This is a genomic window from Mesorhizobium sp. WSM4809 (assembly GCF_055811655.1).
In genome coordinates, this window is sequence record NZ_JBVVQW010000003.1 from 54,495 (window position 1) to 110,762 (window position 56,268).

The 56,268-nt window shown below is 61.6% G+C and carries 56 protein-coding genes and 1 pseudogene (1 of these 57 cut by a window edge); 39 read left to right on the plus strand and 18 right to left on the minus strand.

All coding sequences use genetic code 11. From position 1 onward, the window contains the following. Positions 1-528 precede the first annotated feature (528 nt). From AC0L24_RS08275 to AC0L24_RS08350, 16 genes and pseudogenes are all read left to right on the plus strand, one after another. Complete coding sequence (locus AC0L24_RS08275; protein WP_127323248.1) at positions 529-819, plus strand: Dabb family protein; 291 nt, start codon at positions 529-531, stop codon at positions 817-819. A gap of 112 nt (positions 820-931) precedes the next feature. After that, on the plus strand, positions 932-1,822 hold the full coding sequence (locus AC0L24_RS08280; protein WP_127810408.1) for a VOC family protein: 891 nt from the start codon (positions 932-934) through the stop codon (positions 1,820-1,822). Continuing rightward, on the plus strand, positions 1,819-2,679 hold the full coding sequence (kdsA, locus tag AC0L24_RS08285; RefSeq protein WP_473563638.1) for a 3-deoxy-8-phosphooctulonate synthase: 861 nt from the start codon (positions 1,819-1,821) through the stop codon (positions 2,677-2,679). Before AC0L24_RS08280 ends, kdsA begins: the two co-directional genes overlap by 4 nt. A gap of 96 nt (positions 2,680-2,775) precedes the next feature. Next, positions 2,776-2,979: pseudogene (locus AC0L24_RS08290) on the plus strand (dodecin family protein). Positions 2,980-3,065: 86 nt separating this feature from the next. Further along, positions 3,066-3,431 (plus strand): PRC-barrel domain-containing protein, encoded by a 366-nt coding sequence (locus tag AC0L24_RS08295; protein WP_127397501.1) that lies wholly within the window; start codon positions 3,066-3,068, stop codon positions 3,429-3,431. Between the two features lie 374 nt (positions 3,432-3,805). Continuing rightward, positions 3,806-5,080: a phosphopyruvate hydratase gene (gene eno / locus AC0L24_RS08300; protein ID WP_127397502.1), complete on the plus strand. Its 1,275-nt coding sequence runs from the start codon at positions 3,806-3,808 to the stop codon at positions 5,078-5,080. Positions 5,081-5,242: 162 nt separating this feature from the next. Then, entirely contained in the window at positions 5,243-5,566 is a 324-nt protein-coding gene (locus tag AC0L24_RS08305) for an FtsB family cell division protein (RefSeq protein WP_127270588.1), read from the plus strand. A gap of 193 nt (positions 5,567-5,759) precedes the next feature. Then, complete coding sequence (gene pdhA, locus AC0L24_RS08310) at positions 5,760-6,797, plus strand: pyruvate dehydrogenase (acetyl-transferring) E1 component subunit alpha (RefSeq protein ID WP_127272717.1); 1,038 nt, start codon at positions 5,760-5,762, stop codon at positions 6,795-6,797. Positions 6,798-6,812: 15 nt separating this feature from the next. Further along, positions 6,813-8,213, plus strand: coding sequence for a pyruvate dehydrogenase complex E1 component subunit beta (locus tag AC0L24_RS08315; protein ID WP_127810315.1), 1,401 nt, complete (start codon positions 6,813-6,815; stop codon positions 8,211-8,213). Between the two features lie 18 nt (positions 8,214-8,231). Further along, positions 8,232-9,596: a pyruvate dehydrogenase complex dihydrolipoamide acetyltransferase gene (locus AC0L24_RS08320; protein ID WP_127810316.1), complete on the plus strand. Its 1,365-nt coding sequence runs from the start codon at positions 8,232-8,234 to the stop codon at positions 9,594-9,596. Between the two features lie 13 nt (positions 9,597-9,609). After that, a complete protein-coding gene (locus AC0L24_RS08325; protein ID WP_127810317.1) occupies positions 9,610-10,026 on the plus strand; it encodes a hypothetical protein in 417 nt (138 codons plus the stop codon). Next, positions 10,023-10,658, plus strand: coding sequence for an SGNH/GDSL hydrolase family protein (locus AC0L24_RS08330; protein ID WP_127810318.1), 636 nt, complete (start codon positions 10,023-10,025; stop codon positions 10,656-10,658). The genes AC0L24_RS08325 and AC0L24_RS08330 overlap by 4 nt, the downstream gene beginning before the upstream one ends. Before the next feature lie 222 nt (positions 10,659-10,880). After that, positions 10,881-12,326 (plus strand): dihydrolipoyl dehydrogenase, encoded by a 1,446-nt coding sequence (gene lpdA / locus AC0L24_RS08335; RefSeq protein WP_292703237.1) that lies wholly within the window; start codon positions 10,881-10,883, stop codon positions 12,324-12,326. 89 nt (positions 12,327-12,415) lie between these two features. Continuing rightward, entirely contained in the window at positions 12,416-12,673 is a 258-nt protein-coding gene (locus AC0L24_RS08340) for a GlsB/YeaQ/YmgE family stress response membrane protein (protein WP_127322932.1), read from the plus strand. A gap of 137 nt (positions 12,674-12,810) precedes the next feature. Continuing rightward, positions 12,811-13,776, plus strand: a complete 966-nt coding sequence (gene lipA, locus AC0L24_RS08345; protein ID WP_127408712.1) for a lipoyl synthase — start codon at positions 12,811-12,813, stop codon at positions 13,774-13,776. Positions 13,777-13,788: 12 nt separating this feature from the next. Further along, the gene (locus AC0L24_RS08350; protein ID WP_127810320.1) at positions 13,789-14,247 is read left to right on the plus strand and encodes a type II toxin-antitoxin system RatA family toxin; all 459 of its coding nucleotides are present in this window, start codon (positions 13,789-13,791) and stop codon (positions 14,245-14,247) included. Positions 14,248-14,351: 104 nt separating this feature from the next. Here the strand turns inward: AC0L24_RS08350 and AC0L24_RS08355 are convergent, their stop codons facing one another. Then, complete coding sequence (locus tag AC0L24_RS08355) at positions 14,352-14,834, minus strand: CinA family protein (protein ID WP_127810322.1); 483 nt, start codon at positions 14,832-14,834, stop codon at positions 14,352-14,354. Beyond that, complete coding sequence (locus tag AC0L24_RS08360; protein WP_127810323.1) at positions 14,831-16,060, minus strand: bifunctional 2-C-methyl-D-erythritol 4-phosphate cytidylyltransferase/2-C-methyl-D-erythritol 2,4-cyclodiphosphate synthase; 1,230 nt, start codon at positions 16,058-16,060, stop codon at positions 14,831-14,833. The genes AC0L24_RS08355 and AC0L24_RS08360 overlap by 4 nt, the downstream gene beginning before the upstream one ends. 244 nt (positions 16,061-16,304) lie before the next feature. Between AC0L24_RS08360 and dusB the strand changes: the two genes are divergently transcribed. The 8 genes from dusB (at position 16,305) to hflX (ending at position 26,442) form a co-directional block, all read left to right on the plus strand. Beyond that, positions 16,305-17,333, plus strand: a complete 1,029-nt coding sequence (gene dusB, locus AC0L24_RS08365; RefSeq protein WP_127810324.1) for a tRNA dihydrouridine synthase DusB — start codon at positions 16,305-16,307, stop codon at positions 17,331-17,333. Then, positions 17,330-18,472, plus strand: a complete 1,143-nt coding sequence (locus tag AC0L24_RS08370) for a two-component system sensor histidine kinase NtrB (protein ID WP_473563639.1) — start codon at positions 17,330-17,332, stop codon at positions 18,470-18,472. Before dusB ends, AC0L24_RS08370 begins: the two co-directional genes overlap by 4 nt. Then, complete coding sequence (ntrC, locus tag AC0L24_RS08375) at positions 18,469-19,929, plus strand: nitrogen regulation protein NR(I) (protein ID WP_292630976.1); 1,461 nt, start codon at positions 18,469-18,471, stop codon at positions 19,927-19,929. The genes AC0L24_RS08370 and ntrC overlap by 4 nt, the downstream gene beginning before the upstream one ends. A 129-nt stretch (positions 19,930-20,058) precedes the next feature. Beyond that, entirely contained in the window at positions 20,059-22,344 is a 2,286-nt protein-coding gene (locus tag AC0L24_RS08380) for a sensor histidine kinase NtrY-like (protein ID WP_164762666.1), read from the plus strand. Continuing rightward, entirely contained in the window at positions 22,334-23,695 is a 1,362-nt protein-coding gene (ntrX, locus tag AC0L24_RS08385; protein WP_473563640.1) for a nitrogen assimilation response regulator NtrX, read from the plus strand. The genes AC0L24_RS08380 and ntrX overlap by 11 nt, the downstream gene beginning before the upstream one ends. Before the next feature lie 100 nt (positions 23,696-23,795). Then, entirely contained in the window at positions 23,796-24,659 is an 864-nt protein-coding gene (locus AC0L24_RS08390; RefSeq protein ID WP_292134947.1) for a D-amino-acid transaminase, read from the plus strand. Between the two features lie 145 nt (positions 24,660-24,804). Beyond that, the gene (hfq, locus tag AC0L24_RS08395; protein WP_006202172.1) at positions 24,805-25,050 is read left to right on the plus strand and encodes an RNA chaperone Hfq; all 246 of its coding nucleotides are present in this window, start codon (positions 24,805-24,807) and stop codon (positions 25,048-25,050) included. Beyond that, positions 25,051-26,442, plus strand: a complete 1,392-nt coding sequence (gene hflX, locus AC0L24_RS08400) for a GTPase HflX (protein ID WP_473563641.1) — start codon at positions 25,051-25,053, stop codon at positions 26,440-26,442. Positions 26,443-26,448: 6 nt separating this feature from the next. Here hflX and mazG read toward each other — a convergent pair whose 3' ends face one another. The 7 genes from mazG to cyoA all read right to left on the minus strand — a co-directional run bounded on the left by mazG (position 26,449) and on the right by cyoA (position 33,686). Continuing rightward, complete coding sequence (gene mazG, locus AC0L24_RS08405; protein WP_473563642.1) at positions 26,449-27,273, minus strand: nucleoside triphosphate pyrophosphohydrolase; 825 nt, start codon at positions 27,271-27,273, stop codon at positions 26,449-26,451. Positions 27,274-27,353: 80 nt separating this feature from the next. Continuing rightward, positions 27,354-28,538 carry an amino acid aminotransferase gene (locus AC0L24_RS08410; protein WP_127810329.1) on the minus strand — a complete coding sequence of 395 codons (1,185 nt, stop codon included), beginning with the start codon at positions 28,536-28,538 and terminating at the stop codon, positions 27,354-27,356. A gap of 143 nt (positions 28,539-28,681) precedes the next feature. Next, the gene (locus tag AC0L24_RS08415; RefSeq protein ID WP_127811392.1) at positions 28,682-29,383 is read right to left on the minus strand and encodes an SURF1 family protein; all 702 of its coding nucleotides are present in this window, start codon (positions 29,381-29,383) and stop codon (positions 28,682-28,684) included. 96 nt (positions 29,384-29,479) lie between these two features. Next, the gene (gene cyoD / locus AC0L24_RS08420) at positions 29,480-29,860 is read right to left on the minus strand and encodes a cytochrome o ubiquinol oxidase subunit IV (RefSeq protein WP_127270910.1); all 381 of its coding nucleotides are present in this window, start codon (positions 29,858-29,860) and stop codon (positions 29,480-29,482) included. After that, the gene (cyoC, locus tag AC0L24_RS08425) at positions 29,857-30,483 is read right to left on the minus strand and encodes a cytochrome o ubiquinol oxidase subunit III (protein ID WP_127810330.1); all 627 of its coding nucleotides are present in this window, start codon (positions 30,481-30,483) and stop codon (positions 29,857-29,859) included. Before cyoC ends, cyoD begins: the two co-directional genes overlap by 4 nt. A 5-nt stretch (positions 30,484-30,488) precedes the next feature. Continuing rightward, complete coding sequence (cyoB, locus tag AC0L24_RS08430) at positions 30,489-32,501, minus strand: cytochrome o ubiquinol oxidase subunit I (protein ID WP_127810331.1); 2,013 nt, start codon at positions 32,499-32,501, stop codon at positions 30,489-30,491. Between the two features lie 15 nt (positions 32,502-32,516). Beyond that, positions 32,517-33,686, minus strand: coding sequence for a ubiquinol oxidase subunit II (cyoA, locus tag AC0L24_RS08435; protein ID WP_473563643.1), 1,170 nt, complete (start codon positions 33,684-33,686; stop codon positions 32,517-32,519). 166 nt (positions 33,687-33,852) lie between these two features. On the opposite strand from cyoA, the gene AC0L24_RS08440 reads away from it, so the two are divergent. From AC0L24_RS08440 to AC0L24_RS08480, 9 genes are all read left to right on the plus strand, one after another. After that, complete coding sequence (locus AC0L24_RS08440; RefSeq protein WP_127268838.1) at positions 33,853-35,166, plus strand: MFS transporter; 1,314 nt, start codon at positions 33,853-33,855, stop codon at positions 35,164-35,166. A gap of 38 nt (positions 35,167-35,204) precedes the next feature. Beyond that, entirely contained in the window at positions 35,205-36,485 is a 1,281-nt protein-coding gene (locus AC0L24_RS08445; RefSeq protein WP_292681740.1) for an ATP-binding protein, read from the plus strand. Further along, complete coding sequence (locus AC0L24_RS08450; RefSeq protein WP_473563644.1) at positions 36,475-37,008, plus strand: response regulator transcription factor; 534 nt, start codon at positions 36,475-36,477, stop codon at positions 37,006-37,008. Before AC0L24_RS08445 ends, AC0L24_RS08450 begins: the two co-directional genes overlap by 11 nt. Positions 37,009-37,228: 220 nt before the next feature. After that, positions 37,229-37,774: a sigma-70 family RNA polymerase sigma factor gene (locus AC0L24_RS08455; RefSeq protein WP_127321069.1), complete on the plus strand. Its 546-nt coding sequence runs from the start codon at positions 37,229-37,231 to the stop codon at positions 37,772-37,774. Next, the gene (locus AC0L24_RS08460) at positions 37,771-38,544 is read left to right on the plus strand and encodes an anti-sigma factor family protein (protein ID WP_127272302.1); all 774 of its coding nucleotides are present in this window, start codon (positions 37,771-37,773) and stop codon (positions 38,542-38,544) included. Before AC0L24_RS08455 ends, AC0L24_RS08460 begins: the two co-directional genes overlap by 4 nt. A gap of 23 nt (positions 38,545-38,567) precedes the next feature. Beyond that, the gene (locus AC0L24_RS08465) at positions 38,568-39,284 is read left to right on the plus strand and encodes a Bax inhibitor-1/YccA family protein (protein ID WP_473563645.1); all 717 of its coding nucleotides are present in this window, start codon (positions 38,568-38,570) and stop codon (positions 39,282-39,284) included. Positions 39,285-39,488: 204 nt separating this feature from the next. Continuing rightward, entirely contained in the window at positions 39,489-40,391 is a 903-nt protein-coding gene (locus AC0L24_RS08470) for an aldose 1-epimerase family protein (RefSeq protein WP_127271128.1), read from the plus strand. 5 nt (positions 40,392-40,396) lie between these two features. Then, a complete protein-coding gene (locus tag AC0L24_RS08475; protein WP_473563646.1) occupies positions 40,397-40,864 on the plus strand; it encodes a hypothetical protein in 468 nt (155 codons plus the stop codon). A gap of 50 nt (positions 40,865-40,914) precedes the next feature. After that, positions 40,915-41,577, plus strand: a complete 663-nt coding sequence (locus AC0L24_RS08480) for a glutathione S-transferase family protein (RefSeq protein WP_127396595.1) — start codon at positions 40,915-40,917, stop codon at positions 41,575-41,577. A 639-nt stretch (positions 41,578-42,216) separates the two neighbouring features. Here AC0L24_RS08480 and AC0L24_RS08485 read toward each other — a convergent pair. Beyond that, positions 42,217-43,128 carry an agmatinase gene (locus AC0L24_RS08485; protein WP_127396591.1) on the minus strand — a complete coding sequence of 304 codons (912 nt, stop codon included), beginning with the start codon at positions 43,126-43,128 and terminating at the stop codon, positions 42,217-42,219. Positions 43,129-43,493: 365 nt separating this feature from the next. On the opposite strand from AC0L24_RS08485, the gene AC0L24_RS08490 reads away from it, so the two are divergent. Together AC0L24_RS08490 and AC0L24_RS08495 are read left to right on the plus strand one after the other, a co-directional pair. Further along, positions 43,494-44,303 (plus strand): nucleotidyltransferase family protein, encoded by an 810-nt coding sequence (locus AC0L24_RS08490; RefSeq protein ID WP_023812007.1) that lies wholly within the window; start codon positions 43,494-43,496, stop codon positions 44,301-44,303. Next, positions 44,296-45,045: a metallophosphoesterase family protein gene (locus AC0L24_RS08495; RefSeq protein WP_127271062.1), complete on the plus strand. Its 750-nt coding sequence runs from the start codon at positions 44,296-44,298 to the stop codon at positions 45,043-45,045. Before AC0L24_RS08490 ends, AC0L24_RS08495 begins: the two co-directional genes overlap by 8 nt. A 38-nt stretch (positions 45,046-45,083) precedes the next feature. Here the strand turns inward: AC0L24_RS08495 and AC0L24_RS08500 are convergent, their stop codons facing one another. The 3 genes from AC0L24_RS08500 to AC0L24_RS08510 form a co-directional block, all read right to left on the minus strand. Continuing rightward, positions 45,084-45,269, minus strand: coding sequence for a hypothetical protein (locus tag AC0L24_RS08500; RefSeq protein WP_127271064.1), 186 nt, complete (start codon positions 45,267-45,269; stop codon positions 45,084-45,086). 421 nt (positions 45,270-45,690) lie between these two features. After that, positions 45,691-46,881, minus strand: a complete 1,191-nt coding sequence (locus tag AC0L24_RS08505; protein WP_128309968.1) for an NADH-quinone oxidoreductase subunit D — start codon at positions 46,879-46,881, stop codon at positions 45,691-45,693. A 52-nt stretch (positions 46,882-46,933) separates the two neighbouring features. Next, positions 46,934-47,329 (minus strand): hypothetical protein, encoded by a 396-nt coding sequence (locus AC0L24_RS08510; protein ID WP_292337183.1) that lies wholly within the window; start codon positions 47,327-47,329, stop codon positions 46,934-46,936. Positions 47,330-47,582: 253 nt separating this feature from the next. Here AC0L24_RS08510 and AC0L24_RS08515 point away from each other — a divergent pair, with 253 nt between their 5' ends. Together AC0L24_RS08515 and AC0L24_RS08520 are read left to right on the plus strand one after the other, a co-directional pair. Continuing rightward, a complete protein-coding gene (locus AC0L24_RS08515) occupies positions 47,583-47,810 on the plus strand; it encodes a hypothetical protein (RefSeq protein WP_292695812.1) in 228 nt (75 codons plus the stop codon). 150 nt (positions 47,811-47,960) lie between these two features. After that, complete coding sequence (locus AC0L24_RS08520; RefSeq protein ID WP_081738677.1) at positions 47,961-48,119, plus strand: hypothetical protein; 159 nt, start codon at positions 47,961-47,963, stop codon at positions 48,117-48,119. Positions 48,120-48,175: 56 nt separating this feature from the next. Here the strand turns inward: AC0L24_RS08520 and AC0L24_RS08525 are convergent, their stop codons facing one another. After that, positions 48,176-50,077, minus strand: a complete 1,902-nt coding sequence (locus AC0L24_RS08525; RefSeq protein ID WP_473563647.1) for a multicopper oxidase domain-containing protein — start codon at positions 50,075-50,077, stop codon at positions 48,176-48,178. Between the two features lie 192 nt (positions 50,078-50,269). Here AC0L24_RS08525 and AC0L24_RS08530 point away from each other — a divergent pair, with 192 nt between their 5' ends. Continuing rightward, on the plus strand, positions 50,270-50,698 hold the full coding sequence (locus AC0L24_RS08530) for a hypothetical protein (protein ID WP_127268879.1): 429 nt from the start codon (positions 50,270-50,272) through the stop codon (positions 50,696-50,698). A gap of 111 nt (positions 50,699-50,809) precedes the next feature. Here the strand turns inward: AC0L24_RS08530 and AC0L24_RS08535 are convergent, their stop codons facing one another. From AC0L24_RS08535 to AC0L24_RS08550, 4 genes are all read right to left on the minus strand, one after another. After that, a complete protein-coding gene (locus tag AC0L24_RS08535; protein WP_127268877.1) occupies positions 50,810-50,968 on the minus strand; it encodes a hypothetical protein in 159 nt (52 codons plus the stop codon). 84 nt (positions 50,969-51,052) lie between these two features. Continuing rightward, positions 51,053-51,523 (minus strand): YbhB/YbcL family Raf kinase inhibitor-like protein, encoded by a 471-nt coding sequence (locus tag AC0L24_RS08540; RefSeq protein ID WP_127268875.1) that lies wholly within the window; start codon positions 51,521-51,523, stop codon positions 51,053-51,055. A gap of 46 nt (positions 51,524-51,569) precedes the next feature. Next, positions 51,570-51,776 carry a hypothetical protein gene (locus tag AC0L24_RS08545; RefSeq protein ID WP_013531530.1) on the minus strand — a complete coding sequence of 69 codons (207 nt, stop codon included), beginning with the start codon at positions 51,774-51,776 and terminating at the stop codon, positions 51,570-51,572. A 101-nt stretch (positions 51,777-51,877) separates the two neighbouring features. Further along, entirely contained in the window at positions 51,878-53,869 is a 1,992-nt protein-coding gene (locus AC0L24_RS08550) for a protein-L-isoaspartate(D-aspartate) O-methyltransferase (RefSeq protein ID WP_127810342.1), read from the minus strand. A 262-nt stretch (positions 53,870-54,131) separates the two neighbouring features. On the opposite strand from AC0L24_RS08550, the gene AC0L24_RS08555 reads away from it, so the two are divergent. Continuing rightward, a protein-coding gene (locus AC0L24_RS08555) for a phosphoketolase family protein (RefSeq protein WP_127810343.1) crosses the window boundary here: on the plus strand, positions 54,132-56,268 show its 5' portion. 275 nt of this gene lie beyond the right edge of the window; only the first 2,137 of its 2,412 coding nucleotides appear in the window; it begins with the start codon at positions 54,132-54,134; its stop codon lies off the right edge, out of view.

Below are 56,268 nucleotides of genomic sequence, written 5' to 3' on the forward strand. Positions count from 1 at the left end.
CGCAAATTGCCGGGCCACGGTTCTCTTGGATCATTCGCCAGCTTCGAACGCCGCCGCGACCGGTTCGTCGGCGAGCGGGCTCGAACGAAGTGCGCGCCCCCTACCAGAGCTTCAGCGCTTCCCGGTGAATCCGTGCGACAATCTTCCACGTCATGCGGGGAAACTTCAAGGGGCAGGCTGCAAGCGGGGCTGTGCCAAGCAGATTGCTCCCGCCGGCGGGCATCTGTGCCTGTGCACAGCCAAGGCGCAGCGCGTCAAAAAACGCCTATGACCGCAGAATTCCTTGTGCGATAGATTTAGCCATGCGTTATGTAATCGTCATTGCCGCCATCGCATTTTTTTTGATCTGGGATGGCATGTACAATCAGGGCCGCTATCTCGACACCGCTGTGAAAGAGCTTAGTCATGTTGTGCGATATGTTACCAGCAAAGCTTAACTCCAGTGGCAGCAGCCGCGACATCCTTGTCGATTGACGCCAACGTCCTGCCGTCACAAAAGACCCCGGCACTTTGATCGAGGAGGCGGGGTTGATCCGGCATATCGTTTTCTTCAGCGCGCGGCGAAAAGAGGATGTCGAGGCTGTGCGCACCGGCTTGCTGGCGCTCGGCGACATTCCTCATTCCAGCCTGTTCGAGGTCACGCTCAACACCAAGGTGGATCCGCTGTCGGATGAGGTCGATGTGGTTGTCTATGCGGAGTTCGTCGATGACGCCGCGCTGGCCGCCTACAAGGCGCACCCGCTCTACGCGCAGACCACCAGCAAGGTCAAACCGATGCGTGAACTGCGCTATTCCGCCGATGTAGTCGCGGGGAGCTGATCGAACCTTGCTCCAGGGGCGCCTTTCGACGTCCGGTGAATTGACGGGCGAACTGGCCGGTATTGCGATCAAGTCTTGAACGGCTTTGCGGAATGATGCACATCGCGCCTGCATGACCAAAACCGCAGCCGCAGGCACCCATCCGCTCGATCATCTGGTGCTCCCGACGCACAGCCTCGATGTGGCGCGAGCCCGGCTCACCGCGCTTGGCTTCGTCGTTGCCCCGACCGGAATCCATCCGTTCGGAACGGAAAACTGCTGTGTTTTCCTGGCCGACGGCACCTATCTCGAACCTTTGGCGGTCGGCGACGAGCAGGTGGCGGCAAAGGCTATCGCAGACGGCAATGTCTTCGTCGCGCGTGATCGCGCCTATCGCGACAGCAACGGCGACGAGGGATTTTCCGCCATTGTTCTAGGCACGGGCAATGCCGATGCCGACCATGCACGCTATGTCGATGCCGGCATCTCGGCGGGAGACATGCTGGGTTTTTCGCGCGCCTTCACCGACCCTGCCGGCAAAAGCGACATCGCGTCGTTCAAGCTCGCCTTTGCGGCCGGAGCCGAAGCCACGGACGCCTTTCTGTTTGCCTGCGAGCGGGTCAACGCGCCTGATGTGGATCGCACGGCTTTGCAGGCCCACGCCAACGGCGCGACCGGAATTGTCGAGATCTTGGCGGTCAGCGATGCGCCCGGAAAGCAGCATGGGCTGATTTCCGTGGCGGTGGATGATCCGGCCGCCGACGGGCAGGGCGGCATTTTTCCCTTGCCGAATGCGGATTTGAGCGTGCTTGACCGCGCGGCTTTCACCGCGCGCTTCGGCCTGCCGGCCGGCGCGCCGACAGATCTACGCTTCGCAGCGGTGGTCTTTTCGGTCCGGAACGCCGATGTGACATCGAGGCTGCTTGCAGCCAATTCCGTCCTACACAATATAGCGGGCAATGATATCGTCGTGCGGCGTGCACCCGGACAGGGCGCGGCCTTTATCTTCCGGGAGATCCCATGAGCAAGCCGCAAGCGTCCAATTCGATGGCGCCCAATTCGTCTGTAGCCGTCGGCAATGTCGTCTTCGACAACAGGGCGGCTTTGTCCCTGATCGCCGGCCCGTGCCAGTTTGAATCGCGCCAGCATGCCTTCGACATGGCCGGCGCACTGAAGGAACTGACCGGCAGGCTCGGCATAGGCCTCGTCTACAAGACCAGCTACGACAAGGCCAACCGCACCTCGCTGTCGGCGACGCGCGGCGCCGGCATGGACGCAGCCCTTCCCGTCTTCGACGAACTGCGCAAGGAATTTTCGCTCCCCGTGCTGACCGATGTCCACACCGAGGAGCAGTGCGCCATCGTCGCGCCGCATGTCGATGTCCTGCAGATTCCGGCTTTCCTGTCGCGCCAGACCGACATGCTGGTCGCCGCGGCGAAAACCGGCAAGGTGATCAATGTGAAGAAGGGGCAGTTCCTCGCCCCCTGGGACATGAAGAACGTCGTCGCCAAGATCACCGGTTCCGGCAATGCCAATGTGCTGACCACCGAGCGCGGCGCCTCCTTCGGCTACAACACGCTGGTCTCCGACATGCGCGCTCTTCCCATCATGGCCGAGATCGGCGCGCCGGTGATCTTCGATGCCACCCATTCGGTGCAGCAACCGGGCGGGCAGGGCGGGTCCTCGGGCGGTGAACGTCGTTTTGTCGAGACGCTGGCGCGCGCGGCCGTCGCTGTTGGCGTTGCCGGCGTGTTCATCGAGACCCACCAGGATCCTGACAATTCGACCTCGTCGGATGGCCCGAACATGCTGCCGTTAAAGGACATGCCAGCCTTGCTCGAGCGGCTGATGGCATTCGACCGTATCGCCAAGGGCCTCTAAGGCCGGACGCATACCCTGCCGACTGCCGGCGCTTGTGGAAGGCACGAGCCGGCTATACGCTTGCCTTGCAACTGAGCGTTTTGGCAGGAGGAAGCCATGTCCGTCGCCCGCGTCACCGAAATCACATCGTCGTCGAAGAAGAGCTTTCAGGACGCCATCGAACAGGGAATTGCGCGCGCCTCGAAAACCCTGAAGAACGTCGAGGGCGCTTAGATCCAGGACCAGAAGATCGTCGTCCAAGACGGCAAGATTGTTGCTTATCGCGTCAATATGAAGGTTACCTTCATCCTCTCGGAGTGACCGGGCGTCGCCGAAAAAGTCGGGAACCTTCGCCCGCGCCCCTCATTGTCCAAGTATGGTTCTAAACCACAATGAGGAGCACAATCATGACAACCCAGACAGGTCACACCCAAGCCATCGCCGCTTCACGGGTCATCGGTACATCGGTCTACAATACCGAAGGCACGAGCATCGGAAGCATCGAGGATGTGATGCTCGACAAGATGACGAACGGCATCATGTTCGCGGTGATCGGTTTTGGCGGCTTCCTCGGCATTGGCGAAAAATATCACGCCATTCCGTGGGCAAGCCTCGACTATGATGAGGACAAGGGCGGCTATGTCGTGCCGTTTTCCAAGGAACAACTCAGAGCGGCGCCTGCCTATTCGATCAACGAATTGAGCGGGGCGGATGGCGAGGTGGCGCGCGACGAATCTTACAATTACTACAAGGTCACGCCTTACTGGCATTGACAGCAACGACAAAGCGGCCCCGTCGAGAGACGGGGCCGCTTTGTATTCTGGCTTATTCGCTGACATGTAAGGGGGCCATCGCCTTCGGCGGCGACTGCTGATTGTCGCACGACGTCAGGAATGCCGCCGCGATCAGGAACAGACTCACGATACCACTCAACTGGGACATGGCGAAACTCCTCCTGTTTCGCCCCGCGCGCTGCACCTTAACCGGAAGTCAGCCGACCGTACATGACTTATGATGACAGCGATTTGCGCTTCGTGAATCGTTCAGAGGCTGATGCCGCGGCAATAATTGCCGGCCGGCCGATTGCCTTTTGCAGCACTTTGGCTAAGACGTGCGGCATTCTTCAGATCAATCGAGGACATCGCAAATGACCGCCATCATCGACATTGTCGGGCGTGAAATCCTGGACAGCCGTGGAAATCCGACCGTCGAGGTCGATGTCATTCTCGAAGACGGCTCGATGGGCCGCGCGGCGGTGCCGTCGGGTGCTTCGACCGGCGCCCACGAGGCCGTCGAACTGCGCGACGGTGGCGCCCGCTATCTCGGCAAGGGCGTGCTCAGGGCCGTCGAAGCGGTGAACGGCGAGCTGTTCGAGGCCATCGGCGGCATGGAAGCCGAAAACCAGATCCATATCGACCAGACCATGATCGAGCTTGACGGCACGCCCAACAAGAGCCGGCTTGGCGCCAATGCCATTCTTGGCGTTTCGCTAGCGGTGGCCAAGGCGGCCGCCGATGCCGCCGGCCTGCCGCTCTACCGCTATGTCGGCGGCACCAAGGCGCATCTCCTGCCGGTACCGATGATGAACATCATCAATGGCGGCGCGCATGCCGACAACCCGATCGATTTCCAGGAATTCATGATCCTGCCGATCGGCGCGCCGACGCTGCGCGAAGGTGTCCGCTGGGGTTCGGAAATCTTCCATACGCTGCGCAAGAAACTGAAGGACGCCGGCCACAACACCAATGTCGGCGACGAGGGCGGCTTTGCCCCGAACCTGAAAAGCGCGCCTGTGGCGCTCGATTTCATCATGGAATCGATCGAGCAGGCCGGCTTCAAGCCGGGCGACGAGATCGCGCTGGGCCTCGATTGCGCCGCGACCGAGTTCTTCAAGGACGGCAACTACGTCTATGAGGGCGAGAAGAAGACGCGCGATCCCAGGGCCCAGGCCAAATACCTGGCCAAGCTTGCCGCCGACTATCCGATCATCTCGATCGAGGACGGCTTGGCCGAGGACGACTGGGAAGGCTGGAAGTACCTGACCGGCCTGATCGGCAAGAAGACGCAGCTAGTCGGCGACGACCTGTTCGTCACCAATACGGCGCGGCTGCGCGACGGCATCCGCATGGGCGTTGCCAATTCGATCCTCGTCAAGGTCAACCAGATCGGCTCGCTGACGGAAACGCTCGACGCCGTAGAGACCGCGCACAAGGCCGGCTACACTGCCGTCATGTCGCACCGCTCGGGCGAAACCGAGGATTCGACCATCGCCGATCTCGCGGTTGCCACCAATTGCGGACAGATCAAGACAGGCTCGCTGTCGCGCTCCGACCGCATGGCCAAGTACAACCAGCTGATCCGCATCGAGGAAGAACTCGGCAAGCAGGCAAGCTATGCCGGCAAGTCGGTGGTCAAGGGCTGATCCAGAAACACCGGCTCATCGATACCGGACAAAAGGGCGGGAGCATTCCCGCCCTTTTTTGTTTCGACGCCGCCCAACAGGACACCCGTAACCGTCCGTTAAGCACAATCGGGCGAAAAAGATCGTGAGCCGCCTGAGTTCGCGGCCGCGAGGATTTGGATCATGTGGACGCGTCAGCACAAGCAGAGAAACACCGGCCGACTGATCATTCCCTCGCTTTGCGTGGCGTTCCTGGCCTATTTCGGCTTCCACGCCTATCACGGCGAATTCGGCATCTATTCGAAATATCAGCTGGAAGCCCAGACGGTGGCGCTGCAAGGCCAGCTCGATGTGATCAAGGCGCGCCGCATGGAACTCGAGCGCCGCGTTCGGTTGATGCATGAAGGCACGCTCGAAAAGGACATGCTCGATGAGCAGGCACGCAAGGCGCTCAATCTGTCCCAGGCTGACGAAATCACCATTATGTTGCCGACCTCGTCGAAATAACTGATTTCAAGTTAATCATCAATATTTTCAATGATTTTAATCGCTTAGGCGCATGCCAGCTATGCAAATTCGGCATGGCGCAACGCTTTGACGCGTGTTAGCCTCCCTTAAATCGGTGGGGAAGAGCTGATCTCCCCAGAGCAGATTTCATCTGCTCTAATGTCCACAAAGAGACGCCAACAGGGAGTGATGCATGGCCACCGCCGCCAGAAAAGCGCCTGCCAAATCCAAATCCGACGGCAAATCGGGGCTTTCGGCCCCCAAGCCTGCCGAATTCACCAAGGACGAAGAGCTTGCCGCTTACCGGCACATGCTGCTCATCCGTCGTTTCGAGGAAAAGGCCGGCCAGCTTTACGGCATGGGTTTCATCGGCGGCTTCTGCCACCTCTATATCGGCCAGGAAGCGGTCGTCACCGGCATGAAGATGGCACTGATCGATGGCGATCAGATGATCACCGCCTATCGCGACCACGGCCACATGCTGGCGATGGAACTGTCGCCGCGCGGCGTCATGGCCGAGTTGACCGGGCGTCGGGGCGGCCTGTCCCGGGGCAAGGGCGGCTCCATGCACATGTTCTCCAAGGAAAAGCACTTTTACGGCGGCCACGGCATCGTCGGCGCGCAGGTGTCGCTCGGCACGGGGTTGGCCTTCGCCAACCGCTACCGCGACAACAACAATGTTTCGCTGACCTATTTCGGCGATGGCGCGGCCAACCAGGGCCAGGTCTATGAAAGCTTCAACATGGCCTCGCTGTGGAAGCTGCCGGTGATCTACATCATCGAGAACAACCGCTATGCCATGGGCACCTCGGTGTCGCGCTCTTCGGCGGAAACCAATTTTTCGCACCGTGGCGCCTCGTTCAAGATTCCCGGCATCCAGGTCGACGGCATGGATGTCCGCGCCGTCAAGGCCGCCGGCGACCAGGCGACCGAATGGTGCCGCGCCGGCAATGGGCCGATCATTCTCGAAATGCAGACCTACCGCTATCGCGGTCACTCGATGTCCGACCCGGCCAAATACCGCTCGAAGGAAGAAGTGCAGAAGATGCGCTCGGACCATGACCCGATCGAGCAGGTCAAGGCACGGCTGATGGAAAAGAAGTGGGCGACCGAGGACGAGCTCAAGACCATCGACAAGGAGGTCCGCGACATTGTCGCGGATGCCGCCGAATTTGCCCAGAACGACGCGGAGCCGGATCCGTCCGAGCTCTGGACCGATATCGTATTGTAACGGGAGGGCAAGGACATGCCGATCGAAATTCTCATGCCCGCTCTCTCGCCGACCATGGAAGAGGGCAATCTTTCGAAGTGGTTGAAGAACGAGGGCGACAAAGTCGTCGCCGGCGACGTCATCGCCGAGATCGAGACCGACAAGGCGACGATGGAAGTCGAAGCCGTTGACGAAGGCACGCTGGGCAAGATCCTGATCGCCGCCGGTACCGAAGGCGTCAAGGTCAACACACCGATCGCCGTGCTGCTACAGGACGGCGAAAGTGCCGGGGATATCGGCAAGGCCGCGGCGCCCGCCAAGGCGGAAGCGCCTGCAAAGGCAGAGGCTCCGGCGGCCGCAGAGGATAAGGCGGAGGCCGCAAAGCCGGCTGCGCCGGTGGCTGCTGCTCCGAAGACGGAAATCGCCGCCGATCCGGACATTCCGGCCGGCACGGAAATGGTCTCGACCACGGTGCGCGAAGCGCTGCGCGATGCGATGGCCGAGGAAATGCGCCGCGACGGCGATGTCTTCGTCATGGGCGAGGAGGTTGCCGAATACCAGGGCGCCTACAAGATCACGCAAGGCCTGCTGCAGGAATTCGGGCCGCGGCGCGTCGTCGACACGCCGATCACCGAGCATGGCTTTGCCGGCGTTGGCGTGGGTGCGGCGATGGCCGGCCTGAAGCCGATCGTCGAGTTCATGACCTTCAACTTCGCCATGCAGGCGATCGACCAGATCATCAACTCGGCCGCCAAGACCCTCTATATGTCGGGCGGCCAGATGGGCGCGCCGATCGTGTTCCGTGGACCGAACGGCGCCGCCGCACGCGTCGCCGCTCAGCACTCGCAGTGCTATGCCGCCTGGTACAGCCACATTCCGGGCCTGAAAGTGGTGATGCCCTACACCGCCGCTGACGCCAAGGGCTTGTTGAAGGCAGCGATCCGCGATCCGAACCCGATCATCTTCCTCGAGAATGAAATCCTCTACGGTCAGTCCTTCGACGTGCCGAAGCTGGACGATTTCGTGCTGCCGATCGGCAAGGCGCGCATCCATAAATCAGGCAAGGATGTCACCATCGTCTCCTTCGGCATCGGCATGACCTATGCGGTCAAGGCTGAAGCGGAACTGCGTGGCCTTGGCATCGATGCCGAGATCATCGACTTGCGCACGATCCGGCCGCTCGATCTCGACACCATCATCGCCTCGGTCAAGAAGACCAACCGCCTGGTGGTGGTGGAGGAAGGTTATCCGCAGAACTCGGTCGGCGACCATATCGCCAACCAGGTGTCGCAGCGCGCCTTCGATTTTCTTGACGCGCCGGTCATCACCATCGCCGGCAAGGATGTGCCGATGCCTTATGCGGCGAACCTCGAGAAGCTGGCGTTGCCGAATGTCGGCGAAGTCATCGAGGCGGTCAAAGCCGTCATGTATCGCTGAACCGGGCGGGAGGACAAAATGCCAATCAACATCACCATGCCGGCCCTGTCGCCCACGATGGAAGAGGGCAATCTGTCCAAGTGGCTCGTCAAGGAAGGCGACAAGGTTTCGCCGGGCGATGTGATTGCCGAGATCGAGACCGACAAGGCGACGATGGAAGTCGAGGCTGTCGATGAGGGCACGGTTGCCAAGCTCGTCGTTCCCGCCGGCACCGAAGGCGTCAAGGTCAATGCGCTGATCGCCGTGCTCGCCGGAGAGGGCGAGGATGCGGGCGCTGCCGCGAAAAGCGGCGATACTGCCGCACCAGCCAAAGCCGAGACGCCGAAAGCGGAGGCTCCCAAGGCTGACGCACCGAAGGCTGAGACACCCAAGGCCGAACCGGTCGCGACCGCATCCAAGGCAGATGCGGCTCCGGTTGCCAACGGCCATGCGGCTGGCGAGCGCACCTTCGCGTCGCCGCTTGCACGCCGCATCGCGAAGGAGGCCGGTGTCGATGTGTCTGCCGTGACTGGCACCGGCCCACATGGCCGGGTGGTGAAGTCGGATGTCGACGCGGCGATTGCCGGTGGAGGTGCCCAGGCGGCGCCTGCCGCCAAGGCTCCTGCTGGCGCTCCTGCGCCTGCGGTAAAGGCGATGTCGGATGATCAGGTCCTGAAACTGTTCGAACAGGGCTCCTACGACCTCGTCCCGCATGACAATATGCGCAAGACCATTGCGCGGCGCCTGGTCGAGGCCAAGTCCACCATCCCGCATTTCTACCTGACGCTCGATTGCGAACTCGATGCGCTGCTGGCGCTGCGCACGCAGATCAATGCGGCTGCCCCGGTGAAGAAGACTGACAAGGGCGACGCTCCGGCCTACAAGCTGTCGGTCAACGATATGGTCATCAAGGCGATGGCCATGGCGCTGAAGGCGGTGCCGGATGCCAATGCCTCATGGACCGAAAGCGCCATGGTCAAGCACAAGCATGCCGATGTCGGCGTTGCCGTGTCGATCCCCGGTGGCCTGATCACGCCGATTATCCGCAAGGCCGACGAAAAGACGCTGTCCACCATTTCCAACGAGATGAAGGACCTGGCCAGCCGGGCGCGCAGCCGCAAGCTGAAGCCGGAAGAGTATCAGGGCGGCACCACGGCGGTGTCCAACCTCGGCATGTTCGGCATCAAGGATTTTGCTGCCGTCATCAACCCGCCGCATGCGACCATCCTGGCGGTCGGCGCCGGCGAGGAGCGGGCGGTGGTCAAGAACGGCGAGATCAAGATCGCCACGGTGATGTCGGTGACGCTGTCGACCGATCACCGCGCCGTCGACGGCGCGCTTGGGGCTGAACTGCTGGTCGCCTTCAAGCGGCTGATCGAGAACCCGATGGGCATGCTGGTCTAGGACGGAGAGGGCGGTGCGGATCTTCTTCACCTCCCTCATGGCGTTTTTCCTGTCAGGATTGGCAGGCGGCCTGGTTGCTCAACAGCTGGCGGTCGCAACCCATGCGCAGGAAGAATACATTCTGGTGTTCATGACGTCGGTGCTTGTCACCATTGTTGCAACGATCGTGTTTTTCATCGCGCAGCTTTTTTCGAACGCACCGACGATCATCAACTGGCTGGCCCTCTGCGCAATTCTCCTGTTCGTGCTGATCGGGCTCGGCCTGATCGGTTGGACGTTCTCTCAACCGATCGGCAAGCGCCAGTGGGGAGGCGACCTGCCAATCATCGCCGGCCTGGTTTTGCCGAACCTGGCCACTGTGCTGGTTCACTGGCTGTTCGTGCGCTGGCGGTTGAGGCGCGGCTCGATTAACGCACAGGTGGGCGCATGAAGACGGTTCTTTGCTACGGCGACTCGCTAACCTGGGGCTACAATGCCGAAGGTGGCCGCCATGCGCTGGAAGACCGCTGGCCGAGCGTGCTGCAGGCAGCGTTAGGCGCCGGCGTGCAAGTGATTGCCGATGGCCTCAACGGCCGCACCACGGCCTTCGACGATCATCTGGCCGGTGCGGACCGCAACGGTGCAAAACTGCTGCCAACCGTCCTGACGACCCATGCGCCGATCGACCTGATTGCCATCATGCTCGGCGCCAACGACATGAAGCCGTGGATCCACGGCAATCCCGTCGCGGCCAAGCAGGGCATTCAGCGGCTGATCGACATCGTGCGCGGTCACGACTATCCGTTCGACTGGCCCGCGCCGCAGATACTGATCGTCTCGCCGCCTGTCGTCAGCCGCACCGAAAATGCCGACTTCAAGGAAATGTTCGCCGGTGGCGATGACGCCTCGAAGTTTTTGGCACCGCAATATGCCGCGCTCGCCGACGAAGCCGGCTGTGGCTTCTTCGACGCCGGCAGCGTGGCGCAAACCACCCCTCTCGACGGCGTCCATCTCGACGCCGAAAACACGCGAAACATCGGCAAGGCGCTGGCGCCGCTGGTGCGTGTGATGTTAGCGACATGATAGTCGATGCATTTCTGATCATCGGCATCTGGTTGGCTGTGCATTGGCAAGGCCGCCGAAGTCGGCTTCTTGCAGGCTACGCGCTTCTAGGGCTCTGGGTTTCCGATGCCCTTTCGGTATTGATGCATGAGCCCACTTTCAGGCCTCCAATGCTGAAGCAAGAGCCATGGTCGATACCAAAACCTTCTTTCGGTGAAGCCTCGCTTCAATAAGGACCATAAAATGTCTGAATCCTACGACGTCATCATCATCGGCTCCGGCCCTGGCGGCTATGTCACCGCGGTGCGTTCCGCGCAACTCGGCTTCAAGACGGCGATCGTCGAGCGCGAGCATCTCGGCGGCATTTGCCTTAACTGGGGCTGCATCCCGACCAAGGCGCTGCTGCGTTCGGCCGAGATCATGCACTATTCGGATCACCTGAAGGATTACGGGTTGAAGCTCGACGGCAAAGTCAGCGTCGATACAGCGGCCGTGGTCGATCGCTCGCGAAAGGTCTCGCTGCGGTTGAATGGCGGCGTTGCCTTCCTGATGAAGAAGAACAAGGTCGACGTCATCTGGGGCGAGGCCAAGCTTTCGAAGCCGGGTGAGATCGTTGTATCCAAGACGGCCAAGAAGCCGATGGAGCCGCAGCCGCCGGTGCCGAAAGGCGTCAAGGGCGAGGGCACCTACACCGCCAAGCACATCATCCTGGCGACCGGCGCGCGGCCACGCGCGCTGCCCGGCATCGAGCCTGACGGCAGACTGATCTGGACCTATTTCGAGGCCATGGTGCCGAAGGAGATGCCGAAGTCGCTGCTGGTCATGGGATCGGGTGCCATCGGCATCGAATTCGCCTCCTTCTACCGCACCATGGGCGCCGAAGTAACGGTGGTCGAGCTGCTGCCGGCAGTGATGCCGGTCGAGGATGCCGAAGTCTCGAAATTCGCGCAAAAGCAGTTCGAGAAGCAAGGCATGAAGATCATCCTCGAAGCCAAGGTGACCAAAGTCGAGAAGGGTCCCAATTCGGTCACGGCGCATGTCGAGATGAAGGACGGCAAGGTTGAGAAGATCACCGCCGATCGAATGATCTCGGCCGTCGGCGTGCAGGGCAACATCGAGGGCCTCGGACTCGAGGCGCTTGGCGTGAAGACGGAGCGTGGCTGCGTCGTCATCGATGGCTACGGCAAGACCAACGTGCCGGGCATCTATGCCATCGGCGATGTCGCCGGCCCGCCGATGCTTGCCCACAAGGCCGAACATGAAGGCGTGGTGTGCATCGAGAAGATCGCCAATTTTCCCGGCGTGCATGCCACCGACAAGCTGAAGATTCCGGGCTGCACCTACTGCAATCCACAGGTTGCCTCGGTCGGCCTGACGGAAGCGAAAGCCAAGGCCGAGGGCAAGGATATCCGCGTCGGCCGCTTCCAGTTCGCCGCCAACGGCAAGGCCATTGCGCTCGGCGAGGATCAGGGCTTCATCAAGACCATCTTCGACAGGAAGACTGGCCAGTTGCTCGGCGCTCACATGGTGGGTGCCGAAGTGACCGAACTGATCCAGGGCTTTGTCGTGGCGATTAACCTGGAGACGACCGAGGAAGAGCTGATGCACACCATCTTCCCGCACCCGACGCTGTCGGAGATGATGAAGGAAAGCGTGCTCGACGCCTATGGCCGCGCGCTCAACGCCTGATAGATTGAAAGCGCTGCTACAGATGGAACCCGGCGGCAAGGTACTTCGTTTGCGGATGCGTTTTCACGCATCACACAAGGAGAAGGCATATGCACCTGAATGGCGTCGGCTGGATAGCAGCCATCATCATCGGCGGCCTGGCAGGCTGGTTCGCCGAAATGTTCATGAAGAGCGACACCGGCATCTTCATGAACATCGTTATGGGCATCGTCGGCGCGGTCGTGCTGAACGCCATTCTGCAGGCTCTCAATTTTGGCCCGTTCGGCGTCGGCTGGATTGCCTATCTGATCACCGGCTTTATCGGTGCCTGCCTGCTGATCTGGGCCGGGCGTCTGGTGCGTCGTTAGCATCACTGAAAAGCTGCCATGCGAAAAAGGCTGTTGCGGCATGCGCCGCGGCGGCCTTTTTCTTTGCGTTGAAAAGTCCTAGATGACGTTATGACAGCGAACGCCTGACTGGCGTCGCGAATGAACCAGGTTTCCCGATGGTCACTGTCCTCGATACGATCGCCAACGCCCCGCGCTTGCGGCATCCGGAAAAGGCGCACAAGCCTGACCAGGACGTGCTGCGCAAGCCCGACTGGATCCGCGTCAAGGCGCCGATGTCGAAGGGCTATGCCGAAACGCGCGAAATCGTCAAATCGCACAAGCTGGTGACGGTCTGCGAAGAGGCCGGCTGCCCCAACATCGGCGAATGCTGGGAAAAGAAGCACGCCACCTTCATGATCATGGGCGAGATCTGCACCCGCGCCTGCGCCTTCTGCAACGTCGCCACGGGCATTCCAACCGCGCTTGACCCGGATGAGCCGGCCCGTGTCGCGCATGCGGTCAAGCAGATGGGCCTTACCCATGTCGTCATCACCTCGGTCGACCGCGACGATCTCGCCGATGGCGGTGCGCAGCATTTCGCCGAAGTCATTCGCGCCATCCGGGCGGCAACGCCGCTGACGACGATCGAAATCCTGACGCCCGACTTCCTGCGCAAGGACGGCGCGCTGGAGGTCGTCGTGGCCGCCAAGCCCGACGTCTTCAACCACAATCTCGAAACCGTACCGTCGAACTATCTGACGGTTCGTCCGGGCGCCCGCTATTTCCATTCGATCCGGCTGTTGCAGCGGGTCAAGGAGCTTGATCCGTCGATCTTCACCAAGTCCGGCATCATGGTGGGGCTGGGCGAAGAACGGAATGAAATCCTGCAGCTGATGGACGATCTGCGGTCCGCCAATGTCGACTTCATGACCATCGGCCAGTACCTGCAGCCGTCGAAGAAGCACCATCCGGTGATCCGCTTCGTCACTCCGGAGGAGTTTAAATCTTTCGAGACGATCGGCCGGACCAAGGGTTTCCTGCTGGTGGCGTCCAGCCCGCTGACGCGTTCGTCGCATCACGCCGGCGACGATTTCGCCAAGCTGCGTGCGGCACGGGAAGCGATTCTCAAGAAAACAGCTTAACCCGCTGGTTTCATGCCAAAATTCGAAGCCACCCGACGCGTATCCCATACACCCGAGCAGATGTTCGCGCTGGTCGCCGATGTTGAATCCTATCCGCAATTCCTGCCGCTTTGCGAAGCGCTGACGGTTCGCTCGCGCAAGGAGCGTGACGGGCGCACGGTTCTGCTTGCCGACATGAGCATCGGCTACAAGGCGATCCGCGAAACCTTCACGACGCAGGTGCTGCTGAAGCCCGCCGAGAACACCATCGAGGTGAAGTACATCGACGGGCCGTTCAAATATTTGAGCAACGTCTGGCGTTTCGAAGCGGACGGCGTCGGGTGCACCGTCCGCTTCTTCATCGACTACGAGTTCAAGAGCCGTATTCTGGGCGCGGTCATGGGGACCATGTTCGATCGCGCCTTCCGCATGTTCGCCGAAGCCTTTGAGAAGCGCGCCGACGTCATCTACGGTGCAGCCCCCCGGGTCTAGAGCAGTTCACCGTTTCACGGAAACGGCGACCCGCTCTAACTCCTTGTTTTTACGCAATTCCGGACGGAAAAGCGTTTCACACTTTTCCTGGAATTGCTCTAAGGTTAGCCGAGCGCAAGCAGGCCCAGCTCCAGCGCTTGCCGGACCGTTTCGCGACGAATGAAATCGCGGCCTTTGTCTGCAAAGAGCTGGTGCTCGGCGACAATCGGTCGGCCGTCCAGCGCAACCCCGAACCAGACCAGGCCGACCGGTTTTTCCGCCGAACCGCCGCCAGGCCCAGCGATCCCGGTGACCGCCAGGGTCAGCCCGGCGCGCGAACGGGCAAGCGCGCCTGCCGCCATTTCAATTGCAGTCTCGCCTGAAACCGCGCCATGCGCCTCGAGCGTGGCGGCGGAAACACCGAGCATGTCCATCTTGGCTTCGTTGGAATAGGTGATGAAGCCACGATCGATCACGGCGGACGAGCCGGCGATGTCGGTCAACGCGGCGATGATCATGCCGCCGGTGCAGCTTTCCGCCGTTGCCAGCATAATGCCGCGTCTCTGGCAGGCTTGCAGCAGGGCATTTGCCAGCTCGTTGTGGGTCATTCCGGCACCTCGCCGGGAAACACCACGCTGGCGGTGGCGATCGCCGCAATGCCTTCCTCACGCCCGACAAAGCCGAGCTTCTCATTGGTTGTGGCCTTGATCGAGATGCGATCCGGCGTAATTGCCAGCATCTGCGAAAGGGCTGCGGTCATGGCCTCGCGATGCGGGCCGACGCGCGGCGCTTCGCAGATCAGCGTGATGTCGGCATTGGCGATGCGGCCGCCGCGCGCGCGGACCAGTTTCGCCGCATGCTCGACGAATATGCGCGACGCAGCGCCTTTCCACTGCGGGTCGGATGGCGGAAAATGCGTGCCGATGTCGCCGGCGCCGCAAGTCGCCAGCAGCGCATCGGTCAAGGCGTGCAGACCGACATCGGCGTCGGAATGGCCGGACAGCTTCTTGTCGTGCGCTATGGCGACGCCACACAAAGTGACATGGTCTCCCGGTTCGAAGGCGTGGACGTCGTAGCCATTGCCGGTACGGATGTCGGGAAAGCGCACGCGTTCGCCGGAAAGCCGCTGGTCCGCCATCGCAATATCCCGTGCCCAGGTGAGTTTGACATTGTCCGGCGAGCCCGGAACGATCTTGACCGGAATATGCGCCCATTCGGCGATCGCGGCATCGTCGGTAAAATCCATTTTTCCCAGATGATGGGCTTTCTCGTGCGCGGCAAGAATGGGCCAGAACGGAAAGCCCTGTGGCGTTTGCGCCGCGTGAAGCCCGCTGCGCGATACGGTTTCGCCAACCACGCCGGAGGCCGATTCGCGCTTCAGCGTGTCGGCGACGGGCAAAGCGGGCAACGCGCCCTCGCGCTCGCCGATGGCGGCGATGGTGCGATCTATCAGGTCCGCATCGACAAACGGACGCACGGCGTCATGGATCAGGACCTGCGCCGGCGCCTGGCCTCTAAGGGCAAGCAGGCCGAGCCGAACGGATTCCTGCCTCGTCGCCCCGCCCATGATGGCGATGACGCGCTCGGCATTGGCGCCCGCCGCCTGCCGGAACAGCTCATGGTCATCGGCATGAATGGCGACGACGATCTCGCTGGTCCGCGGGTGGGCCAGAAAAATGTCCAGCGTGTGTGCAATGACGGCAAAGCCGCCAATGTGTTGATATTGCTTCGGTCCGTTGGCCTGTCCGGCGCGCGCACCACGGCCGGCCGCAACGATCACCACCGCGACCTTGCCATCCGCACCCGAAACGTGATTTTCACTTGCGTCAGTCATGCCTGTTTGGTCCTAGCGCACGATCCCGAAAAGTGTAATCGGTTTTCGGAAAGATCGTGCGCTAAGTATGAAATTCCAAAGCGTCTTTTGCGCGTCCTCAGGGACGCGCGGCGCTTTGGTCGCGGCCAAAGCCGAAGGCCGGCATTTTCCCAATTGCGCCTTAATGTGGCGTCATTCCGCGTTGCACATTGCGCCGGTTCTGGCTAGAGAATGTGCAACGAATGAAGATGCTTGGTTTTTGTGCATGGTTAACTTGACCAAATTGGCCGCGCCGCTCGATGTCGGTGGCGTGAGAATCCGCAATCGCGTGTTCCTCGCACCGATGTCGGGGATTACGGACGAGCCGTTCCGGCAGCGTGCCCACGCGCATGGAGCGGGCCTGGTCGTATCCGAAATGGTTGCCAGCGGCGAGCTCGCCAAGGGCAGGGCCGGTTTCAACCTGCGCATACGCCACTCCGGCCTGCCCGTCCATATGGTTCAGCTGGCAGGCCGTGAGGCGATGCACATGGCCGAAGGTGCCAGAATCGCCGCCGGTGAGGGCGCCGACATCATCGACATCAACATGGGATGCCCGGCCAAGAAGGTTACCGGCGGTTATGCGGGTTCGGCATTGATGCTGGATCTCGACCACGCACTGTCGCTGATCGACGCCGTTGTCGGCGCGGTCGAGGTGCCGGTGACGGTCAAGATGCGGCTTGGCTGGGACGAAGGCGCGCTCAATGCGCCGATGCTCGCGCGCCGCGCCGAGCAGGCCGGTGTCAGCATGGTGACCGTGCACGGCCGCACGCGCTGCCAGTTCTACCAGGGCAAGGCCGACTGGCGCGCCATCGCCCGCGTCAAGGAAGCCGTGTCCATCCCGGTCGTCGCCAATGGTGACGTCTCTTCGCCGGCGGAAGCGGCCGACATTCTCGATCAATCGGGTGCCGACGCCGTGATGATCGGCCGTGCCCATTATGGCGCGCCCTGGATCGCAGGCGGCATTGCGGCCGCAGCGACCGGCGAGGCGACGCCAAACATGCCACGGGACTCGACGGCGGTCGCCGACTACATCGTGGCCCACTATGAGGACATGCTGGCGCTCTACGGCGCCGAAAGCGGCCTGCGCCAGGCGCGCAAACACCTTGGCTGGTATCTCGACCGGCATGCCGGCGGCGTCGCCGACGACAGCCGAAAGGCCATACTGACCGCATTCGAGCCCGCGCGCGTCATTGCCTTGCTGCGCGATGTGTTTTCGCGCGATCCGCAACCCTTGAACCTGCGGAGCGCCGCATGAACGCCGCCGCTGACCAAGGCGCTGAAATGGCGGATGCCGCCCAGATCGTGCTCAACACCATCCGTCGCCCGGTGATCATGATCAGCGAGGAAGGTTTCATCACCTATGCCAACGCCGACGCGGAAGATTTCTTTCGCTCGAGTGCAAACATGCTCGCCCGCAACACGCTGTCAAAACTCATTCCCTTCGGCAGCCCGCTGCTGACGCTGGTCGATCAGGTGCGCGAGCGTCGGGCTCCGGTCAACGAGTATCGGGTCGACGTGTCGTCGCCGCGTCTCGGCATCGAGAAGGTCGTCGATCTCTACGTCGCGCCGGTGCCGGAATATCCGGGCTCCGTCGTGGTGATGTTCCAGGAACGGTCGATGGCCGACAAGATCGACCGGCAGATGACGCATCGGGGTGCCGCACGTTCGGTGACCGGTCTGGCGGCAATGCTTGCCCATGAGATCAAGAACCCGCTCTCCGGCATCCGGGGCGCGGCCCAACTGCTTGAACTGTCGGCTTCCGACGAGGACCGTGCGCTGACGCGGCTGATCACCGACGAGACGGACCGCATCGTATCGCTGGTCGACCGCATGGAGGTGTTTTCAGACGAGCGGCCGATCGACCGCTATCCCGTCAACATCCATGTCGTGCTCGACCATGTGAAGGCGATTGCCAAGAACGGTTTTTCCAAGAAAATCAAGATAATGGAGGATTATGATCCTTCATTGCCTCCGGTGTTTGCCAACCGCGATCAACTCATCCAGGTGTTCCTCAACCTGGTCAAGAACGCTGCCGAGTCGATCGGCAGCGACCCGCAGGGCGAGATCGTGCTGTCGACCGCCTTCCGGCCGGGCATCCGTGTTTCCGTTCCGGGCACGCAGGACCGCGTGTCGCTGCCGCTGGAATTCTGCGTGCGCGACAATGGCTCCGGCGTCTCCGAAGACATCCTGCCGATCCTGTTCGACCCGTTCATCACCACCAAGCCGAACGGCTCCGGGTTGGGTCTTGCGCTGGTCGCCAAGATCGTCGGCGAGCATGGCGGCATCATCGAATGCGAATCGACGCCGCGCGGCACCACATTCCGCATCCTGATGCCGGCCTGGAAAGAAGCGCCAAACGGCGCCGATGATGACGGCGAAGGAGACCTCAAATGACCGTTCGCGGCAATATTCTCGTCGCCGACGACGACGCGGCGATCCGCACCGTCCTCAACCAGGCGCTTTCACGCGCCGGTCATGAGGTGCGCGTCACCTCCAACGCTTCGACGCTTTGGCGCTGGGTGGCGGCGGGCGAGGGCGATCTGGTCATCACCGATGTGGTGATGCCGGACGAAAACGCCTTCGACATGCTGCCGCGCATCAAGAAGGCGAGGCCGGAGCTGCCGGTTATCGTCATGAGCGCCCAGAACACATTCATGACGGCGATCCGCGCCTCCGAAACCGGCGCTTACGAATATCTGCCCAAGCCCTTCGACCTGACCGAACTGCTCAACATCGTCAACCGGGCGCTTTCCGAGCCGCGCCGGCCGAAGATCGATACGCGGCCGGAAGAGCAGCCCGATGCAATGCCGCTGGTCGGCCGCTCGGCGGCCATGCAGGACATCTACCGCATGCTGGCGCGCATGATGCAGACCGACCTGACGGTGATGATCTCGGGCGAATCCGGCACCGGCAAGGAGCTGGTGGCGCGCGCGCTGCATGAATATGGCCGCCGCCGCGGCGGCCCCTTCGTCGCCATCAATATGGCGGCGATCCCGCGTGACCTGATCGAATCGGAACTGTTCGGTCACGAGAAGGGTGCCTTCACCGGCGCGCAGAACCGCTCGACCGGCCGCTTCGAGCAGGCCGAAGGCGGCACGCTGTTCCTCGATGAAATCGGCGACATGCCGATGGAGGCGCAGACGCGCCTGCTGCGCGTGCTGCAGCAGGGCGAGTACACCACGGTCGGCGGACGCACGCCGATCAAGACCGACGTGCGCATCGTCGCTGCCACCAACAAGGATCTGCGCACGCTGATCAACCAGGGGCTCTTCCGCGAGGATCTTTTCTATCGCCTCAACGTCGTGCCGCTCCGGCTGCCGGCGCTGCGTGAGCGCTCCGAGGATGTGCCGGACCTCGTCCGCCATTTCTTCAAGCTCGGCGAAATGGAAGGCCTGCAGACCAAGCGCATTTCTTCCGGCGGCATCGAGTTGATGAAGCGCTATCCGTGGCCGGGCAATGTGCGCGAACTGGAAAACCTGGTTCGCAGGCTCGCCGCGCTCTATTCGCAGGACGAGATTTCCGCCGAGATCATCGAGGCGGAGCTCAAGACCGGCGAACGTCCGGTGGTGCCGGGTGGCGGCAATCTGATCCCCGACGATTTGTCGATCGGGCAGGCGGTCGAGCACTTCCTGCAGCGCTATTTCGCTTCCTTTGCCGGCGAATTGCCGCCGGCGGGGCTTTATCAGCGCATCCTGTCCGAGGTCGAGTTTCCGCTCGTCCTGGCCTCGATGACGGCAACGCGCGGCAACCAGATCAAGGCTGCGGAACTGCTGGGCTTGAACCGCAACACGCTGCGCAAGAAGATCCGCGAGCTCGGCGTCAACGTCTACAAATCATCGCGGCAGGGCTGAGCCTTGATCTGAGCCCGCGCTCTTTTCAGGGGATCGGCTCGCGAAAGATTTCCGTCTCGGTCACACTTGTTGCATAATCGCCACAATGCGTTGCATACATCCGACGCAATCATGGCTCTAGACGGCGACATGGCTCCGCAGGCACCGACAACAAACCAACCGCTCTTCAGCGAACCCGGCGCTCGTGACGGGCGCCGGCTGCTTGCGCTGCCGGGTGTGATCGCGGTCGTCGGCGCGCTGATGACGGCTGCGATCTCGTTCACCATCCTCGTCGGCGCCACGCCGATCACACCGAACGAGTCGACGACGCTGGCGTTGATTGCCCTCAACGCGGCTTTCGTCCTGTTTCTTATCGCGCTGGTCGGGCGTGAGGTGCACCGCATCCTGATGGCGCGCCGGCATGGTAAGGCCGCTTCGCGGCTGCATGTGCGCATTGTCGCCATGTTCGCCCTGGTTGCCGCCATTCCCGCCATCATGGTGGCCATCATTGCCTCGATCACGCTCGACATCGGCCTTGACCGCTGGTTCGAGATCCGCACCAAGACGATCGTCAATTCGTCCCTCTCGATCGCCGACGCCTATGTCCAGGAAAATGCCCGCAACCTCCAGGGCACGACATTGTCCATGGCCTATGATCTCGATGCGTCGCGCACGCTCTACGGCCTTGATCGTACCGGCTTTCTCGACTTGATGAACAAGGAAGCCGTGGGCCGTTCGCTGGCCCATGCGGCGCTGATCAAGCCGGACGGCTCTTTCGTCATGAGCGCCAAGACCGATACGGAGTTCGCCATGCCCGAGCCGCCGGAAGGCGCGGTGGCCAGCGCTGCCGACGGCAAGCCGGTGCTGATCGAACCGAAAACGCGCAACATCATGGGCGCCATCGTCAAGCTGCGGGAGATCGAAGGACTCTACCTCTACACCATTCGGCTCGTCGATCCCGAAGTGATCAAGGCACGGCAGATCGTCAGGTCCAACACCGACGAATATCGGGGGCTGGAAGATAACCGCCGTACCTCGCAGGTGGCCTTCGCGCTGCCCTATCTGTCGCTGACGCTCATCATCATCCTGTCCGCGATCTGGACCGGCATTGCGGTCGCCGACCGTCTGGTGCGGCCTATTCGCCAGCTCATCGGCGCCGCCGACGAGGTGGCGACCGGCAATCTCGACGTCGCGGTTCCCGTCAGGCCTTCGGACGGCGATGTCGCCTCGCTCGGCGATACCTTCAACAAGATGCTTCTCGAACTGAAATCGCAGCGCAATGAGATCCTGTCGGCCAAGGACCTGATCGACGAACGGCGCCGCTTCTCGGAAGCCGTGCTTGCCGGCGTTACCGCCGGCGTCATCGGCGTCGATCCTTACGGCATCGTCACCATCGTCAACCGCTCGGCCGAGGCGATGCTGGCGATTTCGGCCAGCGCAGCCCTTGGGCAGAATCTTTCCGCCGTGCTGCCGCATGTCGGCCGCGTCTTCGAGATCGGTCGCAAGTCCGGCAAACCCGTCTATCGCGAGCAGGTGACCTTTTACCGCGCCGGTGCCGAGCGGACCTTCAACGTGCAGATCACCATCGAGGCCGGCGACGACGGCTCGGAGGAAAAATCCTATGTCGTGACGGTCGACGACATCACCGACCTGGTTCAGGCGCAGCGCTCGTCGGCCTGGGCGGATGTGGCGCGGCGTATCGCCCACGAGATCAAGAACCCGCTGACGCCGATCCAGCTCTCGGCCGAACGCATCAAGCGCCGTTACGGCAAGGTGATTACCGAGGACCGCGAGGTTTTCGACCAATGCACCGACACCATCATCCGTCAGGTTGAGGATATCGGCCGTATGGTGGACGAATTCTCGGCGTTCGCGCGCATGCCAAAGCCTGAGATGAAGGCGATAGATCTGCGCGAATCGCTGCGTGAGGCCTCGTTCCTGGTCGAGGTCAGCCGCGCCGACATCACCTTCGAGCGGATATTCGGCACGGAGCCGCTCAAGGGCACTTTCGACAGCCGCCTGATGGCGCAGGCTTTCGGCAATGTGATCAAGAACGCCGCCGAGGCCATCGACGGATTGGAACAGAAGGACGGTTCGCACGGCATAATCCGGATTCAAGCCGGGCGCCAGAATGGTGCGATTCGAATCGACGTCATCGACAATGGCAAAGGCCTGCCGCGCGAGAATCGCCAACGGCTGCTCGAGCCCTACATGACCACACGCGAGAAGGGCACCGGACTTGGCCTCGCTATCGTCAAGAAGATCGTGGAGGACCATGGCGGCAGGCTGGAACTACACGATGCTCCAGCGGACTTCCACGATGGGCGCGGCGCGATGATCAGCATCATCCTGCCGCCTGCGGCCGCAACGGCTCCGCGCGGCGAAAGCAGGGCGGAAAACGAAAGAGAAACTGAAAAGGTCGGTAATGGCGTCTGATATTCTCATCGTCGATGACGAGGAAGACATCCGTGAACTCGTCGCGGGCATACTGAGCGACGAAGGTCACGAAACCCGCACGGCATTCGATGCCGACAGCGCGCTCGCTGCTATAGCTGATCGCGCGCCGCGGCTGATTTTCCTCGATATCTGGCTGCAGGGCTCGCGCCTGGACGGGCTGGCGCTGCTCGACGAGATCAAGACCATGCATCCGACCTTGCCGGTGGTGATGATTTCCGGCCACGGCAACATCGAAACGGCGGTCTCCGCCATCCGTCGCGGCGCCTATGACTTCATCGAAAAACCGTTCAAGGCCGACAGGCTGATCCTCATTGCCGAGCGTGCGCTCGAGACTTCGAAATTGCGGCGCGAGGTTTCCGACCTCAAGCTGCGCAGCGGCGAAACCTTCGATCTGATCGGCATGTCGTCGGCGATGAGCCAGTTGCGCCAGACCATCGAACGCGTCGCGCCGACCAACAGCCGCGTGATGATCATCGGACCGTCGGGCTCGGGCAAGGAACTGGCCGCGCGCGCCATCCACACGCTGTCGGCGCGCAAGAGCGCACCTTTCGTGACGCTGAGCGCCGCCAACATCACGCCCGAGCGCATGGAAATCGAGCTGTTCGGTACCGAATCGAATGGCGTCGAGCGCAAGGTCGGCGCGCTGGAGGAGGCCCATCGCGGTATCCTCTACATCGACGAGGTGGCCGACATGCCGCGCGAGACGCAGAACAAGATCCTGCGCGTGCTGGTCGAGCAGCAGTTCGAGCGGGTAGGGGGAACCAAGCGGGTCAAGGTCGATGTCCGCATCATCTCCTCGACCTCGCAGAACCTCGAAGCGATGATTGCCGACGGGCGTTTCCGCGAGGATCTTTACCATCGCCTCGCGGTGGTTCCGGTCGTCGTGCCGGGATTGGCCGAGCGGCGCGAGGATATTCCCTACCTCGTCGACAATTTCATGAAGCAGATCGCCCGCCAGGCCGGCATCAAGCCGCGCCGCATCGGCGACGATGCGCTGGCCGTGCTGCAGGCGCATAACTGGCCGGGCAACGTTCGCCAGCTGCGCAACAATGTCGAGCGCCTGATGATCCTTGCGCGCGGCGACGACGTCGATGCGCCGATCACCGCCGATCTGTTGCCGGCCGAGATCGGCGATGTCATGCCGCGCACGCCGAATCAATCCGACCAGCACATCATGGCGCTGCCGTTGCGCGAAGCGCGTGAGCAGTTCGAGAAGGACTACCTGATCGCCCAGATCAATCGATTCGGCGGCAACATCTCGAAGACCGCCGAGTTCATCGGCATGGAACGCTCCGCTCTGCATCGCAAGCTGAAGTCGCTGGGCGTGTGAGCGCGACATATCCAGCCGCCGCGCTGGGCCAAGCATTTGCCGGTTACGGCAACGGCGGAATCGCATAAGAAAAGCCCGATAATTTCTTCAGGGGTTGCCCATGCCGCGCATTGCTTATGTCAACGGGCGCTACGTCGCTCACGCGGACGCTGCCGTGCATATCGAGGATCGCGGCTATCAGTTCGCCGACGGTGTTTATGAGGTCTGCGAGGTGGCGCGTGGCTTCATCGTAGACATGCCGCGCCATCTGGCGCGGCTGAACCGCTCGCTGACCGAATTGTCGATCGCCTGGCCAGTCACCTCTCACGTGCTGCCGCTTATCCTGCGCGAGGTGGTCAACCGCAACCATGTCGCCAACGGCCTGGTCTATGTCCAGGTGACGCGCGGCGTCGCCAGCCGCGATTTTGTCTTCCCTTCCGCAGACACCAAGCCGGCCCTGGTGGTGACCGCCAGGAAGGCCGACCCCGCAGCCGGAGCAAAGCGAGCCGAGACCGGCATCGCGGTCATCACCGTGCCGGAGAACCGCTGGGACCGCGTCGACATCAAGACCGTCGGGCTGCTGCCCAATGTATTGGCCAAGCAGAAGGCAAAGGAGGCCGGTGCGCAGGAAGCCTGGTTCGTCGACGCCGAAGGCAACGTAAAAGAAGGCGGCTCGTCCAATGCCTGGATCGTCACTCGGGACGGCGTCCTGGTCACCAGGCCGGCCGAGCACGGCATCCTGCGCGGCATCACCCGCACGACCATGTTCGAAGTGGCGGCCAAGCTCGGCCTGAAGATCGAGGAGCGCGGCTTTTCCGTCGCCGAGGCCAAGGCGGCACGCGAGGCGTTCATCAGCTCCGCAACGACACTCGCCATGCCGGTGGTGGCTATCGACGGCGATACGGTCGCCAATGGGCACCCCGGCTCAATAACACTTTCCTTGCGGCAGGCCTTTTTTGACATTGCGGAAAAAAGTCCAGCCTGATAACCGCACAGGTGGAATGAACATCAATATATCTCGTTCTGCTTGTCGTTACTGACGACAAGACGGTGTTTGCGAGCTTGACATGCGCCCGTTAATTTGGCGCATTGGCTTGCAAACCGAAGGGGATCGGCGAAAGACAAGAACAATGGCGGAACGATCGCAAAACCTTCAGGACCTGTTCCTGAATTCAGTTCGCAAGAGCAAGAACCCGCTCACCATCTTCCTTATCAACGGCGTCAAGCTGACCGGCGTGGTCACTTCGTTCGACAATTTCTGTGTCCTGCTGCGCCGTGACGGTCACTCCCAGCTCGTCTACAAGCACGCCATTTCCACGATCATGCCGAGCCAGCCGGTTCAGATGTTCGATGGCGAGGAAAGCCAGGGCGCCTGATTGGCACGTGAGAAAGACGCGGACGCCACCGTTCGCGGGAAACCAACGCATCATCCCGGGACGGAAGCCAAGGGCCCGACCCGGGCTGTTGTCATTGTGCCCGTCCTTACCCGCCACCAGCGCAACGACGACGAGACCAACCGTCCTCGGCTGATGCGTTCGGCTGATGCTCGTCACGACGAGGCCGTCGGCCTTGCCCGCGCCATCAACCTGGATCTGATCCACACTGCGGTGGTGACCGTCAACGATCCGCGCCCGACGATGCTGCTCGGCAGCGGCAAGGTTGCGGAGTTCGCGGAAATCGTCAAAGAGGGACATGCGGAAGTGGTCGTCGTCGACCATCCGCTGACCCCGGTGCAGCAGCGCAATCTCGAAAAAGAGCTGAACGCCAAGGTGCTGGACCGTACCGGGCTGATTCTTGAGATCTTCGGCGAGCGCGCGCGCACCAAGGAAGGCACGCTGCAGGTCGAACTCGCCCATCTCAACTACCAGAAGGGCCGCCTCGTGCGCAGCTGGACCCATCTGGAGCGCCAGCGCGGCGGCGCCGGCTTCCTCGGGGGGCCCGGCGAAACACAGATCGAATCCGACCGGCGGCAGTTGCAGGAAAAGATCATCAAGCTGAAGCAGGAGCTGGAAACGGTGCGGCGCACGCGCGACCTGCACCGCGCCAAGCGAAGGAAGGTGCCGTTCCCGGTGGTGGCGATCGTCGGCTATACCAACGCCGGCAAGTCGACGCTGTTCAACCGGCTGACCGGGGCGGATGTGCTGGCGCAGGACATGCTGTTCGCCACGCTCGACCCGACGCTGCGCCGCGTGCGCCTCCCACATGGCACGCCGATCATCCTCTCCGATACGGTCGGCTTCATTTCGGACCTGCCGACGCATCTGATCGCGGCTTTCCGCGCCACCCTGGAAGAGGTGGTCGAGGCCGATCTCGTGCTTCATCTGCGCGACATTTCCGATCCGGACACTGCTGCACAAGCGGAAGATGTCGAGCGCATCCTGGCCGACCTCGGTGTCGACGCCGGCGACGCCAAGCGCGTGATAGAAGTGTGGAACAAGATCGACCGGCTCGACGAAGGCAACCGGACCCGGCTGCTTGCAGACGGCGCCGACGCCAACAAGGCGCCGCCGATTGCGGTGTCGGCGGTGACCGGCGAGGGCATCGACGCGCTGAAGGCGATCATCGAAACGCGGATGGCGGGCGAACTCGAAGACCTCACCGTGACGATCGAGCCGGCACAGTTCGGCCTTGTCGACTGGCTTTACCGCAATGGCGATGTCGTTTCGCGAAGCGACAATGATGACGGCAGCGCCACCATCTCGCTCAAGGCCACGCAAAGCGCCCGCGAAGAGATCGAAAGCAGATTGCGTCGTAAAAACAACGGGTAATGTAACTTACTTCGCGGTCTTTGCTTCCTTCCAGAGCGCTTCCATCTCGGCCAGATCAGCCTTTTCCAGTGTGCTACCGGATTTTTCCAGGGCCTGTTCGACATAGTGGAAGCGCGAGCGGAATTTTTCGTTGGTGCCGCTCAGCGCTGCTTCGGAATCGAGCTTGAGATGACGGCCTAGGTTGACGACGGCAAACAGCATGTCGCCGAACTCATCCTTGATCGAGGCGGTGTCGCCCTTGGCCAGCGCCTCGCGCAATTCGCCGATCTCTTCCTCGATCTTGTCGAGGATGGGCGCCGCCTCGCTCCAGTCGAAACCGACGCGGGCGGCCTTCTCCTGAAGTTTCAGCGCCCGGGTCAGTGCGGGCAGGGCGACCGGCACGCTGTCCAGAAACCCCTTGCCGTTGTCTTCGGGATCGAGACCACGCGCGAGGCGGGCGCTTCGTTTCTCCGCCTTCTCTTCGGCCTTGATCTTTTCCCACATGCCCTTGGCCATGCCGGCGCTACGGGCTTTTTCGTCGCCGAAGACATGTGGGTGGCGACGGATCATCTTCGTCGTGATGGCTTGCACCACGTCAGGGAACGAGAATTCACCGGCCTCCTCGCCCATCTGGGCATGATAGACGACCTGCAGCAGCAGGTCGCCGAGTTCGTCGCGCAGATCGTCGAGATCGCCGCGCGCGATGGCATCCGCCACCTCATAGGCTTCCTCGATCGTATAGGGCGCGATGGTCGAGAAATCCTGTTCGATGTCCCAGGGGCAGCCGGTCTTCGGCGCCCGTAGCGCCGCCATGATCTCGATCAGGCGCGAAATGTCTTTCGATGGTGTCATAGGGCTGATGCTATCGCGCGGCCGGCCGCGCGGCCAACGCTGTCAGCCGGCGAGAGTGCCTTGTCCACAGGCGAGCCACGTCAGTCGAGCACAGAAACGATCGCCTTGGCGAGCTCGTCCATGCCGTCTTCGGGCAGGCCGGCGACGTTGATGCGGCTGTCGCCGACCATATAGATGCCGTGCTCGGCACGCAGCCGTTCGACCTGCGCTTCCGTGAGGCCAAGGCGGGAGAACATGCCGCGATGGCTGGCGACGAAGTCGAAGCGATCGGAATTGGACTGCCGGCGCAGTGCCTCGGCGAACTGCACGCGTAGCCTGAGCATGCGCAGGCGCATCTCTTCGAGCTCGGCTTCCCAGTCGGCGCGCAAGGCGGCATCTTCGAGCACGATGCGCACGGCCGCCGCACCATGGTCCGGCGGCATCGAATACATGGCGCGCGCCGCCGACAGCATCTGGCTCATCGCCACATCCGCCTGTGCGCCGTCCCTGGCCAGGATCATCGCCGCGCCGACGCGGTCGCGGTAGACAGCGAAATTCTTCGAGCAGCTCGAGGCGACGACCATTTCCGGAACTTTTGCCGTCAGCAGGCGCAAGCCGAGCGCATCGGCCTCAAGCCCATCGCCAAAGCCCTGATAGGCGATGTCGACAAACGGCAGCAGCTCGCGCTCGACGACCAGATCGGAAACGGCAGCCCACTGGGCCGGATCCAGATTGGCGCCGGTCGGGTTGTGGCAGCAGCCATGCAGCAACACGACGTCGCCGCTCTTTGCGGTCCGCAGCGCTGCCAGCATGTCGTCGAAGCGAACAGCGCCCGAGTCGGCGTCGAAATAGGGGTATTCACGGATCTGCAGGCCGGCGGCGCGCATCACCGGCATATGGTTCGGCCAGGTCGGGTCCGACAGCCAGATGGTTGCATCCGAGCGTGTCCGCTTCAGCAGTTCCGCCACCAGCCGCAGTGCGCCGGAGCCGCCGGGCGCTTGTGCGGCGCGGATGCGCGTCATGTCGGCGCCCGGACCGAAGGCGAGCTTGGCCATTACCGTGTTGAAGCCGGTATCGCCGGCAAGGCCGAGATAGGTCTTGGTGTCCTGACCCTGCAGCAGGCGCTTTTCCGCTTCGCGCACGGCGCGCATGACCGGCGTCTTGCCGTCGCGATCCTTGTAGACGCCGACACCGAGATCGACCTTGTCTGGACGCGGATCGGCTCGATAAAGGCCGATCAGGGCCAGGATCTTGTCGGCGGGGGCGGGCTGCAGGGCTTCAAACATCGAAAATGGTTCCATTGGCGCGGCGGAGTGATACGCAAATCGGTCGCGTTTCGCCAGCGGTTTTAGCTAGGTGCTCCAGCCCGAGGCGGGGGTGCCGGGAAGCCTGCCCTGCCTGCTCCTTTCAGCTTTGCCTCGGCCAGCGGTCAGCCCCCGCCGTGTTTCCCAGTCTGCCGCAACAGATAGACGACCGCGCCCAGCACCATCAAGGCCAGCCCGAACCATGTCAGGGCATAGGCCAGATGGTTGTTGTGGAACGAAACGACCGTCAGGCCGCCGACCGGCCACCCTCCCGGATTGGGCGCGGCATCGGCATCGATGAAATAAGGAGCGACCTGCCCGAGGCCTTGCGTCGTGGCGATTGCCTGCACATCGCGCGAATACCAGCGGTTGGCGGCCGGATCGTTGTTGCGCAGGAAGCCGCCCTTCGGTTCGGTCAGGCGCAGCAGGCCGCGAATTCCGGTGTGATCGCCCGAGGGCTTGCCTGCGAGGCGGGTTGCCGGATCGCGCTTGTCCGTCGGCACGAAGCCCCTGTTCACCAGAATCGTGAAGCCATCATCCGCTCGGAACGGCGCCATTACCCAGAAACCACCGCCGCGATCGGTGACCGCCTGGACCAGGGTCTCGCGATCACCGAGAAACCGGCCCGTGACGGCAAGCTGGCGATACTCGTCATCCCTGGCGTTGATCTCTGGCCAGGCCGAAGGCGCCGGGGCGGCCACAGGTACCGCCTTGAGACGCTGGTCGACACGCTCGATCAGGTCGAGTTTCCAGACGCGGCGCTCCAGCTGCCAGACACCAAGCGCCGAGAACCCTGCGACGCCGATGGCACCGCAAAGGCAAAGCACCAACAGCGTCCATGGTGAACGCGTAACCCTTTGGCCGTCGCCTGTAGTCGAATGCGGTGTCGTCCGCGCCTGTTCATCCAAAGCCAGGTCCCTCTCTCAGGGTATCTGACTCATGTCATGGCCGGGCATCATGTTGGCGTTCAGATGGTACATGACCCAGAGCGAGCCCGTCAGCGCGATCACCACCAGGATGAGGGTGAAGATCAGGGCCATCATGGTCCAGCCGCTCTCCGACCTGGTGTTCATATGCAGAAAGAACACCATGTGGACGATGATTTGCACGACGGCGAAGGCCATGATGGCAATCGCCGAAGCCATCTGATTGCCGAGTGCGTTGGTCATGACCAGCCAGAAGGGAATGGCGGTCAGCACGACGGACAGGCCGAAGCCTGTCAGATAGCCGCGCAGAGAGCCGTGATCGACGCCGTGACGCGCGTGGCTCTGGTCGCTGGTGTCTGTGTGGTGGCCGGCGCTCATCGCAACATTCCCATCAGATAAACGAAGGTAAAGACGCCGATCCAGATGACGTCAAGGAAGTGCCAGAACATGCTCAGGCACATCAGGCGCCGCTGGTTCGCGGCGATCAGCCCGTGCCTGGAGACCTGCACCATCAGCACCACCAGCCAGACCAGGCCGAAGGTGACGTGCAGGCCGTGCGTTCCGACCAGCGTGAAGAACGACGACAGGAAGCCGCTGCGCTGCGGCGTCGCCCCCTCGTGGATGAAATGGGCGAATTCGTAGAGTTCGATGCTGAGAAAGGCGAGGCCGAACAGGCCAGTGATCACCAGCCACACCTGCATGGGTTTCGCCCGTCCCTTCGCCATCTCCAGCATCGCGAAGCCGTAAGTGATGGAGGACAGGAGCAGCATGGTGGTGTTCAGCGCGACCAGCGGAAGATCGAACAGGTCCTTCGGCGCGGGTCCGGCCGCGTAGTTGCCACCGAGCACGCCATAGACCGCGAACAGCATCGCGAAGATGAGGCAGTCGCTCATCAGATAGATCCAGAAGCCGAGCATGGTGCTGCTGCCGCTCTCGGCATGGCCGTGGTCATCTTCCAGGTGGAAGATCGTGTCGTCGATCACCGTGTCGGCGTGTGCCATGGTGCTTATCCCGCCTGGCTGGTGGCTGCGAGCAGGCGTGTCCGCTCGTCCTCGACGCGGGTGACGTCACTGGACGGAATGTGGAAGTCCCGGTCGTAGTTGAAGGTATGCGCGATGGCGTAGCCGATCAGGGCGACGAAGCTGACGATCGCCAGCCACCAAATGTACCAGATGAGCGCCACGGCAAGCACCACGCTCAACCCGGCCAGGACGACGCCGGCTCCGGTGTTGCGCGGCATGTGGATGTCGCGGAAGCCCGTCAACGGACGCTGGTAGCCGCGATTCTTCATGTCCGCCCAGGCGTCGAGATCGTGGACGACCGGCGTGAAGGCGAAATTGTAGGCCGGGGGCGGCGACGAGGTTGCCCATTCGAGGGTGCGCCCGTCCCAGGGATCACCGGTATCGTCGCGAAGCTGCTCGCGCCGCCGCACGCTGACGAAGATCTGGATGAGGAAGGACAGGATACCAAGCAGGATCAGGAAGGCGCCGAAGGCGGCGATAATGAACCAGATCTGCAGCGAGGGATCCTCAAAGGTGCGCAGCCGGCGCGTTACGCCCATCAAGCCGAGGATGTAGAGCGGCATGAAGGCGAACCAGAAGCCGACCACCCAGAACCAGAACGACATCTTTCCCCAGAACGGATCGAGCCGGAAGCCGAATGCCTTGGGGAACCAGTAGCTGATGCCGGCAAACAGGCCGAACAGCACGCCGCCGATGATGACGTTGTGGAAATGCGCGACCAGGAACAGGCTGTTGTGGAGCACGAAGTCGGCTGGCGGAACCGCGAGCAGCACGCCGGTCATGCCGCCGACAGTGAAGGTCAGCATGAAGGCGACCGTCCACATCATCGGCAGTTCGAAGCGGATGCGGCCGCGGTACATGGTGAACAGCCAGTTGAATATCTTGGCGCCTGTCGGGATCGAAATGATCATCGTTGTGATGCCGAAGAACGAGTTGACGCTCGCTCCCGATCCCATGGTGAAGAAGTGATGCAGCCAGACCAGATAGGACAGGATGGTGATGACGACTGTCGCGTAGACCATCGACGTGTAGCCGAAGAGCCGCTTGCCGCAGAAGGCCGAGGTCACTTCCGAAAATATGCCGAAGGCCGGCAGGATCAGGATGTAGACCTCGGGGTGGCCCCAGATCCAGATCAGGTTCACGTACATCATCGGATTGCCGCCGAAGTCGTTCGTGAAGAAGTTGGTGCCGACATAGCGGTCGAGAGCCAGCAGGGCCAGCACCGCCGTCAGCACCGGGAAGGCGGCGACGATGAGCACATTGGTGCAAAGCGCGGTCCAGGTGAAGATCGGCATTCTCATCATGGTCATGCCAGGCGCGCGCATCTTGACGATGGTGCAGACCAGGTTCACGCCCGACAGCAGCGTGCCGACGCCCGCCACTTGCAGGGCCCAGATATAATAATCGACACCGACATCGGGACTGTAGCCGATCCCCGACAACGGCGGATAGGCAAGCCAGCCGGTGCGGGCGAATTCGCCGACGAACAGCGACATCATGACGATGACCGCGCCGCCGACCGTCATCCAGAAGCTGAAATTGTTGAGGAACGGAAACGACACGTCGCGGGCGCCGATCTGCAGCGGGACGACGAAATTCATCAGGCCCGTCACCAGCGGCATCGCCACGAAGAAGATCATGATCACGCCGTGCGCGGTGAAGATCTGGTCGTAGTGATGCGAATTGAGATAGCCTTCCGAACCGCCGAAGGCCATCGCCTGCTGGAGCCGCATCATGATGGCGTCACTGAAGCCGCGCAGCAGCATGACGATGCCGAGCACCATGTACATCACGCCGATGCGCTTGTGGTCGACGCTGGTGAACCATTCGCGCCACAGATAGCCCCAGAGCTTGAAATAGGTCAGCGCGCCGACGAGTGCCACGCCGCCCAGCGCGACGACCATGAAGGTCGCGACCACGATGGGTTCGTGCAGCGGCAGCGACTCGAGCGTAAGCCGGCCGAAGATCGCCTTGAGAAAAGCAGGATTGTCGAACATGTCTTGCGTGGCGCCTCAGGAGTTGAAGGGCGACCGAAGCGTGCCGGTTGCGGAAGGTGACGGCAGTCGGATCGACAGGGGCAGTGGCCGTTGCAGACCAGCGCCGACGATCGGCGTCGAGGTCATCGGCGTGACGGATTGATCGGCCTTCGAAGCCGCCAGTGCTTCTTCGGTTGTGCATATGCTGGCGACATAGGATGGGGCAGGGCCGAATATCGTGCCGCGCCGGGCGAACTTGTCATACAGCAGCGGCAGGGTGTTGCGGATGCCGGCCATTCCCAGACCGCCCTTGGCATCGATCTGCGACATCTCGCTCATGCACATCTTGCCGGGCTCGACGCACATGTTGAGGATCGCCTTGTAGAGATCGGCATCCACCGCCGCATAGTGGCGCACGGGTTGGTTCTCGCTGGGCTGTTCGAGTTCCAGATAGCCGTTTCGGTCGAGCTTGCCGCCGCCGTCCTTTGCCTTCGCGATCCATGCCTGGAAACCGGCATCGTTCAGGCCGTGGAACGCGAAGCGCATTCCCGAGAAGCCGGCGCCGCTGTAGTTGGCGGAGAACCCTTCATAGTCGCCGGACTTGTTTATGACCGCGTGCAGCCTGGTTTCCATACCCGGCATTGCATAGATCTGGCCGGCCAGTGCTGGAATGTAGAAGGAGTTCATCACCGATGCGGAGGTGATGCGAAAGCTGATCGGCCGGTCGACCGGCGCAGCCAGTTCGTTGACCATGGCGACGCCGTACTCCGGATAGATGAACAGCCATTTCCAGTCGAGCGCGACGACTTCGACCTCAAGCGGACGCACGTCCGGCGGCAGCGGCTTGCCGGCCGCTACACGTCCGATCGGGCGATAGGGGTCGAGCAGATGGGTGCCCATCCAGGTCACTGCGCCCAGGCAGATTATGATCAGAAGCGGCACAGCCCAAATGACGAGTTCGAGGTGGGTCGAGTGGTCCCAATCCGGCTCGTAGCGCGCCTCGCGGTTGGACTGGCGGTATCGCCAGGCAAAGAATATGGTGAGAGCCATCACCGGTATGATGACGATCAGCATCAGTGCCGTGGACACCATCAGCAGGTCGCGCTGCTGCGCGGCGACGTCGCCGGCAGGGTTCATGACGACCATGCTGCAGGAGCCGAGCGATGCCAGCAGGGGCAGCAGGAAAAGGGTACGGAGACGGCTCAATGTATGACCTGTCGGTTGTTCCCCCCAGTGCTAACCGTACCGCGGCAATGAAGGCATTGGACAATTTGTCCAATGCCGCAATGACGCGGCAGGCGTCATCAAAGCACCTGGCCCGCGCACATGGCAAGCGATCGTATGAGACCGCGGCGGGGCGACGGAGAATGCTGTGAGCCCAACTTCGAAGATCGAAGCCGACGCAAGACGGATCAACGCGCGGCATCATGAGGTGAAGCCCGGCGAAATCGCTGTCGGCGTCATCATCGGCAGGACGTCGGAATTCTTCGACTTCTTCGTCTACGCGATCGCTTCCGTCATCGTTTTTCCGAAGCTCGTATTTCCTTATGCCGACCCGTTGACCGGCACGCTCTACTCGTTCGCCATCTTCGCGCTTGCCTTCATCGCGCGGCCGATCGGCACGGCGATCTTCACCGCGCTCGACCGCGCCTACGGACGCAGCGCCAAGCTCACCATCGCGCTGTTCCTGCTGGGGACCTCGACCGTGTCGATCGCCTTCGTGCCCGGTTACGACCAGATCGGCCAGGCTTCGGCCTGGCTGCTGGCCATGTTCCGGATCGGTCAGGGACTGGCGCTGGGCGGGACATGGGACGGACTTGCCTCGCTGCTGGCGTTGAATGCGCCCGAAAAGCGCCGCGGCTGGTATGCGATGATCCCGCAGCTAGGCGCACCACTCGGGCTCATCGTTGCCAGCGCCCTGTTTGCATATTTCGTCGGCAACCTGTCGGCCGAAGACTTCTTCAGCTGGGGCTGGCGCTACCCGTTCTTCGTCGCCTTCGCCATCAATGTCGTCGCCCTGTTCGCACGGCTGCGCATCGTGGTGACGCCGGAATACACCAAACTGTTCGAAGGCCAGGAACTGGAGCCGACTTCCGTCCGCGAGACGTTGCGCGCCGAAGGGCGCACTGTCGTGCTCGGCGCCTTCGCGCCGCTGGCGAGTTTCGCCCTGTTCCACATGGTGACGGTGTTTCCTCTGTCCTGGATTTTCCTGTTCACGCGCGAGGGACCGGCACGGTTCCTCGTCATCGAGACGATCGGAGCTTTCTTCGGCCTGGCGGCAATCGCGATCTCGGGCTTCGTCGCCGACCGGGTTGGGCGCTGGCCCTTGCTCGGAGGCTCGGCGGTGGCCATTGCCGTGTTCAGCGGTTTCGCGCCACAGCTGCTCGATGGCGGCTTCGTCGGAGAGTCCGTCTTCATGGTATTGGGCTTCGTCCTGCTCGGCCTGTCGTTCGGCCAGTCTTCAGGAGCACTCGCCTCGAACTTTTCAAAGACCTACCGCTATACAGGGGCGGCGCTGACCTCGGATCTCGCCTGGCTGTTCGGTGCCGGCTTCGCGCCCATTGTCGCCCTGTTCCTGTCCGCCCATTTCGGGCTGATCTCGTCAGGCGCCTATCTGTTGTCGGGAGCGCTATGCACGTTGCTTGCGCTGAGGCTCAACCAGCGCCTGGATCGGACGCCCGCTTGAGTGACCTGCTTGGCCAGGGCTGGGGACCTCCCGGCCCAATGACTCTGCACGACAAGACCAACAAACAGAATTTTCTGCTTCTGATTCAACTGCGCTGGATCGCGGTCGGTGGTCAGATCGTGACGATCCTGTTCGTCCGCTACGTGCTCGGCATCGGATTGCCGCTGGTCCCGATGGCGGTGGTGATCCTGCTGCTGATCGCTCTCAATGTCGCCAGCCTGCGCCGGCACAGCAGCCAGGACGCGATCACCAACACCGAGCTGTTTCTTGGGCTGCTGCTCGACGTCACCGCGTTGACGGTCCAGCTTTACCTGAGCGGCGGCGCGTCCAATCCCTTCATTTCGCTTTACCTGCTCCAGGTCATCCTGGGCGCGGTGCTGCTGGAGACATGGTCGGTCTGGGCCCTTGTCCTCATTGCAAGCACGTGCTTCATTGCGCTGACCACTTTCTACCGTGAGATCAGCCTGCCCGCCGCACACGGTGCCGGGCTGTTCAGCCTGCACATCCAGGGCATGTTCATCTGTTTCGTCCTGGCGGCAACGCTTCTGGTGCTGTTCATCACCAGGGTCCAGAACAACATTCGCACCCGCGACGCCCATCTTGCGGATTTGCGCCAGCAGTCGGCGGAGGAGGCTCACATCGTCAGGATGGGCCTGCTCGCCTCCGGTGCCGCGCATGAGCTCGGCACGCCGCTGGCCACGCTTTCCGTCATCCTCAATGACTGGCAGCGCATGCCGGCTCTCGAGGCAGATTCGGATCTGGCGCAGGAAATCCGGGAGATGCAGGGCCAGTTGGACCGTTGCAAGAAGATCGTTTCGGGAATCCTGATGTCGTCGGGCGAATTGCGCGGCGAAGGCACGGTTCGCACCTCCGTCGACGCCTTCCTGGCGGAGCTGGTGGCCGAATGGAAATCGACACGGCTGCCGCAAGGTTTCGAATACACCAGGCGTTTCGGCGCCAACCAGGAGATCGTCTCCGATCCCGCGCTCAAACAGGTGATGTTCAATGTACTGGACAACGCACTTGAAGCGTCGCCTCTATGGGTCGGGTTGATCGTCAGCCGCCACGCGGACGATCTCATCGTCGAAGTTGTCGACTCGGGACCAGGATTTGAAGAAGCCATGCTTGCAGAATTCGGCAAGCCCTACACGTCGACCAAGAACCGGCCAGGTAGTGGGCTCGGCCTGTTTCTGGTCGTCAATGTCATCCGCAAGCTGGGGGGTACCGTCACCGTAAGAAATAGAACCGAGGGGGGAGCTTCGGTTACGTTGCATCTGCCACTGGCTGCTCTGTCTGCGCGAGGGCACAATGCCGACTAAACGCACGCTGTTGATCGTCGAGGACGACATCGCCTTTGCCAACGCACTGCGCCGGTCTTTCGAACGGCGTGATTACGAAACACATAGCTGCCGGAGCGTCGACGGCGTGCATGCGCTGATCGGCACCGTTGCCTTCCAATATGCCGTCGTCGATCTCAAGCTTGCCAGCGGCTCGGGCCTGGAATGCGTCAGGGCGCTGCACGAGCACGATCCTGAAATGCGGATCGTCGTGTTGACCGGCTTTGCAAGCATCGCCACCGCTGTCGAGGCGATCAAGCTCGGCGCCTGCCAGTATCTCGCCAAACCCGCCAACACCGACGACATTGAAGCCGCTTTCGGCCGGGTCGAGGGCAATGCTTCGGTGCCGCTCGCCGAGCGACCAACCTCGATAAAGAACCTCGAATGGGAGCGCATCCACGAAATGCTGGTGGAGGCCGACTTCAACATTTCCGAGACAGCACGACGGTTGGGCATGCACCGCCGGACGCTGGCGAGGAAGCTGGAGAAGAGGCGTGTGAAGTAGGCACGATCTACTGCATTCCAATCGCCACATTGGTCCCACTGCCGCCACGCCTGCCGTCGATGCACCGATGGAAATCACCCGCACAACGATTCCGGGAGCTTGTATTTCTCGGCTTCATCATGCGGTTCCAGGGAGCCGCTCGATGCTGCGAGGCGCAGGGTAAAAGCGAACGATGCCATCAAAGGGAAAAAATTGGCAGGGCAGGGATTAAAATCCCTACATGCTCCGTAAACAGGACATGAAACCGCCGGTGCCACGCTTTGACATCATAGGACAGCTCGGTTCGCTGCGTCGCTATGCGCGCTCGCTGACGCGCGACAGCACCGACGCCGAGGATCTTGTCCATGACGCGCTGGTGCGCGCCTATGAGCGGCGCAGCACGTTCCGCTCCGGCGGAAACCTGCGCGCGTGGCTGCTGTCGATCGTCCACAACACCTTCATCGACAAGATGCGGTCCCGCAAGTCCGAAGCGTCGCGCGTCGAACAGGCTGGATACCTGGCCGACGGCAGCACGCCGGCACCACAGGAGCATTCGGTGCGCCTGGCGCAGGTGCGCGAGGCTTTTTTCAGCCTGCCGGAAGAACAGCGTTCAGCGCTGCACCTCGTCGCAATCGAAGGCCTCTCCTATCAACAGGCCGCCGATGCCAGCGGCGTGCCGCTCGGCACGCTGATGTCCCGCATCGGCAGGGCGCGCGCCGCACTGCGCGAGATGGAGGAGCCGGCGAAGGCAAAAAACCACCTCAGGATCGTTGGAGGCCCGTCATGACCGCAACTGTCGATCCCGTGACCGATATCGACCTCGACGCCTATGTCGACGACCAGGTCGACGTTACCCGCCGCATCGAGGTCGAAGCATTCTTGTCCGCTCGCCCGGAGGCGGCGGCGCGCGTGATGTCGGATCTCAGGACCCGGGATGAACTGCGCGTGGCGCTTGCCGGCTCCAAGGGCATGGCGCGCCCCGCGACCGCCGATGCCGCGCGGCGGCTGGAGAGGGGGCTTGCCCGCGGCCGGCTCTTCGGCGTGTTGCAGCGCGCGGCGGCGGTCGCCGGCTTCGTCGCCGCCGGCTGGCTGGCAAACGGCATCATCGGGCCGATGTCGGTGACCAAGGTCGTCGCCTCGCCGCAGCCGCCCGCCTATGTCGACGAGGCGGTGCAGGCCCACAGGACGACGCTGGTGCGCGAGAGCATGCCATCGCAGGCGGAAACGCCCAATTACAACGCCGGCGAAATCCGCGCCGCCACTGCCATCGTCATGCCGTCGCTGCCGACGGATTGGAGGGTGCGCGACGTGCAGATCTATCCGTCGCGCTTTGGGCCGAGCGTCGAGATGGCGGTCGAGACGAAAGACATGGGGCTGGTGTCGCTGTTTGCGATCCGGCCCGGAACCTTCGACGTCGTCAAGCCGGCGATAGCGCCCTCGGGCGACATTTCGTCGGCCTATTTCCAGATCGGCGATGTCGCCTATGCGGTGGTCGGACGAAGCGAGGTCCACGACCTCGACCGCGCCGCCGAGACGCTTGCCAAGACGCTTTACTGATCGATTCACAAAGGAGAACGCAAATGAACACCCCCAATCTGGGATATCGCGTCGGCGCCGGCGCCCAAACCGGAGCCATCTTCGACGAGGGCCTGCGCCAGCATATGCTGCGCGTCTACAACTACATGGGCGTCGGCCTGGTGGTCACCGGCCTCGTCGCCTTCATGATCTCATCGACGCCGGCGCTCTACGTGCCGATCTTCTCCAGCCCGCTGAAATGGGTGGTGATGCTGGCACCGCTCGCCTTCGTCTTGCTGTTCTCGTTCAAAATGCAGACCATGTCGGCGGCGAGTGCCCAGGCGATGTTCTGGGCCTTCTGCGCGGTCATGGGCCTGTCGCTCGCCTCCGTGTTCCTGGTCTTCACCGGAACCAGCATCGCGCGCACCTTCTTCATCGCCGCCACCATGTTCGGCGCCACCAGTCTCTACGGCTACACGACAAAGCGCGACCTGACCCAGTTCTCGTCGTTCCTGATCATGGGCCTGATCGGCGTGGTGATCGCCAGCATCGTCAACATCTTCCTCGGCTCGACCGCGCTGCAGTTCGCCATCTCGGTGATCGGCATCGCCGTGTTCATCGGCCTGACCGCCTGGGATACGCAGACGATCAAAGAACAGTATGCCGGGAATTTCGACGCGGAATCGCGCCAGAAACTTGCCGTCTTCGGCGCCTTCTCGCTCTATCTGAACTTCATCAACATCTTCCAGCTGCTGCTGAACTTCACCGGCGAACGCGAGTAATCCGGACCGTAGCAGGCAACATTTCGCAACTTACCGTGGCCGGAGGGAAACCTCCGGCCACGGTTTTTTATTTGAGGCAGCATTTGCCATGTGCGGTGGATCGTTCATCGCGGCTGACTGAGGCGCGATGTAAATCTGCCGCTCTTGAGTTCGCATGTCCCCTTTTGCTAGCCTGCCGGCCACGCCAGATAGCCGCGAGGACGCATGGAACAGGACAGCCTGACGCTTCACGGTGACGGCATCTCGGCGACTGTTGTCGGGCAGGGCGCCGAACTTGTCTCCCTACGCGATGCCGACGGCACAGAGTTTCTGTGGCAGGCCGGTCCGGAATGGCGGCGTCACTCGCCGGTGCTGTTTCCAATCGTCGGCCGGCTGAAGGGCGACCAACTGCGCCATCGCGGCCAGACCTATCCGATGACCCAGCACGGCTTCGCGCGCGACAAGCCGTTCGCCTGGGCGCAGAGGGGACCACGATCCTGCACGTTGGTGCTCACCGACGATGCCGATACCCGCGCGCACTACCCCTTCGCCTTTCGCCTGGCAGTGACTTACACGCTGGACCGCCATCAGCTTGATGTGACCTTCGACATCACCAACACCGGCGATGAGCCGCTGCCGGCATCGATCGGGGCGCACCCGGCGTTCAATTGGCCTTTGCTTCCGGATCTGGCCAAGACGGATTACCAGCTGACCTTTGCCTCCGCCGAGCAAGCGCCGATCCGCCGCCTGAAGGACGGCCTGCTGCTGAAAGCGCCACAACCGACGCCTGTGGAAGGCAAAAGGCTGGCACTCTCCGAAAGGCTCTTCGGCGAGGACGCGGTGATCATGGATCGGCCCGTCAGTTCCAGCGTGCGCTACGCTGCCGAGAGCGGTCCCGCGATCGAGATGTTGTGGCAGGGATTCCAGGAATTGGGTATCTGGTCCAAACCCGGCGGCGCGCCATTTCTTTGCATCGAACCCTGGCATGGCCTTGCAAGCCCGGTGGATTTCGATGGTGAGTTTATCGATAAGCCTAGCGTGATGTTGATCGAGCCTGCCGCGAAGCGTGTTCTGAGCTATCAGGTACGTCTGCTGCAGCGTCGTGCGCGAATGGCTGAATTGGAGTGAGCCCAGTGAATTCTGAAACAATCGAGATCTACCATCCACGTGGTGTTTTGAATTTGGGCCAATGGGACATTGGCGGTCTCAAGCTCAAAGTCTATGGCCTCGTCGCAGACAACAAGAAGGTCGACGGACCCATGGTGACCCTGGCACAGTCATTCGTGCGACAGGAGGTTCTGCCGCGTGTGGTGGACGAGGGTGACGACAATGGCATGGGCTTTGTGATTATTCACCCTGGCGAGCTGGGTGTTTCCATCTCGGTTCACTGGTGGATACAAGGTTCGGTGCTTTGTCAGCATATCTATCGGAAGCTGTATTCCGCCGCCGAACCGATGGATACGGTAAAGAGACCTGTTGTTGCCTGTGTTTGGGAATTGGCTCTGATAAATGCCGAGCAGGAAGCTTGGCGAAAAACGATGAAAAGCGAGCCCAGTCCGTCAGGATACATGGACGCTCGAGCTGGCTTCGAAGCTGCATAGAGACCGCCCATGATCGACTATGGCGTGGTCGCTCAGACCGTCGGTGCCCAATGAAGCTGTATTTCAGCCGCAATCCGAACCCTCGGCTCGCGCTCGCGGTGGCACGCTACCTCGACGCGAAAGTCGAATTTGAATTCGCCTCGCCCTTCGCTCCGGGGCAGGCGGAGAAATATCGGCCGTTAAATCCCAATCTCTCACTGCCCATCCTTGTGGATGATGAGGGAAAGAGCCTCTGGGAGGCAGACGCCATAGCCTGCAGGCTCTCGCGCGACGCGCATTCGGATTTCTGGCGCACCGGCGATGACGAACCCGAGATGATCCGGTGGCTCAGCTGGGGCAAGGAGCACTTCGCATCCGCTTGCGACACGGTGCATTTCGAGCGTGGAACCAAACAGCGGTACGGCATCGGCCCGATCGATCAGAAGCGGGTGGAGGAGGGCCTAAACCAATTCCATACGGCCGCGGCAATAATCGACGCCGTGCTTGCCGAGCGGCAGTGGCTGGTCGGGAATTCGATTTCCTATGCCGATTTTCGAATGGCGACCTTCCTGCCGTTCAACGATGCCGCCAGATTGCCGCTCGACGATTATTCTTCTGTCAGCCGCTGGTACCGTCGGCTTGAAGACATCGACGCCTGGCGTGACCCTTTCAAGGGGATGGATGCACCCGAATTGCCGCCGGTGCCGCAAACGGCTGTCGGGGACCAGCGGTGAGAATGCGCGCGAAGAACCGCGCAGCAGGCCGAGTCTACCAAGGCGATGATGTGCGGGGGATCGGATGAATATCTATGTCCTGAGTGGTCGAAGGACAGGAATGGGTCCTTCCTCGACAGGCGGACGACTACCAGCTGTTTTCGATGCTCTGCGGCCGGAAGCAGACACGATGGCATCCGCCCGGGATGGAGATCCTGCGCGAGCACGACGATGGTACGCTCCGGCGATATTCAGATTTTCCATGGCTTGGCGAGCATGTGCTCATCCCGCGGGCGAGGGCGTTGAAGTTGCTTCGGCCAACCCTCGAACCGTACGGTGAATTCCTGCCGCTTCGTGCTGACGAGCCAATATCGCTCTTCAAAGCCTCGTCCTTCGAGCGGACGCAATCGGCGGTACCGAGATATTCAAGCTCCCAGAGCGTGCCGATGGGGTGCGAATATCCGATATCTATCTGCAGGAGACGATCGTACGCCGGATCGGGGAACTTGGGCTCAAGGGCATTGCTTTCAACTTGGTCTGGAGCGACGAGCCGGCCGGACAAGGCAGGATCGAGTACTCAGGTGTGGAAAAGGGCATTTCAACCGCGAGCTCCCTCACGCGCTTTTGGGCCGGTCTGCGGCGAAGAGCAGGGTTTTGACATCAAACCTGCCGGACGACGGTGCCGACCACATTGACGAGAAGGCGCGCGGCGGTCAGCGCTGACAGGCCGTCGATATCGGCCGGAGGATAGAACTCGACAAGGTCGAACCCTGCGATCCGGGCCCGTCTGCCGAGGCTGGCGATCAGGTCAATCACCTGCGTGTAGGTGAGGCCGCCGGGTGTACGCGCCGCCACGCCCGGCATGATGCTTGGATCGAGGCTGTCACAGTCGAGGGTGACGACAACCCGCGCGCCTTCCGGAATATGCCGGAGCGCGGCTTCGACGCTCTGAGCGTGAACCTCGCGGGCGGTCACGAAGTGGCTGCCATAGCGCCGTGCCGCTTCGATCTCGGTGATGCGTGCGCTGCCGACGCTGCGCAGGCCGACTTGCACCATGCCTGCTACATGCGGCATCTCGCTCGCCCTGCGCATCGGGCTCGAATAGCCGTGGCGTTCGCCATACACCTCGTCGCGCCAGTCGATATGGGCGTCGATCTGCAGGACCCAGACCGGCCCGTGCTCCGCAAAGCCGGCGAGGAAGGGAATGGTCATGGAACAGTCGCCGCCGATCAGGATCGGCACGGCCGGCAATGCCAGGATCTCGCACGTTTTTGCCTCGATCCTGACCCTGTTGCCGGCATTGTCATGCATGGTGGTCAAGATATCGCCGGCGTCGATGCAAGACACCGGCTTGCCGTCGAACAGCGGACCGCCGAGATCGAAATCCCAGTGCCCGACGAACGTGGCGTCGTCCTGGCTCGCAGCGCGGATGGCATCCGCCGCCAAGGCGTGGCCGCGGCTGTCCTTGCCGGGATAAGTGCTGCCGTGACCGGCCCCGAAGATCACCGCGCGGGGCATGTGACCATCTGCGAGACGGTCTGGAAAGCCGAGAAAGGGAGGCGAGGGGGTCATGCCTTGATGGATCCTGATGATGCTTAGCGCACGCCGATCGGGTGCGGTTAAGTCAAGCGCCCCGGCTTCAGCTTTGTGCCGATCGGGTAAGCCCAATAAACTCTAAAACAATCGAGATCGATCACCCACCTGGTGTTTCAAATTTGGGCCAACGGGGCATTGGCGGTGGCATGCGCCGATTTCGAGGCGACATTGCGCTGCCGGCGAGGACGTTGGGGCGGCTTGCGTCGGCAGGCGCGATCCCGAAATTTCCAGTACGTGACGAGAATGAACCTTGGCTGGTCGCCTGATAGCGGAACCAGGCGAGGTTCACGTTGTTACCACAGCGGGCGACTGCCGGTTGCCGGATTCGGAGTCATCGTTTCATGACCAATGGTCCATTGCCTGAAAACGTTCTGGTCTCGCTTCCCAAGATCGATGCAAAAGCGGCGCCGACGCTCAAAAATGCCGAGGCGGAGGTATTTTACACGGAAGCAATCCGTGAGCTTACCGCCACCGACATACCCTTTCTGGTCGCCGGGACCTACGCGGTAAGCGCTTATACGGGTGTCACCCGCCAGACCAAGGACCTCGATATCTTCTGCAAGGCAGGCGACTACGCGCGGATCCTGGCCCATTTCAAGCAGCTTGGATATGCCGTCGAAATCGAGGATGACCGGTGGCTCGGCAAGGTGTTCAAGGGCACGCATTTCTTCGACGTCATATTCGGCTCGGCCAACGGCACGGTGCCTGTTGGCGACCTGTGGCTGGAACACGCCCGCCAAACAGAGCTGTTGGGCAGCAGGGTGCGGATCATCGGCCCGACCGAACTCATCTGGTCCAAATGCTTTATCCAGGACAGAGGGCGACACGATGGCGCCGATATCGCTCATACGATTCTCAAGGCGGGCGATCAGATCGATTGGCACCGGCTGCTTTCTTATCTGGAGGTTCACTGGGAGGTTCTGTTGATGCAGCTTATCAATTTCAGGTGGATCTATCCGAGCGAGCGCGATCATATCCCGGCGTGGCTGCTCGATGAATTGCTCGACCGCCTCGCCAAGCAACGGCAGTTGCCGTCTCCAAGGATGAAGATCTGCCGTGGGCGGCTGCTTTCGCAAACCGATTACGAAATCGACGTCAAGGAATGGGGCTTCGCCGGCGTCGGTGGTGTGGGAGAATTCCGTGATGGCTGATCCCGTCAAGAGCAGCGCGCCCAAGGAGGGCGCACGCGCGCTCAAAGTTGCCGCGGTCGGGGATCTCCATGTGCGGGAAGATGCGCAAACCTCGTATCGCGACCTCTTCGGCGAGATATCGAGCGAAGCCGACATTCTCGTTCTCACGGGAGATCTGACCAATCTCGGCAAGCCTCGTGAAGCGGAGATGCTGGCCGAGGATCTGCGCAACTGCTCGATCCCGGTCGTGGCGGTGCTCGGCAATCATGACTACGAGTCTGGTGCGGTGGAAGACGTCACGAAGATCCTGCGCCAGGCGCATGTTCATCTCCTCGACGGGCAGGCAGTTGAAATCGAGGAGGTGGGTTTTGTCGGCGTGAAGGGATTCATAGGCGGCTTCGGGTCACGCATGCTCGGCTCATTCGGTGAACCGGCGATCAAGACGATGGTCGCGGAAAGCGTGAACGAGGCAATGCGACTTGAAAATGCGATGCGCCAGGTGCGGGCGAAGCGCACACTGGTGATCCTCCACTACGCGCCAATTGCCGACACAGTCGCGGGAGAACCGCCGGAGATATTTCCATTTCTGGGCTCTTCACGCCTGGCGGAGACGATCGATCGATTCCAGGTTAGTGCTGTCGTGCACGGTCATGCACATCGCGGTTCTTACGAAGGTCAAACACCTGGCGGAGCCAAGGTCTACAACGTCGCCATGCATGTGGCCAAGCCAAGCGGCCGCCCCTACGCCTTGCTCGAAATCTGACGCCAGCGGCATGCGCCGTGGTGTCCATTGGCCTTGACTCAATTGGTGGCGTTGATCGATTTCGCCAACTCTTCCAGCTTCCGGGGATCGTTGCCATGACGGCGCACCAGTTCGCGAGCCTGCCTGGACGGCAAATCGGTCGTGGCCGCCAGTTGTCGCACCTGCTGATCGTCGATGGCGACCTGCGGCAATGTATGGTCGATATTTCCTTCCTTGTCCTTCATCGCGCTTCTCCTTGATCCCTGTCGACGACAACGGCTCGAAAATCCGACCGGTTCCGAACGATCTGCAACTTTTGCGCCTTCACCTGGGCGGACCAACATACTCGTGTCCCGAGGGCGTAACGATCTCGCTGGATTCTGCCAGGAACCATGCCCCGGCGCACGAGTTGTTCCGACTGAACGGAGATAGTTCGATGCCACAGCCAAGACAGCCAGACCCAAATCGCGATGTTCCCGTGCCGCCTCCAACATGGAAGCCCGAGCCGATCGAGGAACCCGAACCGGAAAGGCTCCCGGACGAGACCCCGCTGCCCAATCCCGACGAGAATGAAGAGCCTCCCATCCACGCGTAGGACGAAGGGGAGTTTCTTTATCGCGGGGCAAAGCACACCTTCATCGCGGGGCAAAGCACACCTTCGGACGGCTAACGATCAATCTCGCCAAACACGATGTCGAGCGATCCGATGATGGCGGCAACGTCGGCGATCATGTGCCCTCGAGACAGGAAATCCATCGCCTGCAGATGGGCGAAGGATGGCGCGCGTATCTTGCACCGGTAAGGGACATTGCCCCCGTCGGAAACCAGATAAACACCGAATTCTCCCTTTGGCGCTTCAACCGCGGCGTAGACTTCTCCGGCCGGCACGCGATGCCCCTCGGTATAAAGTTTGAAATGCTGGATGGTCGCCTCCATCGAGCGTTTCATCGTGGCGCGCCGCGGCGGCGTGATCTTCTGGTTTGGAAGCGCGACCGGCCCCTGGCCTTCGGGTGACCGCAGTTTTTCCAGGCACTGCTTCATGATCCGCACCGACTGGCGCATCTCCTCCATGCGGACCAGGTAGCGGTCATAGCAGTCTCCGTTCTTTCCGACGGGAATGTCGAAATCCATGTCCGGGTAACATTCGTATGGCTGTGCCTTGCGCAAATCCCATGCGGCGCCCGATCCGCGCACCATCACGCCGGAAAATCCCCAGGCCCAGGCATCCTCCAGCCCGATTACGCCCACATCGACATTGCGCTGCTTGAAGATACGGCTGCCGGTGAGCAATTCGTCGAGGTTGTCACAGACTTTGAGGAACGGATCGCAGAAAGCCCAGATGTCGTCGAGAAGCTTCGGAGGCATATCCTGGTGCACGCCGCCGATTCTGAAATAATTCGCATGCATGCGGGCGCCGGAGGCGCGCTCGTAAAAAACCATCAGCTTTTCCCGCTCCGCAAATCCCCAAAGCGGCGGCGTCAGCGCGCCGATATCCATGGCCTGCGTCGTGACGTTGAGGAGATGCGACAGAAGCCGGCCGATTTCGCAAAAAAGAACACGGACGAGTTGTCCACGCTTTGGAACGCTGATTTCGAGCAGTTTTTCGGCAGCGAGGCAGAAGGCATGCTCCTGGTTCATCGGCGCGACATAATCGAGCCGGTCGAAATAGGGCAGCGCTTGCAAATAGTTCTTGTGCTCTATGAGTTTTTCGGTGCCGCGATGCAGTAAGCCAATATGCGGATCGGCACGCTCGACGATCTCGCCGTCCAGTTCGAGCACCAGCCGAAGAACACCGTGGGCCGAGGGATGCTGGGGCCCGAAATTGATGGTGAAGTTGCGAACGGCGGCTTCGACCATTGCTGCTCTCCGCGACTGTCGGGGCAAGGCGTGATGCGAATGGTTCGGCGCCTCAAGTCGTCGTCTGAATGATCAGCGTCAGGGTGCCATCGCCATCTATGTTTGCAGCGACAACCTGCGAGGAATTGAGCCCATTGGCCCTCAAGGCCGATGCCGCTTGAGGCGAAGCATCGACTGAGTTTTGCAGGCGTAGCAAATCTTCGGCGCTGGTCTGATTGATCACGGCATCCGCCTGCGCCTTGATTTCGTCAGGCAGATCCTCGACGGCGACAATGGCAACGCCGGTGAAATTCAAATCAGCAGAGCCTGGATCTGGCAGCGCCTGCTCCGGTTGCACTTCGCCCTGCGGTGGCGTCACCTGGGGAAGCTGCGGTCCAACAGTTTGGGCGTAGACGGGCTGAATGATGACCGCCCCGGAAAGTGCGACAGCTATCGTCAACATGCGCATGGTCGCTCCTTGCATCCTTCGAGGGAGATTCTGAAGAAACCCCCATGCCGAGCGATTGTTCCCGCGGGGCTGGTCACACTGGGCAATTTCGCGTCGATCCCCCTGGGGAAACGCCGAACGAACCATGGCCCAGACGACGTCATATGGCTGTCTCCCAACCGGCTGAGCGGTTGCGTACGGAATCGTACCATCGATTGATCTGCACCTTGGAGAGGATCAAAATAAAGCAGAGGTGACCATGGGAGGGAGCCGCATGAGCATCGCCAGACGGGCAATAAGACCTGTCGGTACCGCCAAGGCATTTCTGGCAGAGGAGCTTCGAAGTGCGCGATACGGCGACATCGTTTCGGTCAAAGCGGCGATAGAGGCCGCTCGCAGCGACGCGCCTTATTTGCAGGATACAGACGATGAGTTGATGGAGACGATCGTCGAGCTGGCACGGGAACTGGGGCTGGCCGTCCTTTTTGACTCTCGCGATTGACCGATGAGCCATGGCTGGAGGACTCACCGGTGGTTGAAGCGATTTGGTACGAAATCGACAATTGGCTCATGGCCGAAAATGCGCAATCATTGGGAAATGGGACGACGGCTGGACGACAAACTCGATTGCAAGGCTTGTGGGACTATCCAAATGGACATTCCCGACAACGCCAAGGAATCGACGCCAATTCATTGCAGCAATTGCGGCGCCTTTCTCGGCGAGTGGGGCGAATTGCAGGACGATTTCTACCGCCAGGCTCGCGGTACCGAGGCATTCGACTTGCGCAACGGAACCATTATCAAGAAGTAGCCCGCAACGACGCGGCCTCCGGATGACATCGGCAAATTCGCAAGGGGTTGGCAGATCTAGCCGACCTCGATGACCACCATCAGCCCGCCGCCTCCCTTTTCCTCGACATTGTTGTTCGTCGTGTGATGCGGGATGTGGCAGTGAATGAGCCACTTGCCGGGACGCAGCGCCTTCCACACGATGTCATAGCGCTGTCCCGGTCCGACATTGATGGTATCAGCTAGGAAGCGTGCCGAGGGAGAAAGCGTCTCACCGTCACGGGCGACGACCTCGAAGGGTCCGCCATGGATATGCATTGGATGGACGAAGCCGTTGTTGGTGCCGATGAAACGCACCTTCAGCGTCTCGCCCACCTTCATAGGAATGGTGTCGGTTGCGGGATAGGCTTTGCCGTTGATGGTGAAGAAGTTCGGCATGCCGCCTTCCATGGGCATCGACGGATAAGTCAGCCCATCGCGCACCAGCCATTCCTGAAGTTCGATGACATAGTCGTGGTCAGCCGGAACCTCGTCGGCAGGATTGGCGGGATCGATAATCAGCGCCCCATAAAGCCCCAGCGCCTGGGTGCGGTCCGGCTTGGCATGCGGATGATAGAAGTAGGTCCCGTGCTGGGTCGCGGTGAACGCATAGGAATAGGATTGTCCAGGCTCGATCGGCGGCTGGGTGATCTCGGCAGGTCCATCCATCTGGTTCGGCAGGATCATGCCGTGCCAATGCACCGTGGTTTCCTCGGGCAGGTCGTTGGTGACGTCGATGCGAACCTTATCGCCCTGGCGAATGTGGATGCGCGGACCGGGAATCTGGCCATTGTAGGCATAGGCGTCGACCGCGACGTTGGGCAGGATCTGCCAGCGGACCACCGATGGTCTGAGCTCGAACACCTTGACGCCGTTCTCTAGACGGAATGGCAGTTCCTGGTCGCCCTTGGCGGCAAGACCATAGGACGAGGTGACGCGACGCGGATCGGTTGCAGCCATGTCACGCATGGATTCCGCCGGCGTGTCGCGACCCATGATCATGCCTTGCGGCATGATCGCGCCGCCGACGTCACGCGCCGAAAGCGTCAGGTTCAGCCAGTTCGCCGGCGCGGCCATGCCGATCGCCAACGCCAACACCGACACAGTACCGAGGGCCGCAATCTGCGGCGTCGTAGCGTCCGTCTCCATCTGATGGCCGCTGCGTTTGGACTTGTGGGAGGTGTTGCGGCTTCGTCGATCGTCGCCGGCGTTGGGGTGATGCGTAGCGTGCTGTTGGTGGGCGGTCGGCTCTCCATTGCTCGTTTCGTTCGCCTGCGGGCGCTGCGTCATCAATCCGTGCTTCAGCCCGCGCGCGACCAGCCAGACATTGGCCGGATAGGCGAGCGTGAAGCCGGCGATGACGCCGATCGACATCACGCCCCAGAACAAAAGCTCGGTCGGCTCCATGGCGCGCATGTCGCGTCCCATCATCAGAAAGCTCATGACGGGCGCCATGCCGGCCATCATGAAATTCATCGAGATGAACTCGGGCAAGAAGCTCTTGCGCACGTTCTCCCAGTAGGTGCCGCCCATCATCGATTTCATGAACAGCGATTGGAAGATGAACAGGCCGAAGGCAAAGCCCGCCAGATATTCGACGATGAGGTCGAGCCACATCGGCAGGCCAAGCGTTGCCGTGATGACTGCGGCGAGAATGATGCCGGTCGCATCGCCGGCAACGCAGTGGATGGTCGAGCCGACCCCCTGTTTCCACAGCGGCCTGGTGAAGTCTTCATGCTCGCCTGGACGTGGCTCCTTGTCTGCAAGCACATAAAGCAGCAGCCCCAATGGACCCATATAGAGGGTCACCAGGATGAAGCCCCATTTCATCACCACCGGTTCGGGATTGTTGCGGTATTGATCGAAGCCGACATAAAGCGTCGAGGCGGCGGCAAGAGCGAACCAGACGGCAAGGAAATAGTCGATTGGCTGGATGAACATGGATGCATCCCGTCGCGGATCAGTGGCTTGTCACAAGCAGCCCCCGTCGATGAACGCAGCCGGCATGTTTATGATCCCGCCGGCCCAATCCGGTTGTGTCGAATTCTCCAGCCTGGCGCTCTTGTCGAAGCATTAACGCGCGGTAATTCCCTTGAAGGCGTGGGCGCTTCGCTGCCTCAACAGGAGCTGGCCATGAAACATCAAACACTCGACCAACTGCATGCCGTCGCCAAGATTGAATCGTCGGCTGCTTATTCCGCCATGACACGAAATCAGCGCATAGAGCGCTGGGCTGAACTGCTGGAGCGTAATCCCGAGCGATGCCTTGGGGCGTTTGCAGGCACCGAACATCTGCACCCTGAAGCACGTTCATTGATGCGGGGCGAGGGAACGGCAATTTCGGTCGCCTTCGAGGATCCAGTGCTGCGCGCATCGGGTTTAAAGGACGACACATACGGTGAGGCAAGGCGCTTTTTCGAGCTGAACGACTGGCAGCTGCACGACATCGTCTGCGATTGCCACGTCGGCTCAACCATGAAAGCGCGCTGGGCTGCGACGCGGGTCCGCTCAGCCATCAGCGGCAGGTTCTTTGCGTGGTTGCGGCAAAGGATAATGCGCTGACCGTAGTTGGGGATCGTCGTCGCTTCGGTGCGGCATACGATCCCCTGTCTTGCCGATTGGATGTCTTGCCGATTGGATGTCTTGCCAATCGGATTGTCTTGCCGACGCGGATCAACGCTTGTCCTGGTACAGCCGGTTGGTCGCCCGGTCGCTCTCCCGTTGTTCGGCGGGTCCACGCCGACGGCGTGCGATAACGGCATAGGCCATCAGCACGATCAGCAGCAATGGGCCGCCGGCAACGACGACCAACCACATGATATCTCCAAACATGGCGGCATCTCCTTTCCCAGACAACCGGCGAGGAGGAGAACCGTTCCGTGCAGCAGGCCACCTCGGTCGCCCCTGGTCATTAACTTACGAATTGCGTTCGTAGGTTCCGATGAGTTCAGCCTGCTCAAGCGAATGTTTCTGCGCCTCCCGCCAGATGCGCTCGATGCCCACGCTGGCTGGAATGGCAAGGCTCGGCGTGTCGAGCGCGGCCAGCCGGAAATGGTAATGGTGAACGCCATGCCCGACCGGCGGTTCAGGGCCGTCGTAATAGGCGTTGCCAAAATCATTCGTTGCTTGCCTGAGGGCGCCCGGACCCGGCTTGCCGCTTTCGGCCTCGGGAAGTTCCCTCGTGTCCGGGGAGATGTTGAACACCGCCCAATGACCAAACGTTCCGCTCGGCGCGTCAGGATCCTGAACGACGAGAACGAGGCTCTTTGCTTCGTCCGGCACTCCAGACCATTTCAGCGGCGGCGATACGTTTTTGCCGTCTCGTGTGTATCTTTCGGGAATTTGTCCGCCTTCGGCAAAGGCGGCACTGCTAAGGGCAAGTGGCATGGTTCACTCCTTCCGGCGAAGTTGATCGCAGCGACGCGCAGGGCAGCTATTTGTTGGTCCGCATTTTTTGTCTTGGATCGATCCCGCCAGCGGCGGTCGTGTCGTTTTCGACGTCACCTTCGACCGTGTTCTCGCCTTCAAGCTCGAACTCTTCGCCTTCCTTGATCGTTCCCTTGGAAGTCCCGATACCAGGATTGTTCGCCAAGTCGGCATCGCTCGGTTTCTTCCATTTCGGATGTTTGGTTCCGGTCATGAGAAAACTCCTTCGACGGGGATTGCAGTTTTGAAATCGCAGACCGGATAGTTCGTTCCGGTTCCACGCCTCAGCTTCTTCATTGGTTCGCCGCGCGCCGGCTAAAGCCCGAAGGGGTAGGTGTCGGGAACGCCGGTTCTTGCATGCTCCGGGCCAAGCGGCGTCACTGCCGCGGTTTTGTCGAACCATAGGAACGCGTCGAACTGCCGGGGCAGGGAAGCGTCCGCATAGTGGCTGCCCAGCTCGGTTTCCGGCCGGTAGATCACCCCGATGAATCGCTCCAGCCTGCGTTCCAGCAGCCGCTCACGCAGCGTTGTGTCGCGCCCGAGGTCGAGCAGGAACCGCGACACAAGGGAATCGTGGCAAAGCCGTTCGTAGCTGTCGGCGTGCGACGCGCGGATTTGCTTCACCTCCATTTTGCCGTCCCAGTCGCTGGCGGCCGCTACAGTGCCGGAATGCGTGCCCATACCGATCAGCGCTGCCTCATCCCCGAAACGCTGCCGGCAGAGCTGGCCGATGTTCAGTTCGTCCCTGACGACGCCCATCTCGGTAAAGCGGGCATCGCCGATATGGGAATTGTGCGCCCACACCACGGCCTTGGCGTTGGGGCCGCCGGCATGCAGCAAATGTTCCAACGTTTCGAACATGTGCGTGTCGCGCAGGTTCCAGGACTCCGCGCCGCCATAGTACATGATCCGGTAATAGTGTTCGGCGGACGCGATCAGCCGGGCATTCTGACTGGCGTCGAGAAAGTCGGTGCCGTCCCTTTTTGCATATTCGAGCTGTTTGGCGAGCAAGTCCCGGCATTGTTCCAGCACCGCTTTCTCGCATTTTTGATAGCCGGCGGTGAGCACCGCGCGGCCGTAGGTGGACGGATCGTGTTGCCAGGGCGTCAGGCAGCCATAGCGTTCGCGCGCGATCTTGGCTGCCTGGGGATCGACCCGGTCGAGATAGTCGAGGACCGCGCCGATGGAACCGCTCATATTGTAGATGTCGAGGCCGTGGAACCCTGCTTGCGCCGAAGGCTCTAGCTTCTCGTTGTGACGGCGCATCCAGTCGGTGAAGGCCGCGACATCGGTGTTGCGCCACATCCAGGTCGGAAATCGCTGGAATGGCGCGCCAGTGCCGGTTCGCGGCCGACGATGGCGAACATAGCGGTCGATCGCCGCTGCGTCGGGCCAGTCTGCCTCGACCGCGACGATGGTGAAGCCGTGGCGTTCGATGAGCCTGCGGGTGATCGCCGCGCGCGCCCTGTAGAATTCGGACGTGCCATGGCTTGCCTCGCCAAGCAGAACAATGCGCCGGTCGGCAAACCGATCGAACAATGCGCCGAAGGCCGGATCGTCGAAATCGGGCAGGGGTTCGGCCGCGGCCGCGATCATATCAGGCAGGCTGATCGGATGGGGATGTCGAAGCGGACGACCAACGTCGGTGGCCGTGCCGTTTTCCGACCAACCCTGCTCGCCGATCAGAGGGACGAAGCGCACGCCGCCGAAATCCTCCTCGCTATAGGTTGCGGCGCCTGTCCGGGTGACTTTGAGCAGACGTTGCAAATCCGGGTCGTCGCCGACCGGAATGACGAGCCTGCCGCCGACATCGAGTTGCTCCTGAAGGGCGAGCGGTGCGCCGGGACCACTGGCTGTCACCACGATGGCGTCGAACGGCGCCGCCTGCGGCCAGCCCTTGGTGCCATCGCCTGTCCGAACCTCGATGTTTTGGTAGCCGAGTTTTTCAAACCGCCGCTTCGCCGTTTCGGCCAAACCGGGATGACGCTCTATCGTGTAGACCTGTTCGACGATCCGGCTCATCACCGCGGCCGCGTATCCCGAGCCGGTGCCAATTTCGAGCACATGGTCACCCGGTTTGACATCCGCCATCTCGATCATGAACGCGACAATGTAGGGTTGCGATATGGTCTGGCCATCGGCGATCGGCAGCGGCGTGTCTTCGTAAGCAAATTCCTCGAAGCCGGGTTCGACGAAGGCCTCGCGTGGAACTTCGCGCATTGCCTGCAGAATCTCACGGTCATGAATGCCACGCCGGCCGACATGGATATTGACCATTCGATCACGGGCACGAGGAAGATCGAGCATCTTTTAGCTCCCTTTGGTGCAACGCTTCGAGGCTATCCTTCGCGGTACCTGCCTTGAGCCTGGCCTTCGCGATTCCAGTTTCTAACCGCCGGAGTACTTCAAGGTTCCCGCCTATTTGCGGACAGGGCCGCAAAGCCGGCTGAGATGGCGTCCGGTCTCTCGGCCGCGTGGGTCGTGACGCCGACCCGAACGCGGCAGTCGGGGGTTGCTCAAGCGCAAAGATGCCCCAGTTATCACCAGCGAACCGAAGCTGGAGATGTCGATGAACGACAAGGCTGCCGCGACGCCGCAGGCCATCGGCCACGAACGGATCGACCTCATGGACCGCTACTGGCGCGCCGCGAATTACATCTCGGTCGGCCAGATCTATCTGCTCGACAATCCGCTGTTGCGCGAACCGTTGAAGGCCGAACACGTCAAGCCGCGGCTGCTTGGCCATTGGGGCACGACGCCGGGGCTGAACTTTCTCTACGTGCATCTGAACCGCGTTATCCGCGAACGCGACCTCGATGCTCTGTTTATCTGCGGGCCGGGCCATGGCGGCCCCGCAATGGTCGCCAACACCTGGCTCGAGGGCACCTATAGCGAGATATATCCCGATATCGGGCAGGACGAAGACGGCCTCAGGAAACTGTTCCGGCAGTTTTCCTTCCCCGGCGGCGTGCCAAGCCATGCCGCGCCCGAGACGCCAGGCTCCATCCATGATGGTGGTGAATTGGGATATGCGTTGGTTCACGCCTTTGGTGCGGCCTTCGACAACCCGGATCTGGTGGTTGCCTGCGTCGTTGGTGACGGTGAAGCCGAGACCGGTCCGCTCGCGGCGGCATGGCATTCCAACAAGTTCCTGAACCCAGCCTCGGATGGCGCCGTCCTGCCGATCCTGCATCTCAACGGCTACAAGATCGCCAATCCGACAATCCTCGGCCGCATGGACGATCAGGAGTTGCGAAATCTTTTCGCCGGCCATGGCTACGAACCGTTCTTCGTCGAAGGCCACGAGCCGCTTGCCATGCACCAGTCGATGGCCGCGACACTCGACACGGTGCTCGATCGCATCCGGTCCATTCAGGAACAGGCACGGGCTCCGGGATGGCATGGTCAACGCCCGCAATGGCCGATGATCGTGCTGCGCAGCCCCAAGGGATGGACAGGTCCCAGGGAGGTCGATGGCGAGAAGGTTGAGGGATTCTGGCGCTCGCATCAAGTGCCGGTGTCGAACGCACGCGGAAATGAGGGCCACCGCAAGATCCTCGAAAACTGGATGCGAAGCTACGAACCGGGAGAGCTGTTCGATGAAAGCGGGCACCTGTTGCCGGAGCTCGCGGCACTTGCCCCAACAGGGACAAAGCGCATGGGCGCAAGCCCGTACGCGAATGGCGGACTGTTGAAGCGCGATCTTGTTCTTCCCGACTGGAAAAGCCTGGCGCTGGAAGTGCCTCGTCCGGGAGGCGTCATCGCTGAAGCGACGCGGATTTGCGGAAGCTATCTTCGCGAGGTGTTCCGCCTCAATGCCGAGGCGCGGAATTTTCGCCTGATGGGGCCGGACGAGACGTCATCCAACCGCCTCGACGAGGTGTTCGAAGTTACCGATCGGCTCTGGATGCAGCGCATTGAACCCTACGACGTCCATCTTTCCCGTGACGGACGTGTCATGGAGGTACTCAGCGAGCACCTCTGCCAGGGCTGGCTTGAAGGCTATCTGCTCACCGGCCGCCACGGCCTGTTCTCCTGCTATGAAGCCTTCATCCACATTGTCGATTCGATGGTCAACCAGCATGCCAAATGGCTGAAGACCTCCGGCGAGCTTGCCTGGCGCAAGCCGATCGCCTCGCTCAATTACCTTTTGACCTCGCATGTCTGGCGGCAGGATCACAATGGTTTCAGCCATCAGGATCCGGGCTTTGCCGATCTGGTCGCCAACAAGAAGGCCGATACGGTAAGGCTCTATTTTCCGCCGGATGCCAACACCCTGCTGTGGATCACCGATCATTGCCTGAGAACCTATAACCGCATCAATGTCATTACCGCCGGCAAGCAGCCGGCACCGCAATGGCTGTCCATTGAAGAAGCCGAAGCGCATTGCAAGGCGGGGGCGGGCATCTGGGAATGGGCCGGTACGGTTGCTCAGGGCGAGGAGCCCGACGTGGTCATGGCCTGCGCCGGCGACGTGCCGGCCCTGGAAACGCTGGCCGCGACCGACATTCTGCGCTCTGCGATCCCCGACCTGAAAATCCGCGTCGTCAACGTCGTCGACCTGATGACGCTGCAGTCCAACACCGAGCATCCGCACGGGCTCGCCGATGGAGACTTCGATGCGTTGTTCACGAAGACACGGCCTGTAATCTTCGCCTATCACGGCTATCCCTATCTTATTCATCGCCTGACCTACCGTCGCGCCA

Excerpts from the sequence above, each read along its gene's own strand:
- AC0L24_RS08315 (WP_127810315.1), top strand. The coding sequence starts at position 6,813 with ATGCCGATCGAAATTCTCATGCCCGCTCTCTCGCCGACCATGGAAGAG.
- AC0L24_RS08490 (WP_023812007.1), top strand. The coding sequence starts at position 43,494 with ATGACCAATGGTCCATTGCCTGAAAACGTTCTGGTCTCGCTTCCCAAG.
- AC0L24_RS08540 (WP_127268875.1), bottom strand. The coding sequence starts at position 51,523 with ATGCCACTTGCCCTTAGCAGTGCCGCCTTTGCCGAAGGCGGACAAATT.
- AC0L24_RS08465 (WP_473563645.1), top strand. The coding sequence starts at position 38,568 with ATGAACACCCCCAATCTGGGATATCGCGTCGGCGCCGGCGCCCAAACC.
- cyoB (WP_127810331.1), bottom strand. The coding sequence starts at position 32,501 with ATGTTCGACAATCCTGCTTTTCTCAAGGCGATCTTCGGCCGGCTTACG.
- AC0L24_RS08295 (WP_127397501.1), top strand. The coding sequence starts at position 3,066 with ATGACAACCCAGACAGGTCACACCCAAGCCATCGCCGCTTCACGGGTC.
- AC0L24_RS08280 (WP_127810408.1), top strand. The coding sequence starts at position 932 with ATGACCAAAACCGCAGCCGCAGGCACCCATCCGCTCGATCATCTGGTG.
- AC0L24_RS08515 (WP_292695812.1), top strand. The coding sequence starts at position 47,583 with ATGAGCATCGCCAGACGGGCAATAAGACCTGTCGGTACCGCCAAGGCA.
- pdhA (WP_127272717.1), top strand. The coding sequence starts at position 5,760 with ATGGCCACCGCCGCCAGAAAAGCGCCTGCCAAATCCAAATCCGACGGC.
- AC0L24_RS08485 (WP_127396591.1), bottom strand. The coding sequence starts at position 43,128 with ATGACCCCCTCGCCTCCCTTTCTCGGCTTTCCAGACCGTCTCGCAGAT.
- ntrX (WP_473563640.1), top strand. The coding sequence starts at position 22,334 with ATGGCGTCTGATATTCTCATCGTCGATGACGAGGAAGACATCCGTGAA.
- AC0L24_RS08455 (WP_127321069.1), top strand. The coding sequence starts at position 37,229 with ATGCTCCGTAAACAGGACATGAAACCGCCGGTGCCACGCTTTGACATC.
- AC0L24_RS08460 (WP_127272302.1), top strand. The coding sequence starts at position 37,771 with ATGACCGCAACTGTCGATCCCGTGACCGATATCGACCTCGACGCCTAT.
- AC0L24_RS08480 (WP_127396595.1), top strand. The coding sequence starts at position 40,915 with ATGAAGCTGTATTTCAGCCGCAATCCGAACCCTCGGCTCGCGCTCGCG.
- AC0L24_RS08535 (WP_127268877.1), bottom strand. The coding sequence starts at position 50,968 with ATGTTTGGAGATATCATGTGGTTGGTCGTCGTTGCCGGCGGCCCATTG.
- AC0L24_RS08370 (WP_473563639.1), top strand. The coding sequence starts at position 17,330 with ATGAACGCCGCCGCTGACCAAGGCGCTGAAATGGCGGATGCCGCCCAG.
- AC0L24_RS08355 (WP_127810322.1), bottom strand. The coding sequence starts at position 14,834 with ATGACCCACAACGAGCTGGCAAATGCCCTGCTGCAAGCCTGCCAGAGA.
- AC0L24_RS08360 (WP_127810323.1), bottom strand. The coding sequence starts at position 16,060 with ATGACTGACGCAAGTGAAAATCACGTTTCGGGTGCGGATGGCAAGGTC.
- AC0L24_RS08505 (WP_128309968.1), bottom strand. The coding sequence starts at position 46,881 with ATGGTCGAAGCCGCCGTTCGCAACTTCACCATCAATTTCGGGCCCCAG.
- cyoC (WP_127810330.1), bottom strand. The coding sequence starts at position 30,483 with ATGGCACACGCCGACACGGTGATCGACGACACGATCTTCCACCTGGAA.
- AC0L24_RS08470 (WP_127271128.1), top strand. The coding sequence starts at position 39,489 with ATGGAACAGGACAGCCTGACGCTTCACGGTGACGGCATCTCGGCGACT.
- mazG (WP_473563642.1), bottom strand. The coding sequence starts at position 27,273 with ATGACACCATCGAAAGACATTTCGCGCCTGATCGAGATCATGGCGGCG.
- AC0L24_RS08550 (WP_127810342.1), bottom strand. The coding sequence starts at position 53,869 with ATGCTCGATCTTCCTCGTGCCCGTGATCGAATGGTCAATATCCATGTC.
- AC0L24_RS08500 (WP_127271064.1), bottom strand. The coding sequence starts at position 45,269 with ATGAAGGACAAGGAAGGAAATATCGACCATACATTGCCGCAGGTCGCC.
- cyoD (WP_127270910.1), bottom strand. The coding sequence starts at position 29,860 with ATGAGCGCCGGCCACCACACAGACACCAGCGACCAGAGCCACGCGCGT.
- AC0L24_RS08530 (WP_127268879.1), top strand. The coding sequence starts at position 50,270 with ATGAAACATCAAACACTCGACCAACTGCATGCCGTCGCCAAGATTGAA.
- dusB (WP_127810324.1), top strand. The coding sequence starts at position 16,305 with ATGGTTAACTTGACCAAATTGGCCGCGCCGCTCGATGTCGGTGGCGTG.
- AC0L24_RS08520 (WP_081738677.1), top strand. The coding sequence starts at position 47,961 with ATGGACATTCCCGACAACGCCAAGGAATCGACGCCAATTCATTGCAGC.
- AC0L24_RS08545 (WP_013531530.1), bottom strand. The coding sequence starts at position 51,776 with ATGACCGGAACCAAACATCCGAAATGGAAGAAACCGAGCGATGCCGAC.
- eno (WP_127397502.1), top strand. The coding sequence starts at position 3,806 with ATGACCGCCATCATCGACATTGTCGGGCGTGAAATCCTGGACAGCCGT.
- AC0L24_RS08340 (WP_127322932.1), top strand. The coding sequence starts at position 12,416 with ATGCACCTGAATGGCGTCGGCTGGATAGCAGCCATCATCATCGGCGGC.
- lpdA (WP_292703237.1), top strand. The coding sequence starts at position 10,881 with ATGTCTGAATCCTACGACGTCATCATCATCGGCTCCGGCCCTGGCGGC.
- kdsA (WP_473563638.1), top strand. The coding sequence starts at position 1,819 with ATGAGCAAGCCGCAAGCGTCCAATTCGATGGCGCCCAATTCGTCTGTA.
- hfq (WP_006202172.1), top strand. The coding sequence starts at position 24,805 with ATGGCGGAACGATCGCAAAACCTTCAGGACCTGTTCCTGAATTCAGTT.
- AC0L24_RS08350 (WP_127810320.1), top strand. The coding sequence starts at position 13,789 with ATGCCAAAATTCGAAGCCACCCGACGCGTATCCCATACACCCGAGCAG.
- AC0L24_RS08450 (WP_473563644.1), top strand. The coding sequence starts at position 36,475 with ATGCCGACTAAACGCACGCTGTTGATCGTCGAGGACGACATCGCCTTT.
- AC0L24_RS08390 (WP_292134947.1), top strand. The coding sequence starts at position 23,796 with ATGCCGCGCATTGCTTATGTCAACGGGCGCTACGTCGCTCACGCGGAC.
- AC0L24_RS08305 (WP_127270588.1), top strand. The coding sequence starts at position 5,243 with ATGTGGACGCGTCAGCACAAGCAGAGAAACACCGGCCGACTGATCATT.
- AC0L24_RS08380 (WP_164762666.1), top strand. The coding sequence starts at position 20,059 with ATGGCTCCGCAGGCACCGACAACAAACCAACCGCTCTTCAGCGAACCC.
- AC0L24_RS08445 (WP_292681740.1), top strand. The coding sequence starts at position 35,205 with ATGACTCTGCACGACAAGACCAACAAACAGAATTTTCTGCTTCTGATT.
- lipA (WP_127408712.1), top strand. The coding sequence starts at position 12,811 with ATGGTCACTGTCCTCGATACGATCGCCAACGCCCCGCGCTTGCGGCAT.
- AC0L24_RS08525 (WP_473563647.1), bottom strand. The coding sequence starts at position 50,077 with ATGTTCATCCAGCCAATCGACTATTTCCTTGCCGTCTGGTTCGCTCTT.
- AC0L24_RS08510 (WP_292337183.1), bottom strand. The coding sequence starts at position 47,329 with ATGCGCATGTTGACGATAGCTGTCGCACTTTCCGGGGCGGTCATCATT.
- AC0L24_RS08495 (WP_127271062.1), top strand. The coding sequence starts at position 44,296 with ATGGCTGATCCCGTCAAGAGCAGCGCGCCCAAGGAGGGCGCACGCGCG.
- AC0L24_RS08330 (WP_127810318.1), top strand. The coding sequence starts at position 10,023 with ATGAAGACGGTTCTTTGCTACGGCGACTCGCTAACCTGGGGCTACAAT.
- AC0L24_RS08410 (WP_127810329.1), bottom strand. The coding sequence starts at position 28,538 with ATGTTTGAAGCCCTGCAGCCCGCCCCCGCCGACAAGATCCTGGCCCTG.
- ntrC (WP_292630976.1), top strand. The coding sequence starts at position 18,469 with ATGACCGTTCGCGGCAATATTCTCGTCGCCGACGACGACGCGGCGATC.
- AC0L24_RS08320 (WP_127810316.1), top strand. The coding sequence starts at position 8,232 with ATGCCAATCAACATCACCATGCCGGCCCTGTCGCCCACGATGGAAGAG.